Below are 51230 nucleotides of genomic sequence, written 5' to 3'. Positions count from 1 at the left end.
GCTCCCCCATGATCCCCATCGGGTACTGAACAGGCATCTCCCAACCCGCAAAATCAACCATCTTGCCACCCAACTCAACATGCAAGTCGTACAATGGCGTGCGTTTAATATCGGTCATGGGTCCAACCTTTCTTAGGTCATAATCTCTGAATGCCGCACTTGTTCGCCCTACGTCAAAACTGTTTGCCGCCCAGAGTCTCACGACTGTGTCGCAAGTCAACAGTCATGGAACTTTGATCTGTGTCAGAGCAGTCCCTTGAGAGCCGGGCAAAGAGTATACACCCGTATGCTGCATTCGTGTTTCTGATAGGAAACTTTTCCCCCTTACGCAACATCAAAAATGACAATCACCGGTACCTCGCCCAAGCACGCGCCTTAAGTCGCTGAGATTTTTGCCGGATGCCCACGGAACACCTCTGGCCCCTGCCTGCAACCTACCCTAAGACTCGGCCCGAGAGGGACCGCCATGTCACATATTACACTGGTTCGCCACGGCCAGGCCAACACCGATGCGCGTGATGAAGAGAGCTATGACAAGCTGAGCGAGCTGGGTCACCAGCAGGCGCGCTGGCTGGGGGCACATTTGCAATTCACGCGGACCACCTATACGCGCGTCTATTGCGGCACGCTGACCCGCCATGTGGAAACCGCCGCCAGCATGGGGCTGGCGGAACCGATCCGCGACCCCCGCCTGAACGAGATCGAATACTTCACCATCGCCAAGCTGTTCGAAGAACAGCACGGCGTGGTGGTCCCGACCGACCGCGAAGGCTTTGTGGAACATCTGCCCCGCACATTTGCCGCCTGGGCCAATGGCGACATCAAAAATACACCCGAGACCTTCGAAGAGTTCGAGGCCCGCGTCTCTGGCGCGCTGCGCGATATCGGCACCGAGGGCGGACCCGCGATTGTGGTGACCTCGGGCGGATTGATCTCGATGGTGGTGCGGCAGGCGATGGGGCTGGACATCCCGTCGATGGCGCGCGTGGCCCTTGCCATCATGAACACGTCGATGCATCGTCTGCACCCGATCGGCCCGCAGTTGAGCCCGGTCCTGTTCAACGCCATTCCGCACCTGGAAGCGCCGGACCGGCAATACGCCCAGACCCACCTGTAATCCTTCGGAGGCCCCATGCAGCTTTACTATGCCCCCCGTACGATCTCGGTCGCTGTTGCCATTGCGCTGGAAGAAGCCGGGTTGGATTATGAGGCCATCAAGCTGGATTTCGCCGGGGGCGAGCAGACTAAACCGGCTTATAAACAGATCAACCCCAAGGGCCGTGTTCCGGCGCTGGTGGTGGATGGTGGCATCCTGACCGAAACCGGGGCGCTGCTGGAATATATCGCCGCCAAGGCCCCCGAGGCCGGTCTGGTGCCCGACGATCCGATCATGGCGGCGCGGATGCGCGAGGTGATGTTCTATCTTGCCTCAACCATGCATGTGAACCATGCGCACAAGCTGCGCGGGCACCGCTGGGCCGACAAGAAATCCAGTTGGAAGGACATGAAAGACAAGGTCGCACAGACGATGACCGCGTCCTGTAAATACATCACCTCGAACGGGCTGCGCGGGCCGTTTGTGCTGGGTGAGGCGTTCTCGCTGGCCGATGCTTATCTGTATGTGGTGTGCAGCTGGCTGGAAGGCGACGGCGTTGACGTTTCGACCTTTCCCAAGATCATCGCCTTCCGCGAAGCGATGGAGGCGCGGCCTTCGGTTCAGGCGGTGCGCGCCGCCGGAATACTCTGACAAAAGGAAATCGCATGACACATCTCTGGGTCCGGGCCGAACAGCGCCAGAACGAGGAACGGGTCGGGCTGACCCCGGAAGGGGCCGCCGCGCTGATCGCCGCAGGTCTGCGCGTGACGGTCGAGGAAAGCTCGGTCCGTGCCATTCCGATTGACGGGTACAAAGATGCCGGATGTGAGATCGCATCCGAGAATTCGTGGCCCGAGGCCCCGCTGGATGCGATCATCTTCGGCCTCAAGGAACTGCCCGAGGACGGCACGCCCCTGCCCCACCGCCACATCATGTTCGGCCACGCCTACAAGGGCCAGCATTCCGGCCGTTCCCTGTTGCAGCGGTTCAAGGCCGGCGGCGGCACGCTTTACGATCTGGAGTATCTGGTGAACGAAAATGACCGCCGCGTTGCCGCGTTCGGCTATTGGGCTGGCTATGCGGGCGCTGCCGTGACGCTCAAGACATGGGCGGCGCAGCAACGGGGTCAGGAATGCCCACCGGTTGGTGTCTATCCAAGCAAGGATGCGTTGAATGCCGAGTTGCTGACTGAACTGGATGAAACCGGAGCCGAGCGCCCCCGCGCCATCGTCATCGGCGCCTTGGGCCGCGTCGGCACCGGGGCCGCCGATCTGTGCGAAGCGATGGGCGTCAACGTCACCAAATGGGACATGGCCGAGACCGCCAGCGGCGGGCCGTTCCCGGAAATCCTGAACCACGACCTGTTCCTGAACTGCATCTTCGCCCGCCCCGGTACTCCGGTCTTTGTGCCGCGCGAGGCGCTGACCGCCGCGCGCAACCTGACCGCCATCGGCGATGTCGCCTGCGACCCCGACAGCGATTACAACCCGGTCCCGGTCTACGACCGCGCCACCACTTGGGATGCGCCTGCTTTGCGCGTGGCCACCGATCCAGTCATGGACCTGATGGCCATCGACAACCTGCCCTCGATGCTGCCGGTTGAAAGCTCGCAGGACTACGCGGCGCAACTGCTGCCCTCGCTGCTGACCCTGACCGATCTGGACAGCGGCGTCTGGGGTCGGGCAGAAGCAACCTACAAAACACATATCGAAGGAATCTGAGCGATGACGATTCACTGGTGTGGCACCGGCCTGTCGGCCATCCCCGGCCTGCGCCGCCTGATTGAGGGCGGGCATACAGTCACCGTCTGGAACCGGACCATCGAAAAGGCAAAGGCCGAGATTGGCGACCTGACCGACGACATCCGTGCCTTTGACATCGACGCGCTTGGCGCGGTTCTGGAACAGGGCGACGTGATCGTCTCGATGCTGCCGGGTGATTGGCACGTCCCGCTGGCGGAACTGGCGATTGAGAAACGGGCCAATTTCGTCTCCTCCTCCTACATCGCGCCCGAAATGCGCGCGCTGGATGACAAGGCGCGTGAGGCCGGTGTGGCGCTGATCAACGAGGTCGGGCTGGATCCCGGCATCGATCACCTGATGGCGCATGCTCTGGTCGCCGACTACCGCGCCTCGGACGCGTTCGACGCGCAAAACCACCTGAGCTTCATCTCGTATTGCGGCGGCGTCCCCAAAAACCCCAACCCGTTCCGCTACAAGTTCAGCTGGTCGCCGCTGGGTGTGCTCAAGGCGCTGCGGTCGCCGTCGAAGTCAATCCGGGACTATGCCCCGCTGGACGTCGCCCACCCATGGGACGCGATCACCAGCTATATCGCGCCTTTGCCGACGCCCGAAAGCTTCGAGGTCTATCCGAACCGCGACTCGATGCCTTTCATGAAAGAATACCAGTTCGAGGACCACTGGCCGGTCAAGGAATTCGTCCGCGGCACCCTGCGCCTGAACGGCTGGGCCGATGCATGGTCGGACGTGTTCACCGAGATCGAGGCGCTGTCAGGCCCCGAAGGTGACGCGCGCCTGAAAGAAATGTCGGATCAGTTCTGGGCCGAGAACGCCTATGACGAGGGCGAGCCGGACCGCGTGGTTCTTTGCGTGGGCCTGACGGCGGAAAAAGACGGCATCCCGGTCTGGAACAAAACCTATGTGATGGATGCGTGGGGCGATGCCCGCGGCACCGCCATGGCACGTCTGGTGTCGGTCCCGGTCTCACTGGCGGTCGAGGCGGTACTGAACCGCGCCATCCCCGCCGGTGTCCATGCCGCCCCCAGTGATCCGAAACTGGTGCAGGGCTGGATGGCTGAAATCGACACACTGGCCCAGCACTTGCAAGTGGTGGATCACTTGAACTGACTGGCGCGCCCGCCCCGATCACGGTCGGGGCGGTGTCATCGGATCAAAGCGGCCTGCGTCCCGTAATCCGTCAGATATAGCGCTCGATCACGTCGTCGATATCGCTGCGGTTGATGCCCAGTTCGGCCAGATCCTGATCGGACAGCCGGTTCAGGTCCTGCGCGGCGCGCACGATGTCCGATCTGATCGCCTGCAGCCGCATGGCGCGGTCGAACAGCAACACGGAACTGGCCCTTGCCGATGGTTCGTGGTTGGGTTTTGAATCCAGCATCCTTTCCTCCCTGTTTGGTGCAAGACGCGACGCCCGGTTCACTGCAGGTGGCGGTGATAGGGCTGCTTGTGATAGACGCTTTCATAAGCGCGCCGTTTGATGTCACAGCGCGGAACACCGATATCTTCCAGCTGCCTGTCGGTCAGGTTTTCCAGTGACTGGACGGTATTGGCGTAAATCCCGCGGCGGAATTGTTCGACCCGTGCTTCGGCGTAATTCGAGAACATACCGAAGAAAAGCCCCTTCTGCGGGGTTACAGTTTGTGCGTATCCCATGACTTTCTCCTTTCAGTCTGAATTGCTTTCGTCATTGCTGAAACAGATAAAAGAAGCCCGCGTTAACGCGGCCAGAGGGATAGATTAAGACTGGTTAATGTGTTGGGTCAGGGCGCAATGTTGGGTGCGTTCAGGTACAGATAGGCCAGATCGAGGAGGTTTTGGCGCAGCGGTGGAGTGAAGTAATGCGCATTGACCATTTTGATCAATTCTTCTTCGGGGCCAACGTATTGAAGTGGATAGATGTACTTTTCTGGGAAAACACAGTCGAAGGCTTTGCTTGCTCCAATGAAGTACTCAGCATTGTTTTTTGGATCACCATTGGTCAGCACTGTCATTTCAGAGGCATAAATTGCCCGAGCATGGAACATGCCCCAAATTGGCTTTTGTGCAAAAAGTTCGCCAAAGGTCTGCAGACCGGATTCACTCAATTCACTTTGCAGAAAGTCACTGCGTTCGCCTATTCCTTCGATGGCGTCCGAACAACTGAGTTCAGGATAAGTCGCGCGGCGTTCGGGAAAAAGGGGTGGGCATTGGGGCCCCAAGCCAAGACATGCCACGTAATAATAGCCTACGAGATCGTGGTTCTGCGGATCGCGTTTGATCCCTTCGGTCGTCATATTGAGTAGTTGATCGTAAAGCTTGTCCTCAATTAGGTGACTTCCCCACGTCTTTTTAATCCATCTGCGGTCGGGGTAAGTCTTTGCTAGATTCGCGAAATAGGCGTGCAGTTGGTCGTCCTCACCCATCGCCCGAAGCAGTTTTCCTTTCATTTCTAGCGAGTAATCATTTGCCGGTGCGCGCTCCAACGCCGCCTCAATAGCCACCAATGCGTCGGCGTAGTCCTCAGTGCGCGTCAGTACAAGCGCCTTCCACTGCAACGGCACCTCACTTTCAGGATCCGCTTCAATCGCCAGATCGGCCTCGCGCGTTGCGGCCTCCCAATCCTTCACCCCCATATAAAGCCGCATCTTGTTGCGATACGCCATAGACCGCTCAGCCGGGTCGAAGACGGTCCAGTCCAACAGAAGATCGCAGGCGTCGAGGGTGGTTTGCAGGTCACCCTTATCCGAACTGCAGATATCAACCAGCGCGTCATGTTTTTTGCGCAAAATCGGCAGCGCAATGATGGCCAGCACGATCAGAACGATGGCCACGCGGATAATGGTCAGTTTGCGTTTCGGGGGAGCAACAGGCGTATCAGCGTTCATTAAATCAACCAAGAGTATATCCGGTTGGACTGAATCAAACCTGTGCGGGTTTGTAAACGGCCTTGAAAACAATGCCCGCAGACTTTGCGGGCATTGTGTCTACATCAGATCGTTTTCCACGTCCTCGGCCGAAATTCCCAGCGCATCCAGGCCATTCTCAAGGTGATCAGACAGGTGCGGCGTACCGATCAGGTAGTCGGCGCAAGGGGTTGAGGCCTCGGATTTGGCGGTTGCAATCGCTTCGGCCAGATCCTCGGCGAAAAAGCTCTCGCGGCCGATCCACATGACGGCGACCAGTTCAGCCTGCTCATCTTCGCCCATGCGATCGATGAAGGCGCGCAATTCGCCCTCGGCGCGCTCCAGTTCGCGCCCCATCATGGCGACCTGAGCGATTTTTCTTGCCGAGATTTCCAACATGACCCAACTCCTCGTGTTCGCGGTTTCCATCCTAGCACAACCACTCGGCGGCTGCTGAGTCTTTGATCTTACGCAAACAAAGTCGCCCTAAGGCTCGCGAATACGGGAAACTGGCTGATCGGGCACAGGGGCGGTGCGAAACGGGCGGAACCGGGCCTTTTTGACCCACAGTTTCAGCGCCTGCCACAGGATCAGGACAAATGCGCGGCGGGCGCCAAACGGGCGGCGCAGCAGAGACCACAGGATTGTACCGTCGGTCAGCGGTGCGCGCGGCCCGGTCAGCGTCGCAATCAGCCCGCCGCCGTCGCGCCCATAGTCGATCCAGACGCCCACGCGATCCGGGCGATAGTCGAACCGAAACGTGTACGCGCCTTCAATCTTTTGAAACGGAGAGACATGCATCAGCTTGTCCGCCACGATCCGGTCCGAGGGCTGGATCGGCGTGAAACCGGGATTGTGACACAGATAGCTGTGGCGCGTGCCATAGGTGTTGGTGACCTCGGCCACCACCGCATAAAGTTGCTGTTCGGCGTCAAAACAGAACCAGAAACTGACCGGGTTGAACACATGGCCGAACACGCGCGGCTGGGTTAACAAGGTGATCCGCACCGGTTGCACAACCCCCATCTGGTCGAACTGCTCGCGCAGCCAGACCGAACCGCGCCCCTGCCCTGGATCTCCGCCGTGGTCGAGTGCCCGCCAGTTGGTGACATTGGCCCGGTTCAGGGAAAACAGCAGCGGGGTGTCCGGCTGGCCTTCGGGGTCCAGTAGAATGTAGTCGACGGAATAGCGAAATGCGTTCTGAACGTCCCCCTTCCGCCCGTGAAAGGTGTGGCCCGCAATATGGTCGATCCTGTTCACGCTGCATCCCCTGCTGTGCCTGTAAACCGTTCAAGCGGCATTCTTTTCCCAATCTGTTCGTACCAGATAATACGCAAACCAGCCCGACACGGATCAAAAACTGCAAACAAAGTGATCCGCCTTTGGCTGGCCCGCGTATTGTGGTTATGTTTACCGAGATCGATACCGTGACCTTGGATGAACCGGCGGCCGAGAGGCCAGCACTCAGGCCTTGGCGCGCGCAGAAACTCATCAGGGGCAGGCCGGTGAACAAAGTGGATGGCAGTTGCGACACCAGAACTGAGTGGGTGAGCCACGTCAGACGCATTCGAGACGCGCAGGATCAGGCCGCTTTTGCCGAGCTGTTCCAGCATTTCGCACCACGGATCAAGGCGTTTCTGATCAAGTCGGGATCAGACGCCACGACAGCCGAGGAATGCACGCAAGAGGTGATGGCGACCTTGTGGCACAAGGCGCATCTGTTCGATCCAACCCGTGCGACCGTCGCCACCTGGGTGTTCACGATCGCAAGGAACAAGCGCATCGACGTCCTGCGCAAGCAACGCCGGCCCGAGCCCGAGGATCTGGGATGGGGTCCCGAGGCGGAACCGGAACAGGACGACGTGATCGCGCTGCAACAGGAAACCGCGCAGCTGCGTGACGCCATGGCGGCGTTGCCCGAGGCGCAACGAGAACTGATCGAAAAGGCCTATTTTGGCGATCTGAGCCACCGCGAGATTGCCTCTGCAACCGGATTGCCGCTGGGCACGATCAAATCACGCATACGGCTGGCGCTTGACCGCTTGCGCCACGCGATGAACTGAGATGATGACGATGAGCAACGAGATCAAACATCACCTGACAGACGACCTGCTGATGGCCTATGCCGCAGGCAGTCTGCCCGAGGCGTTCGACCTGATGGTCGCCACGCACCTGTCCTTGTGTGACCACTGCCGCGCCCGGGCCGAAAGCTTTGATGCTGTCGGCGGCTGTGTGCTGCAGGATCAGGACGCCTCGGCCAGCATGAGCGATGGGTCTCTGGCCGCGACCATGGCGCTGATTGCCCGGGGCGCACCGATTGCCAAACCCGCACGTCCGGGATGTTCGGTTTTGCCCGCACCGTTACAGGACTACGTCGGCGGAGATGTGAGCGACATCAAATGGCGCTCTATCGGCATGGGGGTGAAACAGGCAATCCTGCCGACCACACGCGAGGCCACCGCGCGGCTGCTGTTCATCCCCGCCGGTGCGGCCGTGCCGGACCACAGCCACAATGGCGTCGAACTGACGATGGTGCTGCAGGGCGCCTTCTCGGACGAGGTGGATCATTTCGCCCGCGGTGATGTCGAGATTGCGGATGAAGACCTGCACCACACGCCGACCGCCGATATCTCGGAAGACTGCATCTGTCTGGCGGTCACCGACGCGCCGCTGAAATTCAGCAAGCTGATGCCGCGCCTGTTCCAGCCTTTCCTGCGTATCTGAGGGTTGTCGCTAGCCTTCCGACTGGCCAAGCGGGACCACGTTGGTGTGATCGTCCGGGGCCAGTTCCTCGAAATCGAAATTGTCCAGCCGCTGCGCCCGACGCCCGGCCTTCTCTGCGCTGATCTTGATCTCCGAGATATCCTTGGCCGCCTGCCCGAAATGGCGGTCAAGGTTCGAGACGCGATCACCCAGACGCTCCACATCCTTGTGCAGCATCCCCAGTTCCTTGCGGATCGCACCGGCCTGTTCGCGCATCCGCGCGTCCTTGAGGATCGCACGCATGGTATTCAGCGTCGCCATGCAGGTGGTGGGGGAAACGATCCAGACGCGCTTGCTGAAACTCTCCTGCACCAGTTCCGGAAACTTCGCGTGTAGCTCGGCATAAACGGCCTCGGATGGCAGGAACATCAGCGCGCCATCGGCGGTTTCGCCATCCAGAATATACTTCTCTGCGATGTCATTGATATGTTTGCGCACCGTGCTGCGGAACATCTGGACCGCCGCTTTCAACTCGGCATCATTGGTGGACCCGATCAGCGCCTCATACGCCTCGAGCGGGAACTTGCTGTCGATCACGATCGGCCCCGGCGGGTTCGGCAGGTGGATCAGGCAATCCGCCCGGCGCCCGTTCGACAGGGTCGCCTGCAGCTTGAAGCTGTCTGAGGGCAGCGCCTTGGAGACGATATCGTTCAGCTGAATCTCTCCAAACGCGCCGCGGGTCTGCTTGTTCGACAGAATATCCTGCAACGACAGCACATCGCCCGACAGTTTGGTGATATTGTCCTGCGCCTTGTCGATGGCGGCCAGGCGTTCCTGCAACTGGGTCAGCGAGGTCGCGGTCTGTTTCGACGAACCATGCAGCGATTCCTTCATCCGCTCCTGCATCTCGGCCAAAGCCCGCGCCGATTTCATCGCGTTATCCGCCAGCCGGTCATTCATCTGCTGCTGTACCGAAGACAGGCGCGATTCCACCGTCTGGATCACCTGCACCTGCGCATTGGCCTGCGTGTCCGAGACATGCTGCAACCCGCCGCGCAACTGTTCCTGCCCCTGTCCCAATTGCTGCACATGCTGGCCCAAATGCGCCATCTGCCGGGACAGCGGCTCCGCCATCCGGGCCGAGCGCTGCGCCGCCCGCATGGACATAAACAGCAGCAACAGAATCAGGACGACAACGCTGCCCGCAATCAGAATCACGGGGTCGTTCAAAGCCATTTGGGTGCCAGCAATCTCGATCATGTCGCCTCAGATGTTCTTGTTTTATTCTTCATAACCCGGCAACACTGCCGGATCAACTGCGGCCGAACAATCGCTCGATATCGCTCAGCTTCAGTTCCACGTAAGTCGGCCGCCCGTGATTGCATTGGCCGGAATGGGGCGTCGCCTCCATCTCGCGCAGCAGGGCGTTCATCTCTTCGGCCCGCATCCGACGGCCTGACCGGACCGAGCCATGACAGGCCACCCGGCTAAGGATCGCCTCGATCCGCGCCTGCACCGTCTGGCTTTCGCCCTGATCGGCCAGTTCGTCGAGGATATCCAGGATCATCGCGCGGGCATCGACCTCACCCAGAATGGCCGGAGTTTCGCGTACGGCGACGGCACCGCCGCCGAAAGGTTCCAGCGTCAGGCCAAGGCGCGACAGGTCGTCGGCCACGGCCATCAGACGTGCGCAATCCCCTTCGGAAAGCTCGACAATTTCAGGGATCAGCAGCGCCTGCGCGGCGACGCCGTTCTCGGCCATCTGGGCTTTCAGCTTTTCATAGACCAGCCGTTCATGCGCTGCATGCTGGTCAACGATCACCATCCCGTCGGCGGTCTGGGCGATGATGTAATTCTCGTGCACCTGCCCACGCGCCGCGCCCAAGGGCAAGTCTTGCTGCGCAGGCTCTTCAACCGCAACCGGAACCGCCGGAGCGGGGTCGACAACGCTGCCGCTGTAATCGCGTGACAATTCGGCAAAACCAGGTGCCTGCGCGCGAAACGCCGCTTGCCGAGCCGCCTGTGAGGGGCGGTCCATCTGATATACCCGCGCCGGTGCAGGCTGCGCCGGTTCCGGCCGCATCGCACCCAATGTTGCATTGGCCACGGTGGTCGAGGCCCGATGCCCCGCCTCGGCCAGCGCGTGCCGCAGGGCCGAGACGATCAGCCCGCGCGCCACACCGGGATCGCGGAACCGGACCTCGGACTTCGCAGGGTGGACGTTCACATCCACCAGCGTCGGGTCGCAATCGATGAACAGCGCCGCCGCCGGGTGGCGGTCGCGGCTGAGGAAATCGAAATAAGCCGCCCGCAACGCACCGGTCAGCATCTTGTCGCGCACCGGGCGGCCATTGACGAACAGGTACTGCGCCACTGCCGCGCCACGGGAATAGGTTGGCAGGGCCGCGTATCCGTACAGCCTGATCCCCTCGCGCGTGGCGTCGATCTGCAGCGCGTTCTCAGCAAATTCGCGCCCGATCACGCGGGCCAGACGGGCGTGCAGCGCGTCGAACAGATCACCATTCTCGCGGTCGGCGCGGAAGGTCACGCGGCCCTCACCCCCGCCTGAAACATCGCGCAGAGAGAAGGTGATGGCAGGTTCCGCCATAGCCAGACGTTTGACCGTGTCGGTGATCGCCTGCGCCTCGGCCCGGTCGGTGCGCATGAATTTCAGACGGGCGGGCGTGGCAAAGAACAGGTCACGCAATTCCACCACCGTGCCTGCGCGCAGGGCGGCGGGTTTCACCGCCTCCATCTTGCCGCCAGCCACATGAATCTGCGCCGCATCCGCGCCCGGCACCCGGCTGGTGATGGTCAGCCGACCCACCGCGCCCAGCGACGGCAACGCCTCGCCGCGAAATCCGAACGTGTGGATGTTCAGCAGATCCGAGCCGTCAATCTTCGAAGTCGCATGGCGCGACAGGGCAAGCGGCAGGTCCTGCGCCGAAATCCCGCAACCATCATCCGTGACACGAATCAACGTCTTGCCGCCATCGGCGATATCAATGGCAATCCGGGTCGCACCGGCATCGATGGCGTTTTCCACCAGTTCCTTGACCGCCGAGGCCGGGCGTTCCACCACCTCACCCGCAGCAATTCGGTTGATCGCTGCATCATCAAGCTGCCGGATAACGGGTGCGTTTTCGCTGATATTGGGGTGTGTCTGCGCCATACCACCAGACCTAGCACAAACGCCCGCGATTCTGCCACCGGTTTGGAGCTGTCAATTTTAAGGAGGGGGCGTTCGAACAATCGCGCCGTACCGTTTTCAAAACACGGCAAACTTGGTCGCGATTGCCCGAACGATCCGAAGTGAGTGGTGGTCATTCAGAAAAATTCTGGCGAGTACGTAACACGAATACCGGAATGCAAATCATTAACTCTGTCAGCGCCTTGGTTCTGAGCAAGTTTCAGCCGACCGGTCGCAGACAGGGGTGGCGGGAACACGCCGTGTCAAGAGGCCTGGGGCGCTCCGGCGCGGGTACGGCACGGCCCCCAGAGTGCGGCGGCGGCCAGGATCAGGCCCGACATGGTGGCAATCATGCCCGCCGCGCTGACCGCGTCCGCCCCGCCCAGCCACAGCGGCCCATACCCCGCCAGCACATAGCCCGACACCGCCGAGACGGTGGCGAAGATGACGCTCCAAGCAATCTGGGTTTCCAGCCGGTTGGTCATCATCCGCGCGGCGGCAGGCGGGCAGATGAACATGGCGATCACGATGATCGACCCCACCGCGTCAAAGGCCGCCACGGCGGAAATCGCCGCAACGATCACCAGCGCCATGCCCAACGCACCGGTGCGAATGCCGATGGTGCGGGCAAAACCTTCGTCAAAGGTCGAGATTTTCAGCGGCCGCCAAAACAGCCAGATGAACAGGATCACCCCCGCCAGCGTCAGCGCGATACGCGGCAGTTCCGGCGGCAACCCGGACAGGGCCGTCAGGTCTAGCAAGGATGACCACCCCACCGCATCCAGCCAGATCAGGCTTTCCAGATTGCCATAGAGCGCATGTTCCACGTCCAGATGCACGGTCGAGGTGTCGGTTTGCTCCAGCAGCAGCACGCCACCCGCGAACATGGTGGTGAACACCACCCCCATCGCGGCGCCCGGTTCGATCTGGCCCAGCCGCCGGATCGCCTCGATCATCACCACGGCCACAATCGAAGCCCCCGCCGCGCCCAGCATCATCGGCCAGGTCGAAATCGCTCCGGTCAGCAGAAAGGCCACCACGATCCCAGGCAGCACCACATGGCTGATCGCGTCCCCGATCAGGGCCTGTTTGCGCAGCACCAGAAAATTGCCCGGCAGCGCGCAGGCAATCGCCGCGAATGTGCCGATCAGCAGGGGTGTCAGCGACAGGGGGACAAATTCTTCACCGCTCATGAGGGCACCCCCTGCGGGCCGCCGATCTGGCGGTCGATTTCGGCGATCTGGTCGCGCGTCAGCACCGTTTCGATATCGCGCAACCCGTCATAGAGCGCCGCCGTCGCCTCATGCGCCTGATCGGCGCGGACCACTTCCCACCGTTTTTCGTCGCGCAGGGCCTTGGCGGCGCGGGCCTTGCCGGCCTCGGTCGCGACGCCGTCAGCGCGGGCCAACCCGGCGCGTTTCAGCAGGCGCAGGGTCAGCGGTTCATAGATTTTCTGGTCCTGCGCCAGCGCCAGCAGCCCCTGCCGGATATGGACCCGGCGCTGGAAGCGCAGATGTTTCAGCACCGCCGCCAGAACGCCGCGGACCGGGGCCAACAGCAAGGACAGGGCAAAGAACCCAAAACTGACCAGCACGATGATCGGCCCCGTCGGCAGGTTGGGGGCCGAGGCCGACAGCGCCGCCCCCAGATACCCGGCCAGACCGCCCGCCAGACCAGCCAAAAGCACCACCCGGTCCGACCGCTCGGTCCAGAACCGGGCGGTGACAGCCGGGATGATCAGCAGCGCCACGATCAGGATCAGCCCGACGATCTTAAGGCCGACCACTGTGACGGCCATCACCAGACCCATCATCGCCAGATCGATGCGATGCACCGGCAGCCCCCGCGCCGCCGCATATTCCGGGTCGAAGGCCACCATCGTCATCGGGCGCCGGATGATCATGACCATCAGCAGCGTCGCTGCCCCTCCGACCGCGATGATCAGCGCATCGGCCCAGAGCATCCCAGCCGTCGAGCCCAGCAGGAACCCCTCCAAACCGGCCTGTCGCCCAACGCCCATGGTCTGAATGACGGTCAGCAGCACGACACCAAAGCCGAAAAACACCGACAGGACCGCCCCGATGGCCGCATCTTCGGCCAGTCGCGTGCGGCGAGTCAGCCAGTTCATGCAGAGCAAACCGATCCAGGCCGAGATCGCCGACCCGGCCAGCAGGCCGATCAGATTGCGCCCGTCGCCGCCAAAGGCAATCAACACCATAAAGGCCAGACACACGCCCGGCAGTGTCGCGTGGCTGATCGCGTCGCTGACCAGCGCGCGCTTGCGCAGAAACAGGAAGGTGCCGGTCACCCCGGCCGAAATACCCAGCAAGGTCGCACCAATGGCAACCAGCGTGGCGTTATAGCCAAGCTGCAGGGTCAGAGCATCCCAAAGCATGATTTACCCCAGTGCGCGCGAGATCTGGTCGATCTGGGCGGTGGCCAGACGGCCTCCGTAAGCCGATTGCAGGGTTTCGGCGGTGAAGGCCTCAGCCACAGGACCTTCGGCCACTTTGCGGGTGTTGATCAGGAAGACGTGGTCGAAATAGTCGGTGACAGTGGCCAGATCGTGATGCACGACGACAACGGTCTTGCCCGCCTCTTTCAGCGATTTCAGCACCGCGATGATGGCCTTTTCCGTGGCCGCATCGACCCCGGCAAAAGGTTCATCCAGCAGGTACAGATCCGCCTCTTGCGCCAAAGCGCGAGCCAGGAATACCCGTTGCTGCTGACCTCCGGAAAGCTGGCCGATTTGACGGTCCGCAAAATCGTGCATGCCAACGCGGCTCAGGCAGTCCATCGCCCGGGCCATGTGGCGGGCGCGGATGCGGCCCAGCAGGCCCAGTTCCCGAGACAGGCCCATCAGCACCACGTCGATCACGCGGGTCGGGAAATCCCAATCCACACTGGCGCGCTGCGGCACATAAGCGATGCGGGCGCGCTGCTGTTCCAGCGGCTTGCCGTAGACGGTGACCTGACCGGACAGCGGCGACACAATCCCCAATGCGGCCTTGAGCAGGGTCGATTTCCCCGCCCCGTTTGGGCCGATGATCGCGGTCATCGCACCCGGTTGCACGGTCATGTCCACCGAGAACACCGCGGGTTTCTGGCCGTAAGAAACCGTCAAGCCGCGAATGGCCAAAGGGCTGTCGTCCAGGCTGTTCTCAGCAACCGTCACACCCTGATTTGAGGCCAGCTCCAGCATCACTCAAAACCCCGCCGACAGTTTGCCGTTCATACCACGATCGGGCACATCTGCGCCCAGCGCGCCAGCAATGACGGTGATGTTGTGATCCAGCATGCCGATATACGTACCCTCATAGGTGCCCGATTCGCCCATGGCGTCGGAATACAGCTCGCCGCCCACACCCACATCATGACCTTTGGCCGCAGCACCTTCGATCAGCGCGCGCATCGACCGATCAGACACCGAGCTTTCGACGAACACCGCTTTCAACTGTTTATCAACCAGCGTGTCCACCAGCTCTCCGATCCGGTTCAGACCAGCCTCGGACTGGGTCGAGATGCCCTGAATGCCCATCACCTCATAGCCGTACTCAGCGCCGAAATAGCCAAATGCATCATGCGCCGTGACCAGCACGCGGTTGTTTTCGGGAACAGATGCCAGGGCTTGCGCGGCATAAGCCTCCAACTGGTCGATTTCAGCCAGATGCGCCTGCGCGTTGGCGGCAAAGATGTCGGCGGCGTCGGGGCGTGCCTCGGTCAGCGCCTCTTGCACTTCGACCACCACATCACGCCACAAGGCGGGGCTCATCCAGACATGCGGGTCATATTTGTCGGCATAGTCGTCATGGGCGCGCAGTTTCGACGTGTCGACCCCCTCGGCCACGGCCACCACGGCCCGCTTGCGGCCCAGGTCGTGGAAGAAATCTTCCATCTGCGCCTCAAGGTACAGGCCATGCCACAGGATCAGGTCCGCGCGGGTCATCGCCACGATATCGCTGCGGGTCTGGCGATAGGCGTGCGGATCGACGCCGGGGCCCATCAGACCCTTCACCTCGACCTGCTCTCCGCCGACCTGACGCGCGGCGTCGGCGATCATGCCAGTGGTGGCAACCACCTTCAGCGGCGCCTCGGCCCAGGCTGTCAATGGCACTGCAGCGGCAAAGGCCAAGGCTGCAAGAAAGCTGCGACGAATCATGTCGAATCCCGATTTCGAACTCAGTTGAGAATGAATATGCGAACCATTCGCAAGTAAGTCAACGCTCTTGCGAGTTATTCGCAAGAAAATGCCAATTTTGTCCATTTGGTCAAAAAAGATACCAGCCCAGCCCCTCAATGCCTTCCCTTTACGCGCAACCCGTGCGATTTTGGCGCAAACCTCCCAAAGGACGTGACAATGGAAACGCAGAGCTCAGACAGCCCCGTGCGCACCGCGCATCTGCCGCAGGTGACCGAGCCCAGAAACCCCGGTATGGACCTTGATCTGGACTGGGTGCGCGCCGTGCAGGCCAACACCTCGGCCATTGAACGCCGCGCGGCGACCCTGCCCGGTCGGCGCTCGGTGAAGAAAGACTATCAGGCCGCGTGGTTGCTGAAGGCAGTCACCCTGATCGACCTGACCACGCTGGCAGGCGACGATACAGTGGGCCGCGTGCGCCGCCTGTGCGCCAAGGCGCGCCAACCGGTGTCGACCGCTTTGCTGCAGGCAATGGACATGCCGCCGATCACCACCGGCGCGGTCTGTGTCTATCACGACATGATCGAAACCGCCGTCGAGGCGCTGAAAGGCACCGGCATTCCCGTGGCTGCCGTCTCGACCGGGTTTCCTGCGGGTCTGTCCCCTTTCCACCTGCGTGTGGCCGAGATCGAGGAAAGCGTGAAAGCCGGGGCCGAAGAGATCGATATCGTGATCTCGCGCCGTCATGTGCTGTCGGGTGACTGGCAGGCGCTGTATGACGAAATGAAAGCCTTCCGCGCCGCCTGTGGCGACGCCCATGTCAAAGCCATTCTGGCGACCGGAGAGCTGGGCAGCCTGCGCAATGTCGCCCGCGCCTCGCTGGTCTGCATGATGGCGGGGGCGGATTTCATCAAGACCTCGACCGGCAAGGAAAGCGTCAACGCCACCCTTCCGGTGTCGCTGGTGATGATCCGTGCGATCCGCGACTATTATGACCGCACCGGGTACCGCGTCGGCTATAAACCCGCAGGCGGGATTTCGAAGGCCAAGGACGCGCTGGTCTACCTGTCGCTGATCAAGGACGAACTGGGCGACCGCTGGCTGGAGCCGGACCTGTTCCGCTTTGGCGCGTCGTCGCTGCTGGGCGATATTGAACGGCAGTTGGAACACTATGTGACGGGCGCGTATTCCGCCGGTTACCGTCACTCCATGGGCTGAGGGCAGAACAATGACAGTCAAAGAAATCTTCGAGACCATGGACTATGGCCCCGCCCCTGAAAGCGCCGCTGAGGCTCTCGCCTGGCTGGTCGATCAGGGCGACAAGTTCGGTCACTATATCGATGGGGCCTTCACCAAGCCCGGCAAAGGGTTCGACAGCCGCAACCCGGCGACCGGAGAGGTTCTGGCCAAGTTGACGCAAGCGAAACAGGCCGACGTGGACGCCGCTGTCGCCGCCGCCCGCAAGGCGCAGCCGAAATGGGAGAAGCTGGGCGGCGCGGGGCGCGCGCGTTATCTGTATGCGATTGCGCGGCTGTTGCAGAAACATTCGCGCCTGTTTGCGGTGCTTGAGAGCCTGGACAACGGTAAGCCGATCCGGGAATCGCGCGACATCGACATCCCTCTGGCGCAGCGGCACTTTTACTATCACGCCGGAATGGCGCAGTTGATGGAGAGCGAACTGCCCGACGCGCAGGCGCTTGGTGTGTGCGGGCAGATCATTCCGTGGAACTTCCCGCTGCTGATGCTGGCGTGGAAGATCGCGCCGGCGCTAGCAATGGGCAACACGGTGGTTCTGAAACCGGCCGAGTACACCTCGCTGACCGCGCTGCTGTTTGCCGATATCTGCTCGCAGGCCGGTCTGCCCAATGGCGTGGTCAACATCGTCACCGGAGACGGCGCGGTGGGCGAGATGATTGTGAATGCGGACGTGGACAAGGTCGCCTTTACCGGCTCGACCGTTGTGGGGCGGCGTATCCGTGAGGCGACCGCTGGTTCCGGCAAGGAACTGACCTTGGAGCTGGGGGGCAAGTCCGCCTATATCGTGTTCGACGACGCCGATATCGACAGCGCTATCGAAGGTCTGGTCGATGCGATCTGGTTCAATCAGGGTCAGGTCTGCTGCGCGGGCTCGCGCCTGTTGGTGCAGGAAGGCATCGCCGACCGTTTCCACGACAAGCTGCGTGCGCGGATGGACAAGCTGCGCGTTGGTGATCCGCTGGACAAATGCATCGACGTGGGTGCGGTTGTGGACCCGGTCCAGTTGCTAACCATCAAGGGCATGGTCGAAAGCAACACCGCCGGTCATGTCCATCAGGCCGCTTGTGAGCTGCCCTCGAACGGCTGCTACTACCCGCCAACGCTGATCTCGGGCCTCGAAACGTCCGATCCGCTGATGCAGGAGGAGATCTTTGGCCCGGTGCTGGTATCCTCGACCTTCCGCACCCCGGCTGAGGCGGTCGAGCTGGCCAACAACACCCGTTATGGGCTGGCCGCAACGGTCTGGACCGAGAATGTGAACCTGGCGCTGGATATCGCGCCCAAGCTGGTTGCGGGTGTGGTCTGGGTCAACGCCACCAACCTGTTCGATGCCGCCGCAGGCTTTGGCGGGGTGCGCGAAAGCGGCTTTGGTCGCGAAGGTGGTTGGGAAGGTCTGGCGGCCTATACCAAGCCCAAGGGCAAAGCCAAGCCGCTGGCGCGGGTCGAAGCGATCATGGGCGAAGGTGCCCCGGTCGATCCCATCGATCGCACCGCCAAGATGTATGTCGGCGGCAAGCAAACTCGACCTGACAGCGGCTACTCTAAGCCGGTTTGGGGTAAATCCGGGCTGCTGGGCCATGTCGGTCTTGGCAACCGCAAAGACGTGCGCAACGCGGTTGAGGCTGCGGCGGGCGCCAGGGGTTGGTCCAAGACTACAGGCCATCTACGCGCGCAAATTCTGTATTACATCGGCGAGAATCTCTCGGCCCGTGCGGGTGAGTTTGCCGCGCGCGTCGATACCATGACCGGTAAGAAAGACGGTGCCAAAGAGGTTGAGGCTTCGATCCAACGCCTGTTCACTGCCGCCGCCTGGGCCGACAAGAATGACGGTCAGGTCCACGGCGTGCCGATCCGGGGCGTGGCGATTGCGATGAAGGAACCGGTGGGCGTCATCGGTGCGCTTTGCGCGGATGAGGCACCTTTGCTGGGTTTGGTCTCGGCCATGGCACCCGCGATTGCGATGGGCAACCGGGTGGTGCTGGTCGCGTCCGAGCCTTACCCGCTGGCCGCAACCGATTTCTATCAGATCCTTGAGACCTCGGACGTGCCTGCGGGTGTGGTCAACATCCTGACCGGCACTCATGCGGAACTGGCGAAACCGCTGGCCTCGCATTTGAATGTGGATGCGGTCTGGTCATTCTCGTCCACCGATCTGTCGAAAGAGATCGAAGCCGTGTCTGCCGGGAATCTCAAGCGCACATGGGTCAATAACGCGACGGCAATAGACTGGAGCATGGACCATTCCCGCCGCTTCCTGCAGGCTGCGACCGAGATCAAGAACATCTGGGTGCCCTACGGCGAGTAGGGCACCCGCATCACGGGAGGCCCACATGGATTTTGCAAACAAAACCGTCATCGTCATTGGCGGCACCAGCGGTATCAACCGGGGCATTGCCGAGGCCTTTGCGGCCTCGGGTGCCAAACTGGCCGTCGCCAGCCGGTCGCAGGAAAAGGTGGATGACACCGTCGCCGCGCTGAAGGCTGCGGGCGCGGCTGACGCCATTGGTGCTGCCTTTGATGTGCGCGACCCCGAGGCAGTGGCAGCGGGCCTGAAACAGTTCCACGACGCGTTCGGTGATTTCGATGTGTTGGTTTCAGGCGCGGCGGGCAATTTCCCGGCGCTGACGTCCGAGATGTCGGTCAATGCGTTCAAGACCGTGATCGATATCGACCTGATGGGTACCGTCCACGTGATGAAAGGGGCCTATCCTTACCTCAAACGCCCCGGCGCCAGCATTATCAACATCTCGGCGCCGCAATCCTATCTGCCTTATGAAGGGCAAGCCCATGTCTGCGCCGCCAAGGCGGGCGTCGATCAGATCACCCGCACCCTGTCGATGGAATGGGGGGTCGAGGGCATCCGGGTGAATTCGGTCGTGCCGGGCTTCATCGAAGGCACCGAGGGCGCGAAACGTCTGGCCCCCACCGAAAACGCCCATGAAGAGCTGCGCCGCGATGTGCCTCTGGGCCGTTGGGGCCAGCCGCAGGATGTGGCCAATGCCTGCCTGTTCCTCAGTTCCGATCTGGCCAGTTATATCAGCGGCACGGTCATGGCGGTGGATGGCGCGCTGTATCAGCGCGGCTCGGGCAAATTTGGTCAGATGATGGGGCAGATGCTGCGCAGCGCAGCGGGAAAAAAGGGCTGAGGCGCACTCAGCCCCCTTTTCTTCAGTTCGTGGTTTCCAGCCCTTCGGGTTTCCCGACAACGGTGAAATGCAGCCCTTCGGGGTCGAGCAGTTCACTGGCCACGCGATTCACGTCTTCCAACGTCACCGCGTTCACCTTGTCGTTGCGGGTGGTGATATAGTCGATGGGCAGATCATCCATCTGCATTCCGACCATGATCCCGGCGATTTGTCCGTTGCCATCAAAGCGCAGCGGGTAGGCCCCGGTCAGATAGGTCTTGGCGTCATCCAGTTCTTTCTGCGTCACGCCTTCGGACGCGGCACGGGCCCATTCGTCGCGGATCACCTCGACCGCTTCGGCGATGCGGTCATTGCCCGATGACACCGAACCCAGATAGACCGACGCCAGATCCTTGGGCACCAGATAGGTCGCCACACCATAGGTCAGCCCGCGCTTTTCGCGCACCTCCTGCATCAGGCGGCTTTCGAACCCGCCACCGCCAAGGATGTGGTTCAGCACAAAGGCGGCAAAGAAATCGGGATCGTGCCTGTCGATGCCCGCATGGCCGAACAGGGCCACCGATTGCGGCGTGTCAAAGTCAACCACGCTGACCCCGCCGGGGATGGTCACATCGGCGCGGTCCGGAATGGGCTTGCCGGTTTCAGGCAGATCGGCCAGCAGCTTGTCCAACAGCGCGCCCAGTTCCTCGGGTGTGATATCGCCCACGGCCCCGACATAGAGCCGGTCCTTAGCAAGAACATTGTCATAAGCGGCCACGACATCATCGCGGGTCAGCGCGCTGACGCTTTCGATCGTGCCCTTGCCCTCGGTGCCATAGGGGTGGTCACCATAGGCCATCTGCGCGAAATTGCGGCTGGCTATGTCATTGGGATCGGTCTGATCGGACCGCAACCCGGACAGAACCTGCGCCTTCACCCGTTCCACCGCGTCCTCGTCAAAGCGCGGTTCGTGAATGGTGGTGCGCAGCAGATCGATCACCTCATCCCGGTTCTCGGTCAGGAACTGCGCCGAAATCGAAACCGAGTCGTCAGACGCGTTGTAGCTGAACGAGGCCGCCAGCGATTCTAGTTCGCGCGCATAGGTGCGGGCATCCATGTCGCCTGCGCCTTCTTCGATCAGGCCGCTCATCAAGTAGATGGCCCCGCGCTTGCCGGGCTCGTCCAGCGAGGTGCCGCCGCGAAAGCGCAGTTCCAATGCGGTGAAGGGGATCGAGTGATCCTCGACCAGCCATGCGGTGATGCCGCCCGGAGAAGTGACCTCTTCGATCTCGATCTCGGCCCAGGCGGGCAGCGCGATGACGAGGGCGATCAGGGTTGCGAAAATGCGTTTCATTGCGTCACCTCATCGTCTTTCATCAGCCAGCCGGTGACCGAGCTTTCCGGTTGCAGCACCTCGCGGGCGGCGGCGATGATCTCATCGCCGGTCACAGCCTGCAGGATATCGGGCCAGGCCTGCACGTCCTCGACCGTCAACCCGCTGGTCAGAGCACGGCCATAGCGATTGCCGATGCCATCCACGTTGTCACGGGCATAGGTCTGCGCCGCGCGCAGCTGCATCTTGATCCGGTCGAGGTCTTCTTCGTTCACACCCTCGGCGATGAAATCGGCCACGGCCTGATCCATCGCGTCCTCGGCCTCTTGCAAGGACACGCCCTGCGCCGGGACAACCAGCAGATCGAAAGTCGTGTCATCCAGCGAGACACCGCGATAGAAGGCCCCGGCATAGACGGCCTTTTGCTGTTCGAATTGCAGCTTTTCATTCAGATAGGACGTGGTGCTGCCGCCCAGCAACTCGGCCAGCAGGAACAGCGCCGCAGCTTTCTCCTGTTTGCCCGGATCACGTTCGGGCGCCAGATAGCTGCGCTGCACATAGGGCTGCGAAACCCGTGCATCCTTGAAGGTCAGGCGACGTTCGGCGGTTTGCGGCGGCTCTTGCGAACGCACCCGTTCGGGCAAATCCGGATTGGCGGGGATGACACCGTAATACTGTTCGGCCAGTGCCTTGACCGCATCGGGTTCCACATCGCCGGTCACCACCAGAATTGCGTTATTGGGCGCGTAATGGGTCTGGTAGAAGGACAGCGCGTCCTCCATATCCAGCGTCTCCATCTCGTGCCGCCAGCCGATGATCGGCACGCCATAACGATGGTTGAGGTATTGCGAAGCGTTCATCTGCTCGCCAAACAGGGCGCGGGGGCTGTTTTCGGTGCGCTGGTTGCGTTCTTCCAGGATCACGTCGCGTTCAGTGACGATGTCCTCGTCGCTCAGGCGGATGTTGCGCATCCGGTCCGCCTCCATCCGCATCATCAACTCCAGCCGATCGGCGGCGACGCGTTGGTAATAGGCGGTGTAGTCATAGGACGTAAACGCGTTGTCATTGCCGCCATTGGCCGCAACGGTGGCTGAAAACTCACCCGGGGCCAGTGTATCGGTGCCCTTGAACAGCAGATGTTCCAGGAAATGCGCCACGCCGGACGAGCCGACCGGCTCATCCGCGGACCCGGCCCGATACCAGACCATATGCTGCACGACCGGCGCGCGGTGATCTTCGACCACGACGACATCCATGCCGTTGTCCAGCGTGAAGGTTGTGACCGCCTCGTGCCCCTCTTTGGCAATCAAGGGGGTGGCGGCGACAAGGGCGGCAGACAAGGCCAGAGCCCGAACCATGGGGCGTCCTCCGTTTCGTTCAATGGTGTTCAAACTACGGTGGTGGGGCGCAGGTTCAAGGGTGATGACGGAAAGTTAAGGTTTATTCATCCGCCGGGGGCGCCGATGGCGTCTCGATCCCCGCACGCCGCGCCGCTTCGTTCTGAGCATCGGCATCAAGCGCCTGACGTTGATACACCTGCGAATAGCGGTCCACCTTGAACAGGCGCAGACGGGTCAGGCGGCCCTGCTTTCTGCGGAATTCGGCATCTTCGGTTTCAACGACCTGCCGCGTGTTGGACGGCACGCCATAGCGGCTGGAGGCCGTCACCAGCGCTGCATCGGTGGACGGGATGGCCGCATTCGGATTCAACGCCGCCTCACTGCCGCCCAGTGCCACAATTGCATCCGCCTTCGGGTTCGGGTCGGTCAGATTTGTCCCACCCGGCGTGGGCGCGGGCAGGAACTTGTAATCCTTGGGCTGGGTCAGCGGCTCCACCGGCATCACCGAGAATTCATCCGGCCCCTGTCCCGGCGCCTCAAGGTGACGCAAACCGATATCGGAACATCCCGCAACCGCAAGGGCCAATGTCACAGCAAGTATGGAACGCGGCAAGCGCATCAGAGTCTCCAGCCAGTTTCAGGCGCTTTTATCGCATATCACCCGGCGCGTCACGAGGGCTTTTTGCCATCGAACAACACAAGCCCGATGGCACCCGCAAAGATGAACACATCAGCCAGATTGAACACAAACGGATTGTTGATGCCGCAGCAGGACATGTTCAGGAAATCCAGAACATAGCCATAGAGCACCCGGTCCAGCACATTTGCCAGCGCCCCGCCGATCAGCAACCCGCCGCAGAACAGCATCAGCTTGGACGGCGCGGTCCGCATCAACCAGATCAGCACGCCGATCGAGATGGCCAGAGAGATACCGATCAGCACCCAGCGGGCAGCGTCGGTATCGCCCTGAAACAGACCAAAGTTGATGCCCCGATTCTCGCCGTATTTGAACACCAGCAGGGGCGGCAGCACGTCGATCTCGCCCTCGGCCACGCGCATGACGTGAACGACCAGATACTTGCTGATCTGGTCGATCCCAAACGCGGCCAGCGCGGCCCAGAGCAGAAGGCGATAGCGCATCAGTGGCGGAAGTGGCGCATGCCGGTGAAGACCATGGCCAGACCGGCCTCATCCGCAGCGGAAATCACCTCGTCATCGCGCATCGAGCCACCGGGTTGGATGACACAGGTCGCACCCGCCTCGGCAGCCTCCATCAGACCGTCGGGGAAGGGGAAGAACGCATCAGACGCCACGGCCGAGCCGATGGTCAGCGGTTGAGCAAGGCCCAGCGTATCAGCCATGCGTTCGGCTTTTTTGGCAGCAATAAGCGCCGAGTCAACGCGGCTCATCTGCCCCGCACCCACGCCCACGGTGGCACCGTCCTTGACGTAGACGATGGCGTTGGACTTGACGTGTTTCGCGACTTTCCACGCAAACAGCAGGTCGCGCATCTGCTCCTCGGTCGGGGCCTTCTTGGTGACAACTTTCAGGTCATCCATACCGACAAAGCCGTTATCCTTGTCCTGAACCAGCAGGCCACCGGCCACCTGACGCACGGTTTTGCCGCCTGCGGTCACGTCCGGCAGGCCTTCGGTGGTCAGCAGGCGCAGGTTTTTCTTGGCGGCGAAGATGGCCTTGGCCTCGTCCGATGCGCCGGGGGCGATCACGACCTCAGTGAATATCCCCGTGATTTCCTGCGCGGTTTCAGCGTCCAGCGGCTGGTTCAGCGCGACGATGCCACCAAAGGCCGAGGTACGGTCGCAGTCAAAGGCAGCCTTATAGGCGTCGATCAGCGTGGCACCTGTCGCCACACCGCAGGGGTTGGCGTGTTTGATGATGGCACATGCGGCACCCTGCGCCGGGTCGAATTCAGCCACCAGCTCAAACGCCGCATCGGTGTCGTTGATGTTGTTGTAGCTCAGTTCCTTGCCCTGATGCTGCACGGCGGTCGCAACGCCGGGGCGGTCCGAGCCATCGGTGTAGAAGGCCGCCGACTGGTGGCTGTTCTCGCCATAGCGCAGGGTCTGTTTCAGCTCGCCGGCAAAGGCGCGGCGTTTGGGGGCCTCAAGCGCCAGCGCGTCGGCCAGCCAGTTGGACACGGCGGTGTCATAAGCGGCGGTGCGGGCATAGGCCTTTTGCGCCAGTTTGCGGCGGAATTTCGGGCAGGTTGCACCGTTGTGCTGATCCATGTCGCCCAGCAGTTTCTGATAATCTTCAACGTCCACAACCACGTTGACGAACGCATGGTTCTTGGCCGCCGCGCGGATCATCGCCGGGCCACCAATGTCGATATTCTCGACACATTCATCGTAATCGGCGCCTTTGGCCACAGTCGCCTCGAACGGGTAGAGGTTCACCACCAGCAGATCGATCGCGCCGATGCCGTGCTCGGTCATCGCGGCGACGTGGGTGTCGTTGTCGCGCAGCGCCAGCAGGCCGCCATGCACCATCGGGTGCAGGGTTTTCACGCGGCCGTCCATCATCTCGGGGAAGCCGGTGACCTCGCTGACATCCTTTACCGCAAGCCCGGCGTCGCGCAGCGCCTTTGCGGTGCCGCCGGTCGACAAAAGCTCGACTCCGCGCTCGGACAGCGCCTGTCCCAGTTCGATCAATCCGGTCTTGTCGGATACGGAAAGCAACGCGCGGCGCACGGGGTGAAGGTCGGTCATGGGTCCAAAGGTCCTTTTGGCGTCAGTCAAACTCGGGCTCGTCCCGGTGCAGGTCGCGCACGGCATAGGCTGTATCCTGTGCCTTGCTCAACGTCCACTGGATGCGCGTCGCATACTCCATTGCGCGCCCGGATAGAACGATCTGTTTTGTCGCGCGCGGCTTTAACCGGCCTTTTTCCAGATAAACGCTTGGTTCGACGGTCAATTTTGCAACGCCGTCATGACGGAAAACCCAGATCTCGCCGCTTTTGAGCGCCATCGACACCGCCGCACCACCCAGATCAATGGCTGCATCGACGTCGGGATGCAGGTGAAACCGGACGTCATAGCGAATGCCCTTGAGGCCCGAGGCATCCATCGCCTTGTCAAACTGCCGCTTGGCCTTGTCGGTGGCGGTCAGCAGAATATCCTCGCCGATCAGTTCGCGCCCGTCAAAGCGCAGCTCGAACGTGCGGGCGTGGGTCAGGCCAAAGGTTTTGCTATAGCCGTCATGCCCGACCATGAAGCGCGTGCCCTCGAACGCCTCTTCAAAGTCCACCGGCACGTCCTGTGGCGCATCGACCAGCGCCTCGTTTTCGCTGCCGGTCCCTGCGGGGGCCAGCCGGGCGCTGGAATAGCCATCCAGGCACAGGGTCGAATGCGACGGCGTCGCACGCCCGGCGCGCCGCCATTCCCGCCCAAAGCTTTCGCCCGAGCCGCAACTCACAATCAATGGCCGCCGCCCCGATGTCAGCTCAAACGCCAGGGTTGAGGCATGGGCATTCAGGGACGCGGCCCCCTTGGGCGGCGTGCTGGCATCCACGATCACGCTGGTCCGAGCGGCATAGAGCCGGGAAAACCCCATCGCCAAACCATTCGCGTGTTGCGGTCGAACCCCGCTTTGGGCCAGCGCCTGATCCAGACGGCCTTCGACCCCGCGACCGCCGCCGTGAAACCGGGCCAGCGCACCATCCGCATGGCGCAGGCTACGCAACGTGGGCGCCATCCGCTTGACCGCATCGGCCTGCGCAGCCGGTGTTCCGCGCCCCAGATCGCCCAGCGCGGCCGAGGTCCAGGACAGCAGGGTGAACACATCCAGCAGCTCTTCGGGATTGCGGGTGGGAATGCCGCCCCGGGCATCAATCTGTTTTTCGCATTCCTTCGCCAGGGCGCGCAGGGCCGGATCGGCCATCTGCTCTAGCCCTTTCAGGGCCAGCCCGGCCTGAACCAGCCCGGCCAGCGCCTCGAACCGCGGCAGCCCCGGCGTGGCGGCGTGCCAGCGTTTGGACAGGAACCATGTCTGTTGCGCCAAAGCGCGGAAGAACAGTTTGGTCTGCACCTCATCCGCCCCACGCAGCAGGAACGCCGCGTGGTTGATCCAGCGCATCACCCGCCGTCCGGTCAGATCGGGCGCCCATCCCGGCCCCTGCCCGCGGCCATGCGCCTCAATCCAGCCCCAGACCCAGCGTTGCGCCTTGTCCCGCGCCCGCATATCCCCCACAGCGGCCAGATCATCCAGCCAGGCAAAACCGTGGCGTTCATTGTCAAATCCGGTGCTGGGCGCGGTGACGTCCCACAGGTTGGTATCCTCTGCTTCGACCAGATATCCGGCAAACAGCAGATTGCCCGCCACCAGCTGCCGCCCGCGCGCGAAGGATCCAACGGTGCGCGGCTCAGGCTCGGACACAAACCCGGTGACCGCCTTGCGCCGCTGGCTGAGCCGCGCATAGAGACGGTTCTGGAACCGCGCCCACCGGTTGGTCATGGTATCTGAGTTTGACATGACGCTCGTTACTCTGCCCCTTGCGCTCTGCTGGCGCTTGAGACCCAACGATAGACCGCCCAGATCGTCAAGTCACCGAAAAGCGTCGCGTCAGCCGGATTTGGTCAGGCAGGCCATGTAGAACCCGTCCATCCCGCCGCGATCCGCCCAATAATCGGGCCGCAGGCGCAGGCCGCCCTCTTCGGTGATCCAGTCCGGGTCGACCCCGTCAATGTTCAGCGCATCGCGGTCCACCATCATGTCGGGATACTGGTCCAGCGCCTCTTCGATCTGAACCTCACCCTCATCGGGCAGCAGCGAACAGGTGCAATAGACCAGCCGCCCGCCGGGCTTCAGCAGGGTCCAGGCATGGGCCAGCATCTGGGCCTGCAATTCGATCAGCCCGCCGAATTCCGAGCCGTCCTTGGCAAAGGGCAGGTCCGGGTGGCGGCGGATGGTGCCGGTGGCCGAACATGGCGCGTCCAGCAGGATGGCATCGTATTTGCCCTGATGCTCCAACGCGTCGCCCGCAATGACGTCGGCCTTCAGACCGGTGCGTTTCAGGTTTTCGCGCACCCGCTCCAGCCGTGTTTCCGAGATATCCAGCGCAGTGACCCTGGCCCCGGCTGCGGCCAGTTGCAGCGTCTTGCCCCCCGGCGCGGCGCAGAGGTCCAGCACGGTTTCCCCGGGTTTCGGCGCCAGCACCTGCACCGGCAAAGCCGCCGCCGCGTCCTGCACCCACCAGTCGCCGGCGTTGAACCCCGGCAGGGCCGAGACCTGCCCCGCATCCTGCACCCGCAGCGACCCGGTCGGCAGCACGTCTCCGGGGCCGCTCGCCCCCGGCTTTACGGTGATATCCAGCGGAGCACCGGCAAAATGAGCCTGTTCCATGCCTGCGATAGCCTCAGCACCCCACGCCATAATCAAAGGCTCGCGCAGCCATTCCGGCAGGCGCGGCACCCGCATCTTGGGCCACGCGTCCGGTCCTTCGGCGGCCACCTTGCGCAGAACCGCATTCACCAAGCCCTTGAGGCGGCCATGCTTGCGCGAGCGGCCCACGATCTCGACCATGGAATTGACCACACCATGGGCGGCCTCTCCGTGGCACAGCTCGACCGCGCCAAGGCGCAGGGCATTGTGCACGGTCAGCGCAGGCGTCCGGTTCAGGTGGTTGTCCAACAGACGGTCGGCCCGTTCCAGCCCGCGTAGTGTCTCAAGCGTCAGACGCTGCGCTCGCGCGCGGTCTTCAGGATCCAGCCGGTCCAGCGCACCTGCGGCCAGACATTCGGACAGCAACCGGCCTTCTCCCAGAATCTGATCCAGCAGATAGATCGCGCTGCGTCGCGCCGCTGTTGCGTTATCGGACATGGAACCGCCTTTGATGTGACCCTCGCCCGCATTGCCAAACGCGGACGGGGGCGTATATCAAGACCGCGCACGGAAAGGAACCCGATGTCATGAGCGACGACCGCAAAGACCTGCCCCCTGCCGCCCAGCGCGCTCTGGCCGAGGCCGAAGAGCGCCGCAAGAAGGCCGAAGCCGAGGCGAAGAAAATGCCCAAGGAGCTGGGCGGGCGCGACGGTCCCGATCCGGCCCGCTATGGCGATTGGGAAAAGAAGGGCATCGCGATCGACTTCTGATCGCTCAGCCCCGCAGCGCCTGCAGGAAATCGTCAATCAACGCGCGCTGCTTTTTGGATTGCGCGCGATCCTCGGGCCAGGTCAGCCAATAGCCGTCCTTCGTGTTCAGCGCGGGCAGGTCCAGACGCCGCAAGCGCCCGGCTTGCAGATCGGCACGGCCCAGAGGTCCGGACCCCAGCGCCACGCCCATCCCCTGCCGCGCCGCCGACACCGCGTGTTCCATCGAATCGAAACTGATTACCGAGAGCGGCAGATCGCCATGGCCGGTCTTGCGCGCCCAGTCGCGCCAGCCGGGCCGCTCACCGCGCAGGTCAATCAACGGCGCGCCCCAGTCGACATTGGGGGCGGCCATCGGCGCCAGTACTTCGGCAGCAATCAGCGCGGCCTCGCGACCCGGCCATACGCCGCGCCCGTAGCGGATTTGTAGCCATGTGCGCTCCTCGTCCAGCGATGACCGCCGCGCGACCGAATCCGTCATGAAACGCACCTTGGGGCGCATCTGCTGAAAGCGAGGAATGGCCGGAACCACAAGCGCGTGAATGTTCGACGACAGACCCGCCACACGCAGTTCTCGCGGGGATTTGCCGAACAGGTCTTCGGTGTTGCGCTCCAGCGCCTGCAAACTGTTCTGAACCAGCGGCAGGTAGCTTTCGCCCTCGACCGTCAGCGACACACCCCGCGCCTCGCGTACGAACAATGTCCGCCCCAGCCAGGCCTCAAGGTTCGCGATCCGCTGGCTGACGGCTGCCTGAGTCAGGCCGAACTCTTTTGCGGCGGCGGAAAACCCACCTAAGCGCCCGGCGGCTTCGAAAACACGTAGCCAATCCAGCGGCGGCAATCCGATCTTTTTCTTAGCCATAAGTTTTTCCAAGCCTCAGCAGCAATAAGGATTAATTGTCGTAATGCCACGGGGCGCGTATTTCCTCAAGCAAAGCCGCGCTGAACAGGAGACCCCCCATGCTGCGCACCGCCACCCATGACGCCTCGGTCGTGACCGTCGAATTTGACACCGGCACCCTGGCCCGCTTCCACGCCATCTGGCTACGCGACAACGCGCTGGACCCCGACACCCGCGCGCCGGGCAATGGCCAACGCCTGATCACCATCGGCGATATTCCCGCCGACATTTCGATCAGCGCTGCCGAGGTTCTGAACGGCGATCTCAGCGTTACCTTCCAGCCCGAAGACAAAACCGCGACCTTCCCCGCCGCCTGGCTGGCCGATCACATCTATGACCGTGACGCGGCGCAAGACATCGGTCGCATCGCCCCCGGCATCACCACATGGGAACGTGGCATCGATGCGCCCAGCGCAGATTGGGACGCGGTGCATGCCAACCCCACTGCCAAGCGCGACTGGCTGGCTGCCGTGGCCGAGTACGGCTTTGCCAAGCTGACCAACGGCCCGACCGAGCCGGAATCGCTGCTGAAGGTGGCGGACCTGTTCGGCTATGTCCGTCAAACCAATTACGGCCCCTATTTCGAAGTCCGGACCGAGGTGAACCCGACCAACCTCGCTTATACCGGGCTGGGTTTGCAGGCCCATACCGACAACCCCTATCGCGACCCGGTTCCGACGCTGCAAATCCTGTATTGTCTGGAAAACAGCGCCGAGGGCGGCGACTCGATCGTGGTCGACGGTTTCCGTGCCGCCGAGAAACTGCGCGACCAGAACCCCGAGGGCTTTGCCCTGCTGGCCGGTTACCCCGCGCGGTTCGAATACAAGGGTTCGGACGGGGTTTGCCTGCGCTCGCGCCGCCCGATGATCGAACTGTCGCCGGATGGCGAGCTGATCGGTATCCGGTTCAACAACCGCTCATCGGCTCCGTTCGTGGACATCCCGTTCGACCAGATGGAGGCCTTCTACGCCGCTTACCGTCAACTGGGTGAGATCATCGACGACCCGGCGATGGGCGTATCGTTCAAGCTGGAACCGGGTGAAAGCTTCATCGTCGACAACACCCGCATTCTGCACGCGCGGCTGGGCTATTCCGGCGCGGGCTCACGTTGGTTGCAGGGCTGTTACGCCGACAAGGACGGGTTGCTGTCGACACTGGCGGCCATGCAGACGAGCCAGCCGGAGGCGGCAGAATGAAACCCGATTTCTCGACCCTGACCCGCGACAATATCGTGGCCTTCATCGGGGATATCTTCGACCGCCGCGGCGGTGAGGAATATCTGGGCGAGCCCGTCACCATGGCTGAACACATGCTGCAAGGCGCCACCATCGCCGAACAGAACGGGATGCCCGAGGAAATCATCGTCGGCGCGCTGCTGCATGACATCGGCCATTTCACTTCCGAGTTCGGCACCTATCACCCCGACGACACCGAAGACCGCCATCACGAGGATGCGGGCGCGGCAGTGCTGGAACAGTTCTTTCCGTCGGTGATCACCGATTGCTGCCGTTACCACGTAGCAGCCAAACGGTATCTCTGCGCCACCAAGCCCGAGTATTTCAATCGCCTGTCCGATGCCTCGGTCCACACGCTGGAACTGCAGGGCGGCCCGATGAGCGCTGAGGAAGTGGCCGATTTTGAATCCAACCCGAACCTGAAAGAGATCATTCAGGTCCGATATCTGGACGAGGCCGGCAAGCGCGCTGATATGGAAACACCCGACTTTGCCCATTTCGCACCAATGGTGCAGCGCATGGTCGACAAACATATGGGGGCTTCATGAACGCGCCGGAATACATTTTTGAAGCCAGCACCAAACCCTCGCTGCCTTGGCACGAGGTCCCACTGATCCGCGCCACCGACGCATCGGTCAAAGGCTATGGCTGTCTGGTTGATGACCCCGAGGGGTTCGAGATCGAAATCACCCGCTGGCCGCAACAAGGCTGGCGTCCCATCGACGAAGGCACCGGCGACGAAGGCGGCTGGGTCGAAGGCACGTTCCACGGCGAATGGAAGGGCGATGTGCTCTATGGCCGGAACGAAGCGGTGAACGGCCACTACGTCCTGGGCTGGTCGACCGATCCGCAACAGGCGCAGGCGGATCGCCAAACCGCACCCCGCGATCAGGTGTTGCTGTGGCATATGAACTACCACCCAGATGGCGGGCAGATGTTCTGGCCGCTGGACAACAAGCCCTTCATCATCCCCGCCGCTTTGCCCGGAGACAACCTGACGCCGGAAAAGGTGGTGGCCTTCTGGTGCGACGGCTCGCGCGGGCTCTATATCCATCCCGGCATTTGGCATGAAGGGATTTTCCCGGTTGAGGACAATCAGCGCTTCCTCGACCGGCAGGGCGCAGTCCATGCCCGGGTCAGCGCCGATATCGGCAAGGAATTCGGTGTCTACCTCGCCTGCCCGCTGCGGGCGGACAAGATCAGGGACCTCTGACACCGTTTTCAGAATCCCTTAACCCTTGCTGCTGGCATCTGTGATACGCTCGACCCACATCCAATGGGTACGGGAGCCATCAGATGGGACTGAACAGACGTAAAGTTGTCCAGTTGGGAACTGCGGCAACGGTCGGAACGCTGCTGCCGCGCGTCTCGCTTGCGGCAGACCGGAATGAGGCGTTCGAACAGGGCTTTGGCGAGACGCTCACGCGCCTGAAAGCGTTATTTGCAGAGCTTGGGTTCACTGAATCCGAACCGCTGTCGATTGTATCAGGGGACGCAGAGTATAACGGCGGGCTGCGGCACGATTTCGATCAGTCCGCCCTGCCGTCCAACGCCTTTGTCATCCAACCCTTGGCACGGGTAGCGGATGTGGACGAGCAACACCGCCCCGACGTGCTGCCCCTGTTCCACGAGGTCGGCTGTCACCCCGCGAATGCCGATGGTCAGGCCACGACCCGCCTGATGATGCGCCTATTGACCGAGGGGTTCGGCCTCGACCCGTCCCGCATTGCCTTTGTCAGCGTGCCACAATCTGACGACATGCGCCCGGTGCTGGACGAGATGGGCCTGCCTTTTGCGGAAAAAGTCCTGCTGCGAGACGAGGCCGAAGCCTTGGCAGCCCGCGATGCGTCCGGCTTTTTCTTCCCCGATCCGTTTGGTGAAGACTACATCGTGACAATGGGCGTCTATTACCGCCTCGGTGATATGAAAGAATCCGCACCCACGACCTATCCCCCCACGGACAACTGGACCGAAATCGGTGAGATCGTGATTAGTGGTGAAGCAGCCCCGTTAGGAATTTCCATCGGGGCCGAGCGCCTGACCTATGCAGTGACAGGACAGTTCCCAGCATGGGATCAGCGGCTGGGCGCATTGTTCGCACAAGTAGAACAGGACGGCGCAGAACCGCCCGGATTGACTGCGTTCAAGTGACGGGGCTTAAAGCCCCAGCACATCCACCATGTCATATTGACCGGGCGCCTTGCCCTGCCCCCACAGCGCCGCTTTCAGCGCGCCACGGGCAAAGATGGCGCGGTCGGTGGCCAGATGGCGCAGCACGATGCGTTCGCCGGGCGCGGCGAACAGGACGTCGTGTTCGCCGACGATGTCTCCGCCGCGAATGGCGTGAAAGCCGATATTGCCGCGTTGACGCGCGCCGGTGATGCCATCGCGGCCCCGGTCGGACACGTCCGCCAGATTGACCCCGCGCCCTTCGGCGGCGGCCTCACCCAGCATCAATGCGGTGCCCGAGGGCGCATCGACCTTGTGATGGTGGTGGCCTTCGATCACCTCGATGTCGAAATCTTCGTCCAGCGCAGCGGCGACTTTTTTGGTCAGTTGCACCAAAAGGTTGACGCCAAGGCTCATGTTTCCGGCCCGTACGATCACCGCGTGACGCGCCGCTGGTTCCAAAGCTGCGATCTGTTCGTCGCTCATGCCGGTGGTGCCGATCACGTGCACGCAGCGCGCCTGCGCGGCCAGGGCGGCGAACTCCAGCGTCGCCTCAGGCGCGGTGAAGTCGATCACCGCCTGCGCCTGCGCAAACGCCTCCAGCGGGTCATCGGTAACTTTGACGCCCAGCGCGGGGCCGCCCATCGCCGTGCCCACGTCCTGACCGATCCAGTCATGGCCGGCGCGTTCCACCACGCCGACCAGACGCGCCTGATCGCTGTCTGTCACGGTTTTGATCAGCATCTGCCCCATTCGGCCCGAGGCCCCTGTGATGACGATCCCCGGAATATGGGTCATTGCGCTGGTCCCTTTCATAAAGTCGGCTCAAAGCCTCCTACCCCGTTCGCGCCCGCTTGGCAAAGCCCTGCTTTGCGCTTAGATCGGGGGTATGGCAAAGAACAAATTCCACGATGGCCCCGGCCCGTCCCAACGGCAACTGCGAGTCGGCGAACTGATCCGCCGCACCCTGTCCGAGGTTCTGGCGCGCGGAGATGTCCACGACCCCGACCTGAACCGCATGTCGATCACCGTAGGCGAGGTGCGCACCTCGCCCGATCTGAAGATCGCCACAGCCTATGTGCTGCCCTTGGGCGGCAAGGGGCAAGAGGATGTGATCGACCTGCTGGCCCGCAACAAGGGTGAGCTGCGGCGCGTGATCGGCAAGAAGCTGAACCTGAAATTCTCGCCCGATCTGCGGTTCCGGCTGGATGATACGTTCGATCGTCTGGACGACACCCGCCGCATGTTCGAACAGGACGCGGTGCGCCGCGATCTGGACGAGTGATCCGCGCACTGGCCACGCTGGGCGCGGTCCTCTGGGCGGCGCAAGCCTCTGCGGTCACCTGTGAAAAGCTGACCCATGAGGACAAGCGGTACACCATCTGCGAGGTGGATGCCGCATCCGAAGATCTGCGCCTGTTCCTGAACGATGAAAACGGCGATCTGCTTGGGCATTTCTCCTCGGTGAACGAGGCGCTGGCCCCTGGCGGCAAACGGCTGGCCTTTGCAATGAACGCTGGCATGTATCACGACGACCGCTCGCCCGTCGGCCACTATGTCGAAGAGGGTCAAGAGCAGATGCGGGTGATCCCGAACCCCGGCCCCGGCAATTTCGGTCTGCTGCCCAACGGTGTGTTCTGCATCCGCGACGGCCGCGCCGATGTGTTCGAAACGCTGGACTATCTCGACCAGACGCCCGGCTGCCGCTTTGCCACCCAATCCGGTCCGATGCTGGTGATCGACGGAGAGCTGCATCCGCGCTTCCTGCCCGATTCGACCTCGCGCTATGTGCGCAACGGGGTGGGCACCAGCGCCGACGGCACGCGCGCGGTGTTTGCGATCTCGGACGATTACGTCACATTCCATGAGTTCGGCAGCCTGTTTCGGGATGCGCTCGACATGCCGAACGCGCTGTTTCTGGATGGCAATATCTCGCGGATGTACGAGCGGGCGGGCAACCGGTCTGATGTGGGCTTCTCGCTGGGGCCGATTGTAGGTGTGGTCGAGGACGTCCCGACAAATTGACAGCGGCAGGGTGATCCGCTAGGCCGCGCGCCTCGGCAAGAATCTAGGTGAAGCATGGGACGCAAACGCAAGGGGCGCGACATTTCCGGTTGGCTGGTGGTGGACAAGCCTGCGGGCATGACCTCGACCGCCGTGGTTAACAAAGTGCGTTGGGCGATGGACGCCAAGAAAGCGGGCCATGCGGGCACGCTGGACCCCGAAGCCACCGGCGTTCTGGCCGTGGCTTTGGGTGAGGCAACCAAGACCGTGCCCTACATCACCGATGCGTTGAAAGCTTATACTTTCACCGTGCGTCTGGGTCAGGCCACCAATACCGATGACGCCGAAGGAGAGGTGATCGCAGAAAGCGATGCACGCCCCTCGGACGACGATATCAAGCTGGCGCTGGCCCCGTTTCTGGGCGACATCATGCAGGTGCCACCCAAGTTCTCGGCCGTGAAGATCGACGGCCAGCGCGCCTACAAGCTGGCCCGTGATGGCGAGGATGTGGAGCTGTCTGCCCGGCCTCTGTGGGTCGAGGAACTGGTGCTGGTCGACCGCCCCGACGCGGATCACGTGACGCTGGAAATGACCTGCGGCAAGGGCGGCTATGTCCGCTCGATCGCCCGCGATCTGGGCGCGGCGCTGGGCTGCCACGGCCACGTTCGCGAATTGCGCCGCATCTGGTCGGGTCCGTTTGAAGTCGAAGACGGGCTGACCATCGAACAGATCGACGAGATGGCCAAGACCGAGGCGCTGGACGAGCACCTCCACCCGCTGGAAACCGGCCTTGCCGACCTGCCCGAGTTGAAATGCACCCCCGAGGGCGCCACCCGCCTGCGCAACGGCAATCCGGGCATGGTGCTGGCCTCGGACGTGGAATATGGCGATGAAGCCTGGGCCTCGCTGGATGGCAAGGCGGTCGCCGTGGGCATCTATAAATCCGGCGAATTGCATCCCAGCCGGGTGTTCGTCGCCTGAACGGCGTGTTAGGCGGGTGACATGATCACCCGTTCGCATACCAAGGGCGACGCGCCCTCGACCGCCATCTATTCCGATTGCGAGAAATATCGTTACAGCCTGACCCGCGTCTGGGAACCCGCAGGGCGCAAGGCGCTGTTTGTGATGCTGAACCCGTCGACCGCGACCGAGGTTCAGAACGACCCCACGGTGGAACGCTGCGAACGCCGGGCGCGGGCGTTGGGGTTCGGCGCGTTTCAGGTGACCAACATCTTTGCCTGGCGCGACACCGACCCGCGCAAGATGCGCGCCGCCGTTGATCCGGTGGGGCCTGAAAACGACGCCGCGATTCTGGACGGTGTTGAGTGGGCCGATCAGGTCATTGCCGCCTGGGGGACCCATGGCGCACATCTCGACCGTGGCCCGGCGGTCGAAACCCTGCTGCGCGGCACCGGCCAGCCGCTATTTCATCTGGGGCTGACCAAGGACGGACACCCGAAACATCCGCTCTATATCGCCTATACGCAGCAACCCGAAGCGTGGTGACAAAGGGTTAACCACAAGATCAGTCCGGCTTTGACCAAGTGCCTGATCGCATGAGACATTTACCCTCGGGCCAGTGCGTTCACGGAGGGTTCCCATGTTTTTGGTCGGATTGCTTGGACTGGCCGCCGTCGGTGGCGCCGCCTACGCCATGAGCGACGTTTTCGTACCCGAAGACGAGCCCGAAGAGGACGACATCACCGAAGACCAGATCGACGAGGTGACCGAGGGCAATTTCCTCGAGATCGACGACAGCACCAAAGACCCTTCGCCCCCTGATGACACCGGTGAGGTGGACGAAACCGCCAAGACCGAAGACCCCGACCCGTCGACCGGCACCATTATCTCGGAATTCCAGGGCGATCTGATCATTGCCGGGACCGAGGATGCAGATGTCCTGACCGGGCAGGATGGCGTCGATCAGATCAACGGTTTCGGCGCCGATGACGTGATCCACGGCGGCGGCGGCAATGACGTGCTGCACGGGGGGGACGGCGCCGACACCATCTCGGGCGGGGATGATGACGACATTCTTCACGGCGAGGCCGGCGATGACCTGCTGAACGGGGATGACGGCGACGATAAGCTCTATGGCCATTTCGGCGCGGATCAGCTGGATGGCGGTGCGGGCGACGACGCGCTGCATGGCGGGCAGGACGACGACACGCTGGACGGTGGCAAAGGCGATGACGCGCTGCATGGCGGCTATGGCGACGACACGCTGCGCGGCGGCGCGGGTGAGGATGTATTGTTCGGCGGGGACGGCGATGACCTTCTGACCGGCGAAGATGGCGAGGGCGAACAGGCCCGCGATTTCCTGAATGGCGGCGCCGGAGAGGACACGATTCTGGCCGAGGGCGGGGATATCGTCACCGGCGGCGATGACGCTGATGACATCATCCTCGACCCCGAGGCCGAGGATGAGGCCGTGACGGTGATGGATTTCCAGCCCGGGCAGGACAAGCTGTTCGTGTCCTGGGACGGTGCCGAAGACCCCGATATCCGGATCGAGCAGGACGCCGAGAACGAAAACCTGACCCATGTGCTGATCGACGGGCAGGACGTGGCGCAATTGCTGGGGGCCGAGGGCCTGACCGCCGATGACATCCAGCTGATTTCTGAGGCCGAGCTGGCGCAGCTGACTGCACTGGGCTGACCGGGCAGAATCCCTTTGCCATTTGCCGCAAATGCGCTTATACGCGCGCATCCGCATCGGAATCGGTGCGGTTCTCTCCATGGGCCTGTGCTGGACGACATCCCGGCCTGCGCCATCAACTCTAACCTTTAAAGGAGACCCCGATGTCGATCACTGCCGCTGAAAAAGCACGCGTCATGAAAGAATTCGGCACCAAAGAGGGCGACACCGGTTCGCCTGAAGTCCAGGTTGCCATCCTGACCTCGCGCATCACCACCCTGACCGAGCACTTCAAGACCCACAAGAAAGACAACCACGGTCGTCGCGGTCTGCTGAAAATGGTCGCCCAGCGCCGCAAGCTGCTGGACTACCTGAAGGGCAAGGAAGAAGCACGCTATCAGGACCTGATCAAAAAGCTGGGCATCCGCCGCTAAGCGCTTTTTGCACAAGATCTGAAACCGGTTTACCGGTTTTACGCCCGCCGATCTGGCGGGCGTTTTTTTGTTGGTCGATACAAAGCCGACGTGGTGTTCAATCCGGATGCGCGCGTTCATATTCCATGCGCGCGGTCTTAACCTCATCCATTTGCTCGTGAGACCAGTACACAAGCGGCTTGAGCAGCTCCAGCAGGCTGCGACCCAAAGGCGTCAACGCGTAGGATACCGCAACGGGCGGGCCAGGATCGACTGTCCGCGTCAGATAGCCATCGCGCTGCAGGCCGCGCAGGTTCTCCGTCAGCACCCGTTGCGTCACATCGCCGATACAGCGTTTCAGCTCTCCAAATCGCTTCGGCTCATCTTCCAGCGCGAGAATAATGATCATGCGCCATTTGCCGGTCACGTTGGACAGAACCGAACGGATCGAGCAGTTTGACGCTTCGGCTTTGCTGTTGACGCCGATAGGGAGCATGTGAGCCTCTGGTGCGCAATTGATACTTGAAGCGATCATAATACCCAAACCGCACAATTCAACCGCCTGTTTTTCAACACAGTATCCTTAAAGTAACCACGTGACTAAAAAGTGCGTAATTGATATGTGGTGCGTTTTTAATACTAACTATTGCCACAACTCGAATCATCAGGAACTGACCCATGACCCCGAAAGAGCTTGTCCTCGCCCTGTTCTCGGCCGCCTTCATCGAACACGACCCCGACGCCGCACGTCAGCTGGTGACGGCTGACTATGTCCAGCACAATCCTCAGGTTCCGACCGGGGCGGACGGGCTGATAGGTTTGATCCCGCTGGTCGCACAATCCGGCATGACCGCCACAACCCATCGCGTGATCACCGAAGGCGACATGGTCGTGTTGCACAACACCTATGACAATGCCGATGCGTTTGGCGCGTCCTCGCTTGCGGCTTTCGACATTTTCCGCGTGCAAGACGGAAAGGTTGTCGAACATTGGGACAACCTGCAGCCCATCCCCGAAACAACCGCGTCAGGGCGCGGCATGACGGACGGGCCGACCGAGATCGCCGACCGCGACAAAACGCAGGAAAACAAGGCACTGGTCCTGGGCTTCGTGCGCGACGTTCTGGGGGGCGCTGCGCCCGAGAATGTCACAGATTACATGGATCCCGAGGTGTACATGCAGCACAACCCCTCAATCGACGACGGTTTGTCGGGGTTGATGGCCGCGATCGAGGCCTTTGCTGCGCAGGGCATGGTGATCACCAAGTTCGAACCGCAATTCGCCGTCGCCGAGGGCAATTTCGTGTTTGTGGCAACAGATGCCACCATGGGCGGCGAGCCTTGGGCGTTCTTCGATCTGTGGCGGGTCGAAGATGGAAAAATCGTTGAACATTGGGATGTCGTGTCACCCATTCCCGCCGAAATGGCGCATGGCAACGGCAAATTCTGAACCCTGCCAGTTGACCCATAAGGTCATAAAAAAACGCCCGCCATTTGGCGGGCGTTTGCTTTCCCAATGGGCGGGTTACATCTTCGCCTTTTCCGATTTCAGCGCCAGCCACAGGCAGTAGCACATCATCAGAACCACAAGCGTGAACGGGATGCCGGTTGATACCGCCGCGCCCTGCAGGGCCGAGAGGCCTCCGCCCAGCAACAATGCGATGGCGACAAGGCCCTCCAGCGTGCACCAGAACACCCGCTGAACAACAGGCGCGTCCATCTTGCCGCCTGCAGTAATCGTATCGATTACCAGCGAGCCGGAATCAGACGAGGTGACAAAGAACACCACGATCAGAACCAGCGCGATCGGAGCCACGATGCTGTAAAGCGGCAGCTCTTTCAGGAAGCCGAACAGCGCGCCTTCGGGGGCGTAGCTGTCGATCACTGTGGCACGGACACCGTCGGCTCCGCCTGCGTTCAGCATGTCGATAGCGGCACCGCCAAAGGTCGACATCCACAGCGCACAGACAGCGGTCGGGGCCAGCAGTGCACAGAGGATAAATTCACGCACCGTACGGCCCTTGGAAATACGGGCGATGAACATGCCCACAAAAGGCGACCACGCGATCCACCACGCCCAATAGAAGGTCGTCCAGCCGTGGAAGTAACTTGTATCCTCACGCCCGAACGGGTTGGACAAGGCCGGCAGGTGCGTCACGTAATCCACCATGACGTTGAAATAGCGCGCAATGGCTGTGCCGACACCGGTGACAACGATCACGAAGATGAACAGGCCCACGGCCATGATCATGTTGATCTCGCTCAGCCGTTTGACCCCCGCATCCATGCCCATCAAGACCGAGCCCAAGGCGATCAGCGTGATACCGATGATCAGCAGGACGGTGACGGTGGGGCTGGGCTCGATGCCGAACACCTCATTCAGGCCAGCCGCGACCTGCTGCGCGCCCAGACCCAACGAGGTCGTCAGGCCAAACAGCGTCGCAAACACGGCAAGCGTGTCGATGATGTGACCCCACCAGCCCCAGACGCGCTCGCCCAGCAAGGGGTAGAAAGCCGACCGCAGGGTCAGCGGCAGGTCCAGATTATAGGCGAAGATCGCAAGGCTCAGGCCTACGGCGGCATAAACCGCCCAGCCTTCAAGGCCCCAATGGTGGATTGTGCCGACGATGCCGATATACTCATTGCCCGGCACTGCGATGTCGATGCCCAACGGGCGCGCATTTCCGCCTTCGGCGAAGTTGTAATAAACCGGTTCCATGACGCCGAAGAACAGCAGCCCGATGCCGATACCGGCCGCGAACATCATCGCGATCCATCCGGCATAGGAATAGTCGGGCTTGGCATCCTTGCCGCCGATCCTAACCTTGCCGACGGGCAGAACGATCAGGACCAGACAGAACAGGGTGATGGCGTCGACCGAAAGCACCAGGAACCAGTCGAACGTGCTGGTCAGCCAGGGCCGGAGCCAGCCAAAGAAGGTCGCCGCAGCTTCCTGATTGGCCAATGCGATCAGAACGAAGGCAAAGATCAGGATACTGGATATCAGGAAGACCGGATTGTGAATGTCCAGACCGAACGGGCGGACGTTATCCTGCCCCAGTTCGTACTCTGTTTCGAAATCATAGATCCGCGGATCCGGATCCAGCATTTTCTTACTTTGAGCCATTCGATGCCCCTCTGTTCGCCAGATGCAAACGCCAAGGTATTCGTGCGGCCGACGGATATGAGTGTTCTGCCCCTGGCGCGTTTCCGTCCATTCGACCGCGGGTTCAGTGGTAAAAGCCTACACTGCAATCACTTTTTCACAAAACGCATTCACGAACGGGAATGTATCTGCCTATCGACACCCCCTTGCACACAACTCTCCTTCAGGTAGTTTCGCGCTTCGATACCTAGATGATTTTGGCTGACATTTCCCCCATGATACTAATCCTCAATTCTCTTTTGCTGTCGTTCCGCGTGATGTTGCGCATGATCGTCCCGGTCCTTGTGATCAGTGTTGCCTCGACTGTTGTCTGGGCGGTTTTGGGTATCTTCACGCTCGGGATGGCCAGCCATGTCAGTGAGCCGATCACAACCGCCTTTTTCACCCTGTTTGGCATACGCGCAGCGCTGGAACTGAAAGGGGATGCCCGACGCACGGATTACCGAGCCATGGTCTTGTATGCGGCGATGTACGGGTTGTTCTGCGCTGCGGCCCTGACCGTACTGACGCTTGTGGTCAATCTGTCCGCAGTGGCTTTTGCCATGTGGCAGGTCGGAGAGCCCCTTTCATGGGCCGCAATTCAGGATGCCGCAGAAGCCACGCAAATCGCATTTGCATTCATTGCCCTGGGCAGCAGCATGATCGTGATGTCCTTTGTGTTGGCCGCGTTCTATGCAGTCATGGCCGTGCCCATGGCCAGCGCTGCACATTCTGCTGGTCACCGCGCCCCAAGTCACGCCTTTTTCAACGGGTTCGGGCGCAGCTTTGTCCCCCTGTTCTGCGTGTTTTTCGTCTCGATCTTCCTGCAGCTGTATTTCGGGTTTTTCACCGCCTTGTACGCCCTGTTGCCGATCCTTCTGTCGGTTGTCTCGATCCTTACCACGCAGAGTTTGCCAAATTTCGACCTCGAGATCATTCTGCGAGGGGTCGCCGCAAGCGGGGCGTTGCTGTGGCTGTATTCCTGGCTCTGGTCGATCGCGGCGCTGGCGTTTCTGAAATTCCAAGCCACCGACGCAGAAGGCCCGGCCCAGTTGTCCGGGGTGGAACCCGCACAAGACATCCGGGCGTTGCGTAAATCGCGTGAGCGGTCGGTATAAGGCACGATTGCGCCAATCCAGCGCTTATCGGCGCCATACACCGTGCGGTTTTGCTTTCCTTTGACCGCAATCTCATGTATGCGCGCGCTATCTGAGACGTTGTGCCCTGACCCCGGCACTCGAATGGAAGATAAAGTGGGGTCGGCGGCAATGGGGCCGCCATGCAAACCGGAGACCCGCAGGGGCGGGAGTGCTCCGTTCTAGGATACGCATATGTTTGATGTAACGAAGAAATCAATGCAGTGGGGCGAAGAGACGCTGACACTGGAAACCGGCAAGGTTGCCCGTCAGGCCGACGGCAGCGTGATTGCCACGCTGGGCGAAACCAGCGTCATGGCAAACGTGACCTTTGCGCGGGCGCAAAAACCCGGTCAGGACTTTTTCCCGCTGACCGTCCACTATCAGGAAAAATACTATGCCGCCGGTAAGGTTCCGGGCGGCTTCTTCAAGCGCGAAGCGCGCCCGACCGAGAAAGAGACGCTGACCGCGCGTCTGATCGACCGTCCGATCCGCCCGCTGTTTGTTGACGGCTTCAAAAACGAAGTTCTGGTGATGTGCACCGTGCTGAGCCACGATCTGGTCAACGATCCCGACATCGTTGCGATGATTGCTGCCTCGGCTGCGCTGACTATCTCCGGCGCGCCCTTCATGGGTCCGATTGCCGGTGCCCGCGTTGGTTTCGAGGATGGCGAATACGTTCTGAACCCGACCGTGGACGACATGCAGGACCTGCGCCTGAACCCCGAACAGCGTCTGGACCTGGTTGTGGCCGGCACCAAAGACGCAGTGATGATGGTTGAATCGGAAGCTTACGAGCTGTCCGAGGCGGAAATGCTGGGCGCGGTGAACTTTGCGCATGAGCAAATCCAGCCGGTCATCGACCTGATCATCTCGCTGGCCGAAGACGCCGCGAAAGAGCCGTTCGACTTCCAGGCCCCCGACTATTCGGACCTGTATGCTGCCGTCAAAGCCGCCGGTGAAGAGCAGATGCGCGCCGCCTTCGCGATCACCGACAAGCAAGAGCGCACCGCCGCTGTTGCCGCTGCCCGCGAAGCGATCAAGGAAGCCCTGACCGAGGAACAGCTGGAAGACGGCAACCTCGGTTCCGCAATGAAAAAGCTGGAAGCCGGCATTCTGCGCGGCGACGTCGTCAAAGGCGGCAAGCGGATCGACGGTCGTTCGACCACCGATATCCGCTCGATCGTTGCAGAAACCTCGATGCTGCCCCGGACCCACGGTTCCGCCCTGTTCACCCGTGGTGAAACGCAAGCTCTGGCCGTGACCACGCTGGGCACCGGTGACGACGAACAGTTCATCGACGCGCTGCATGGCAACTTCAAATCGAACTTCCTGCTGCACTACAACTTCCCTCCGTATTCGGTTGGTGAAGTTGGCCGCGTGGGTGGCCCCGGCCGTCGTGAGATCGGCCACGGCAAGCTGGCATGGCGCGCCCTGCAGGCGGTTCTGCCTGCGGCAACCGACTTCCCCTACACGATCCGCATCGTGTCGGAGATCACCGAATCCAACGGCTCCAGCTCGATGGCGTCGGTCTGCGGCGGCTCTCTGTCGATGATGGATGCGGGCGTTCCGCTGAAAGCACCGGTTGCCGGTGTGGCCATGGGCCTGATCCTGGAAGATGACGGCGAATACGCCATCCTGTCGGACATTCTGGGTGACGAAGACCACCTTGGCGACATGGACTTCAAGGTCGCGGGTACCGAAAACGGCATCACCTCGCTGCAGATGGACATCAAGGTCGCGGGCATCACGCCCGAGATCATGGAGAAAGCCTTGGCACAAGCCAAGGACGGCCGGATGCACATCCTGGGTGAGATGGGCAAAGCCCTGTCCGAGACCAACGAATTCTCGGTCCACGCCCCGCGCATCGAGACCATGAACATCCCCACCGACAAGATCCGCGAAGTGATCGGCTCGGGCGGTAAGGTTATCCGCGAGATCGTCGAAACCTCGGGTGCCAAGGTCGACATCAACGACGACGGCGTCATCAAAATCGCCTCGCCCGACGGTGAATCGATCAAGAAGGCTTATGAGATGATCCACTCGATCGTCGCTGAGCCGGAAGAGGGTCAGATCTACACCGGTAAAGTGGTCAAGATCGTCGATTTCGGTGCCTTCGTGAACTTCTTTGGCAAGCGCGACGGTCTGGTGCACGTGTCCCAGATCGAAAACCGCCGCCTGAACCATCCGTCGGACGTTCTGAAGGAAGGTCAGGAAGTAAAGGTCAAGCTGCTGGGCTTTGACGATCGCGGCAAGGTCCGCCTGTCGATGAAAGTTGTCGATCAGGAAACCGGCGAAGAGATCGTTCCCGAGAAGAAAGAAAAGAAAGAGGAAAGCGCAGAGTAATCTGTTCTTCTTTCAAGTTACAAAGGCCCCGGTGGAAACGCCGGGGCCTTTTTTGTGGCAGGGTGCCTTGGATTGGGCGGGCTTCGTCAAGGCCTGATTTCCCGCATAAACTTCGGTTCAATTCCCGCCAATTCAACCAAAAGCCAATCGCAGCGCCCTTACCCCGCCCCCAGCTCTATCGCATCGCCACAACGCAAAAAGGAGATGCGATATGGAAACCTTGAAACTGCTGACCCTGACCGGATTGATCGTAACCACGCCCGTTCTGGCGCTGGCCAATGTCGGGCTGGGTGACAAACTGGGCACCACCGAGGCCGACATCCGCGCCGCGCTGGAAGGACAGGGATACCAAATCGAAGAGATCGAGTTCGAAGATGGCGAGATCGAGGTTGAACTCGTCAAGGATGGCGTGGAAACTGAGCTGGTCCTGTCCAAGACCGACGGCGTGGTCACCGCCATCGAACTCGAACAGGACGACGACTGACCGGGTTAAATCACAGGGGCCGCATGAAGCTATCTCAAACGTCGTTGCTTTGGCTCCTTCTGGTGGTGCAGGCCGTCTGCGCCGCCTTTTTCATGACCGATGCGTTGCTGGACTGGACCGGCGGGGAAAGCGCGGGCTTTCGCCACCTGCACAGTTTTGAGCTGGTTCTGGCACTGGCCCTGATCGGAGGTCTTGCCGCGACCATCGCACTGATCCGATCCCAGAACAGGCGTGTGCACGAGATGCAGCGGCAGTTGAGCGTTGCGCAAGGCGCGTTTGCACAGCTTATCGATGCCCAATTCGGTGACTGGAACCTCAGCCAAGCCGAACGCGACGTGGCCCTGTTGTCGATCAAGGGGCTTTCGATCGCGGAAATCGCCCAATTGCGACAAACCAAAGAGGGCACGATCAAAGCCCAGTGCGCCGCCGTGTATCGCAAGGCGGGCGTCGCGGGACGGCTGCAGTTGCTCAGCTTCTTCATTGATGAGCTGCTGTCCGAACCGTTGATTGAACAGGGCGCCGAAGGTCCGAATTCAGCACCCTGATCCAGTCTGCCGCAGCGTCGTGCCAGCGGCAGATTTCTTCATTCACACAGCCCCAAAAACCTGTGACACGACGTGATGGACCTGCACCTTTCCTTCCGGCCGGCGCCGCCCACATGTGGACCATACCGAACTCGGAACGAAGGACATGGTTATGGTTACGCGTCTCATTTTGGCCTCGGCGGCCCTGACGGTCAGCGCATCGTCACTGACCGCGCAAAGCTTGTCAGAAAGCCTTTATATTCAGGGCTTTGCCGGTTACAGCCAGTTGCAGGACAGCGACTTCAACGGCACGGTCAACGGGTCGTCGCAGTCGGTGGATACAGATTTTGACGCCGGTTACGGGCTGGGCGTTGCGATTGGCACCGAGGTCCCGCAATGGACCAACGACCGGATCGGCACGCGGGTTGAACTGGAACTGTCCTATCGCGACAGCGACGTGGACGGGGTGAATTTCTCGGGCAATGGACCGGGCGCCGAGGGCAACATCTCGGGCGATGTCACGCAGACCTCGCTGTTCGCCAACGTGCTGGTCGATTTCAAACGGGCCGGAGCCTTCACCCCCTATGTCGGCCTTGGACTGGGCGCCACCTATACCAATGTGGATTTCTCCTATGGGCCGGGCGTGACTTTGGATGACAGCGATACGAACTTTGCCGCTCAGGTCATTGCCGGTGTTGCCTACGAGATCGACCCGAACGTCGCGCTGACGCTGGACACCCGCTATTCCCGCGCCTTCGACGTCTCGTCCGAACGCCTGGCCCCCAACGGCGCCCGGACCGGCACGGTCGAAGACGATATCGACGTGTTCAGCGTCAATGTCGGCCTGCGCTACGGATTCTGAGTGCCCTGGGGCAAGAGTTTCTCTCCGGTTTCTCTTCCCCCCCATGATCCCGTGTTCTATGCACGGGATCATGCGTTCCTTTGTCATCCATATGTCTTCCAGCACGGCCCGGCGGCCCAATGCCGACCAACTGTGCGCCGACCTGCCCAATGCTGAACTGTTCGAGGCCGTGAACGGCCGCGACCCGGACCAGATCGCCGGGGTTCAGCTGTATCCGGGCACCTTGCACCGACCCCATTACCCCTTTGCCCTGCGCCCGGCCGAAATCGGTGTCTTCGAAAGCCATCGCCGTATCTGGCGCAAGCTGGTCGAGGAAAAGATCAATCTGGCGATCATCACCGAGGATGACCTGCGTATCGACCCCACCCGCATGGCCGCGGCGCTGGACATGCTGGCCCCGCTTGCCACACCCGATCATTACATCCGCATCCCGGTAAAACAACGCGAAGCCCCGGCCCAAACCCTGGCCGAGCAAAATGGGCTGCGCCTGATCCTGCCCAAGGTAATCGGCCTGCAATGCGTGTGTCAGGTGGTGGGTCGCCGCGCCGCCGAACGCTTGCTGGCCGTCACCGACAAGATCGACCGTCCGGTGGACACCTTCCTTCAGATGCACTGGCTGACCGGCCAGCCCATCCATGCGTTGCAAGGCAGCGGCAATCAGGAGGTCGCAGGCGAAATAGGCGGCTCGACCATCCAGACCAAACCGCCGTTGTCAGACAAGCTGACCCGCGAAGTCAAACGTGCAACCTACCGGGCGCAGCTCCACCTACACCCACAGCGCTCGCCTGCTTCATCTGTCTAAAAATATCCTCGGGGGGAATCGCGCCCAAGGCGCGATGGGGGGCAGACAGCCCCCCCTGACCCGGCCTCGCCCTAGGACGGTGCCTTGGTTTTGCGCAGATAGGGGAAGATCGTCTCGAAATCGCCGAACTTCTCTTTTGCTTCGTCGTTCGACACTGCGGGCGGAATGATCACATCCTCACCCGGCACCCAGTTGGCCGGTGTAGCAACGCCCTTGGCCGACATCTGCAACCCGTCCAGCGCCCGTAGAATCTCGGCAAAGTTCCGGCCCACGGTCATCGGGTAGGTCATCGACAGTTTCAACTGCTTGTCCGGTCCGATGATAAAGACCGACCGCACGGTGGCGCTGTCTGCAGGGGTCCGGCCATCGGGCAGATAGGCCTCGGCGGGCAGCATATCGAAGGCCTTGGACACGGCCAGACCGTCATCAGCGATGATCGGGAAGCCGGGATTGGCCTTGCCGTATTCCTCAATGTCCTTCTTCCACTTCTTGTGATCCTCGACATTGTCCACCGATACGCCGATCACCTTGGTATTGCGCGCCGCCCATTCGTCATTCAGCTGCGCCACGGCCGAGAACTCGGTGGTGCAGACAGGGGTGAAATCCTTGGGGTGCGAGAACAGGATGGCCCAGCTGTCGCCAATCCAGTCGTGGAACTGAACGGTGCCCTGATCCGTTTCTGCGGTGAAATTCGGAACCGTGTCATTGATGCGCAAACCCATGGCAAATCTCCTCTCTTGTGAAAAACCCGAGTCGGTTGCCGTCAACCTAAACACTTTGCGCAATTGTTAAACCATTTTGGGCCGTTAAATAATTTGATCAAATTACCGCTTGCCGCGCCCCAGCGCCGGTGCCAGAGTGGCCCCGACACACCGGGTTCGGACGGTTCGCACAGGAGGATGCGCCATGATCGAAAAACGCGATTTCTATATCAACGGTCAGTGGACCGCCCCATCGGCCGCCCATGACTTCGAGGTCATCAACCCTTCGACCGAGGAGCCCTGCGCAGTGATCTCGCTGGGCGCGCAGGCGGACACCGACGCCGCAGTCGCTGCCGCCAAGGCCGCCCTGCCCGGCTGGATGGCCACTCCGGTCGAAGACCGCATCGCACTGGTCGAGAAGCTGGTCGAGATTTACCAGACCCGGTCCGAGGATCTGGCGCAGGCGATGTCGCTTGAGATGGGTGCGCCGCTGGACCTGTCGCGTACCGCGCAGTCGGGTGCCGGGATGTATCACCTGCAGAACTTCATCCGTGCGGCCAAAGCGTTTCAGTTCGACCGCCCGTTGGGCGATCACGCCCCCAATGACCGGATCATCTTTGAAGCCGTCGGCGTCGCCGCCCTGATCACGCCGTGGAACTGGCCGATGAACCAGATCACGCTCAAGGTCGGCGCGGCGGCGATTGCGGGGTGCACCATGGTGCTGAAACCCTCGGAACAGAGCCCGCTGAACGCGATGATCTTTGCCGAGATGATGGATGAGGCCGGCTTCCCGCCCGGCGTGTTCAATCTGGTCAATGGCGATGGTGTCGGTGTGGGCTCGCAACTGTCGTCGCATCCGGATGTGGATATGGTCAGCTTTACCGGCTCGACCCGCGCAGGCACGGCGATTTCCAAGGCCGCAGCCGAAACGCTGAAGAAAGTGCATCTGGAACTGGGCGGCAAGGGCGCGAATGTGATCTTCGCCGATGCGGATGAAAAGGCGGTCAAACGCGGCGTGCTGCACATGATGCAGAATACCGGCCAAAGCTGTAACGCGCCCAGCCGTATGCTGGTGCAGCGTCCGATCTATAACAGGGCGGTTGAGACCGCCGCCGAGGTGGCAAACATGGTCAAGGTCGGACCGGCGCTGGAAGAAGGCCGCCATATCGGCCCGGTGGTGAACGAGGTCCAGTGGACAAAAATTCAGGACCTGATCCAGAAAGGCATCGACGAAGGCGCCCGGCTGGTCGCGGGCGGCGCCGGTCGGCCCGAAGGTCTGAACAAGGGCTATTACGTGCGGCCCACGGTTTTTGCCGATGCCAACAATCAGATGACGATCGCGCGTGAGGAAATCTTTGGCCCGGTCCTGACCATGATCCCCTTCGACACCGAAGAAGAGGCGGTCGAGATTGCCAATGACACGCCCTATGGCCTGACCAATTACGTGCAAACGCAGGACGGTGCGCGGGCCAACCGCATGGCCCGCGTATTGCGGTCCGGCATGGTGGAAATGAACGGAAAGTCGCGCAGCGCCGGGTCTCCGTTTGGGGGGATGAAACAGTCCGGGAACGGACGCGAAGGCGGCGTTTGGGGATTGGAAGATTTTCTGGAAGTCAAAGCCGTCGGCGGCTGGGCCGCAGAGTAACCTGATCCAGTTGTGAGGCACCTGACGGTGCCTCGCTCTACGACTCAGGCATCTGCCTGAGCGGCCTCGAAAGCCAGCATGGCGCGCTTGACCGGCAGGCCCCAGTGGTAGCCACCCAAACCGCCGGATTTGCGCAGCGCCCGGTGGCACGGGATCAGCCAACTGACCGGATTGCGCCCCACGGCAGTACCCACCGCACGCACTGCCTGCGGCGAACCCACCCGTTCCGCAATCTCGGAATAGGTTGTGACCTGACCCGAGGGGATATGCATCAGCGCCTCCCACACCTTGATCTGCAATGGTGAGCCGATCAGGTACAAGGGCGTCGGTTCCAGCCGGTCGCTGACCGAACCGAACGCGCTTTGGACCCAGGGGCGCAGGCGCATCGGGTCCTCGACGAATTCCGCCTGCGGCCAGCGCGAGAGCATGTCCTCCATCGCCTCTTCCTCGCCGGTTTCGGCGCCAAAGGCCATGCCGCAGATGCCTTTGTCGGTGCCCATGACCAGCGCCGGGCCAAAGGGGCTTTCGAACCAGCCCCAATAGATCGTCAGGCCCGCGCCTTTGCGGGCGTATTCGCCGGGGCTCATGGATTCCCATTTCAGGAACAGATCATGCAGGCGGCCGCTGCCGGAAAGGCCGACGTTGTGCGCGGTTTCCAGCGTCGTAAAGCGTTCACGCAGCAGCGCCTTGGCGTGGCCCAGCGTCAGGTATTGCTGATACCGTTTCGGCGACACTCCGGTCCAGCGCGAGAACAGGCGCTGGAAATGGGCCGGGCTCATGTCCATCTGGCGGGCCAGCTCCTCAAGGCTCAGGCTTTCGCCACCCTGATCGATCAACTCGATCGCGCGCCGCATGACGTTGTAGTGATAACCGCTTTCGGGGGTTTGGACGTTCATGTCTCTCACCTCTTTGTCTGGGATTAAACATAGCGCGTCGGTCACGCCCCCGCGACCCGGAACATGCGCATTGGCTTTTGGCTTGTGTCACGGGTCCACGGGCGGCATTAAGGCCCGGATGGCAAAACAACTTGGATATCACAAGATCCGCGAGATCTTTACCCGCTTTCACGAGGCCGACCCCGAACCCAAGGGCGAGCTGGACCATGTGAACGTCTATACTCTGGTCGTGGCCGTGGCGCTGTCGGCGCAGGCCACCGATGCGGGCGTGAACAAGGCCACCAAAGAGCTGTTCAAAATCGCCGACACGCCGCAAAAGATGCTGGATCTGGGCGAAGAGGGGCTGATCGAGCATATCAAAACCATCGGCCTGTTCCGGCAGAAGGCCAAAAACGTCAT

General features: G+C 61.7%; 53 protein-coding genes and 1 pseudogene (1 of these 54 running past the window's edge). 29 read left to right on the top strand and 25 right to left on the bottom strand.

Going from position 1 to position 51230, the window contains the following annotated elements; genetic code table 11:
- Positions 1 to 118, bottom strand: a pseudogene (gcvT, locus tag ACR0NT_RS09650) (glycine cleavage system aminomethyltransferase GcvT); the annotation flags it as partial.
- A gap of 348 nt (positions 119 to 466) precedes the next feature.
- On the opposite strand from gcvT, the gene ACR0NT_RS09645 reads away from it, so the two are divergent.
- The 4 genes from ACR0NT_RS09645 to ACR0NT_RS09630 are packed head-to-tail and all read left to right on the top strand — an operon-like array spanning position 467 to position 3963.
- Entirely contained in the window at positions 467 to 1117 is a 651-nt protein-coding gene (locus tag ACR0NT_RS09645) for a histidine phosphatase family protein (protein WP_170443899.1), read from the top strand.
- 15 nt (positions 1118 to 1132) lie between these two features.
- The gene (locus ACR0NT_RS09640; protein WP_170672990.1) at positions 1133 to 1747 is read left to right on the top strand and encodes a glutathione S-transferase family protein; all 615 of its coding nucleotides are present in this window, start codon (positions 1133 to 1135) and stop codon (positions 1745 to 1747) included.
- Positions 1748 to 1761: 14 nt separating this feature from the next.
- A complete protein-coding gene (locus ACR0NT_RS09635; protein ID WP_170672987.1) occupies positions 1762 to 2817 on the top strand; it encodes a saccharopine dehydrogenase in 1056 nt (351 codons plus the stop codon).
- 3 nt (positions 2818 to 2820) lie between these two features.
- On the top strand, positions 2821 to 3963 hold the full coding sequence (locus ACR0NT_RS09630; protein ID WP_170672984.1) for a saccharopine dehydrogenase C-terminal domain-containing protein: 1143 nt from the start codon (positions 2821 to 2823) through the stop codon (positions 3961 to 3963).
- A 70-nt stretch (positions 3964 to 4033) separates the two neighbouring features.
- On the opposite strand, the gene ACR0NT_RS09625 is transcribed toward ACR0NT_RS09630, so the two are convergent.
- The 5 genes from ACR0NT_RS09625 to ACR0NT_RS09605 all read right to left on the bottom strand — a co-directional run bounded on the left by ACR0NT_RS09625 (position 4034) and on the right by ACR0NT_RS09605 (position 6998).
- Positions 4034 to 4234 (bottom strand): DUF1127 domain-containing protein, encoded by a 201-nt coding sequence (locus ACR0NT_RS09625; protein WP_170443907.1) that lies wholly within the window; start codon positions 4232 to 4234, stop codon positions 4034 to 4036.
- Positions 4235 to 4272: 38 nt separating this feature from the next.
- The gene (locus ACR0NT_RS09620) at positions 4273 to 4509 is read right to left on the bottom strand and encodes a DUF1127 domain-containing protein (protein WP_170443909.1); all 237 of its coding nucleotides are present in this window, start codon (positions 4507 to 4509) and stop codon (positions 4273 to 4275) included.
- 107 nt (positions 4510 to 4616) lie between these two features.
- Positions 4617 to 5732 (bottom strand): tetratricopeptide repeat protein, encoded by a 1116-nt coding sequence (locus ACR0NT_RS09615; protein ID WP_170672981.1) that lies wholly within the window; start codon positions 5730 to 5732, stop codon positions 4617 to 4619.
- Between the two features lie 87 nt (positions 5733 to 5819).
- The gene (locus ACR0NT_RS09610; RefSeq protein WP_170443913.1) at positions 5820 to 6137 is read right to left on the bottom strand and encodes a DUF3775 domain-containing protein; all 318 of its coding nucleotides are present in this window, start codon (positions 6135 to 6137) and stop codon (positions 5820 to 5822) included.
- 87 nt (positions 6138 to 6224) lie between these two features.
- The gene (locus ACR0NT_RS09605; RefSeq protein ID WP_170443915.1) at positions 6225 to 6998 is read right to left on the bottom strand and encodes a DUF1365 domain-containing protein; all 774 of its coding nucleotides are present in this window, start codon (positions 6996 to 6998) and stop codon (positions 6225 to 6227) included.
- A 146-nt stretch (positions 6999 to 7144) separates the two neighbouring features.
- On the opposite strand from ACR0NT_RS09605, the gene ACR0NT_RS09600 reads away from it, so the two are divergent.
- Together ACR0NT_RS09600 and ACR0NT_RS09595 are read left to right on the top strand one after the other, a co-directional pair.
- Positions 7145 to 7801, top strand: a complete 657-nt coding sequence (locus ACR0NT_RS09600; protein WP_170673320.1) for a sigma-70 family RNA polymerase sigma factor — start codon at positions 7145 to 7147, stop codon at positions 7799 to 7801.
- Positions 7802 to 7811: 10 nt separating this feature from the next.
- Positions 7812 to 8462, top strand: coding sequence for a ChrR family anti-sigma-E factor (locus tag ACR0NT_RS09595; RefSeq protein WP_170443919.1), 651 nt, complete (start codon positions 7812 to 7814; stop codon positions 8460 to 8462).
- 9 nt (positions 8463 to 8471) lie between these two features.
- Here the strand turns inward: ACR0NT_RS09595 and ACR0NT_RS09590 are convergent, their stop codons facing one another.
- From ACR0NT_RS09590 to ACR0NT_RS09565, 6 genes are all read right to left on the bottom strand, one after another.
- A complete protein-coding gene (locus ACR0NT_RS09590; RefSeq protein WP_170672979.1) occupies positions 8472 to 9701 on the bottom strand; it encodes a DNA recombination protein RmuC in 1230 nt (409 codons plus the stop codon).
- Positions 9702 to 9753: 52 nt separating this feature from the next.
- Positions 9754 to 11613 carry a DNA mismatch repair endonuclease MutL gene (gene mutL, locus ACR0NT_RS09585; protein WP_170672976.1) on the bottom strand — a complete coding sequence of 620 codons (1860 nt, stop codon included), beginning with the start codon at positions 11611 to 11613 and terminating at the stop codon, positions 9754 to 9756.
- A gap of 281 nt (positions 11614 to 11894) precedes the next feature.
- Positions 11895 to 12824 carry a metal ABC transporter permease gene (locus ACR0NT_RS09580; protein WP_170443926.1) on the bottom strand — a complete coding sequence of 310 codons (930 nt, stop codon included), beginning with the start codon at positions 12822 to 12824 and terminating at the stop codon, positions 11895 to 11897.
- The gene (locus tag ACR0NT_RS09575; protein WP_170443928.1) at positions 12821 to 14026 is read right to left on the bottom strand and encodes a metal ABC transporter permease; all 1206 of its coding nucleotides are present in this window, start codon (positions 14024 to 14026) and stop codon (positions 12821 to 12823) included. The genes ACR0NT_RS09580 and ACR0NT_RS09575 overlap by 4 nt, the downstream gene beginning before the upstream one ends.
- Before the next feature lie 3 nt (positions 14027 to 14029).
- Positions 14030 to 14833: a metal ABC transporter ATP-binding protein gene (locus ACR0NT_RS09570; protein ID WP_170443930.1), complete on the bottom strand. Its 804-nt coding sequence runs from the start codon at positions 14831 to 14833 to the stop codon at positions 14030 to 14032.
- A gap of 3 nt (positions 14834 to 14836) precedes the next feature.
- Positions 14837 to 15790 carry a metal ABC transporter solute-binding protein, Zn/Mn family gene (locus tag ACR0NT_RS09565; protein WP_170443932.1) on the bottom strand — a complete coding sequence of 318 codons (954 nt, stop codon included), beginning with the start codon at positions 15788 to 15790 and terminating at the stop codon, positions 14837 to 14839.
- Between the two features lie 198 nt (positions 15791 to 15988).
- Between ACR0NT_RS09565 and deoC the strand changes: the two genes are divergently transcribed.
- The 3 genes from deoC to ACR0NT_RS09550 are packed head-to-tail and all read left to right on the top strand — an operon-like array spanning position 15989 to position 20172.
- On the top strand, positions 15989 to 16987 hold the full coding sequence (deoC, locus tag ACR0NT_RS09560; protein WP_170672974.1) for a deoxyribose-phosphate aldolase: 999 nt from the start codon (positions 15989 to 15991) through the stop codon (positions 16985 to 16987).
- Between the two features lie 10 nt (positions 16988 to 16997).
- Positions 16998 to 19331 (top strand): aldehyde dehydrogenase family protein, encoded by a 2334-nt coding sequence (locus ACR0NT_RS09555; RefSeq protein ID WP_170672971.1) that lies wholly within the window; start codon positions 16998 to 17000, stop codon positions 19329 to 19331.
- A 25-nt stretch (positions 19332 to 19356) separates the two neighbouring features.
- A complete protein-coding gene (locus ACR0NT_RS09550; protein WP_170672968.1) occupies positions 19357 to 20172 on the top strand; it encodes an SDR family oxidoreductase in 816 nt (271 codons plus the stop codon).
- A 22-nt stretch (positions 20173 to 20194) separates the two neighbouring features.
- Here ACR0NT_RS09550 and ACR0NT_RS09545 read toward each other — a convergent pair whose 3' ends face one another.
- The 7 genes from ACR0NT_RS09545 to ACR0NT_RS09515 form a co-directional block, all read right to left on the bottom strand.
- Positions 20195 to 21505: a M16 family metallopeptidase gene (locus ACR0NT_RS09545; protein ID WP_170672966.1), complete on the bottom strand. Its 1311-nt coding sequence runs from the start codon at positions 21503 to 21505 to the stop codon at positions 20195 to 20197.
- Positions 21502 to 22842, bottom strand: a complete 1341-nt coding sequence (locus ACR0NT_RS09540) for a M16 family metallopeptidase (RefSeq protein ID WP_170672963.1) — start codon at positions 22840 to 22842, stop codon at positions 21502 to 21504. The genes ACR0NT_RS09545 and ACR0NT_RS09540 overlap by 4 nt, the downstream gene beginning before the upstream one ends.
- Before the next feature lie 82 nt (positions 22843 to 22924).
- Positions 22925 to 23443 carry a DUF3035 domain-containing protein gene (locus ACR0NT_RS09535; protein WP_170672961.1) on the bottom strand — a complete coding sequence of 173 codons (519 nt, stop codon included), beginning with the start codon at positions 23441 to 23443 and terminating at the stop codon, positions 22925 to 22927.
- Positions 23444 to 23493: 50 nt separating this feature from the next.
- Positions 23494 to 23964: a signal peptidase II gene (lspA, locus tag ACR0NT_RS09530; protein ID WP_170672959.1), complete on the bottom strand. Its 471-nt coding sequence runs from the start codon at positions 23962 to 23964 to the stop codon at positions 23494 to 23496.
- Positions 23964 to 25553: a bifunctional phosphoribosylaminoimidazolecarboxamide formyltransferase/IMP cyclohydrolase gene (gene purH / locus ACR0NT_RS09525; protein WP_170672956.1), complete on the bottom strand. Its 1590-nt coding sequence runs from the start codon at positions 25551 to 25553 to the stop codon at positions 23964 to 23966. The genes lspA and purH overlap by 1 nt, the downstream gene beginning before the upstream one ends.
- Positions 25554 to 25575: 22 nt before the next feature.
- The gene (locus tag ACR0NT_RS09520; RefSeq protein WP_170672953.1) at positions 25576 to 27315 is read right to left on the bottom strand and encodes a heparinase II/III domain-containing protein; all 1740 of its coding nucleotides are present in this window, start codon (positions 27313 to 27315) and stop codon (positions 25576 to 25578) included.
- Positions 27316 to 27405: 90 nt separating this feature from the next.
- Positions 27406 to 28662, bottom strand: coding sequence for a transcription antitermination factor NusB (locus ACR0NT_RS09515; protein WP_170672951.1), 1257 nt, complete (start codon positions 28660 to 28662; stop codon positions 27406 to 27408).
- Positions 28663 to 28751: 89 nt separating this feature from the next.
- On the opposite strand from ACR0NT_RS09515, the gene ACR0NT_RS09510 reads away from it, so the two are divergent.
- Positions 28752 to 28934, top strand: coding sequence for a DUF1674 domain-containing protein (locus ACR0NT_RS09510; RefSeq protein ID WP_113791212.1), 183 nt, complete (start codon positions 28752 to 28754; stop codon positions 28932 to 28934).
- Between the two features lie 4 nt (positions 28935 to 28938).
- On the opposite strand, the gene ACR0NT_RS09505 is transcribed toward ACR0NT_RS09510, so the two are convergent.
- Positions 28939 to 29793, bottom strand: coding sequence for a LysR family transcriptional regulator (locus ACR0NT_RS09505; protein WP_170672948.1), 855 nt, complete (start codon positions 29791 to 29793; stop codon positions 28939 to 28941).
- Between the two features lie 98 nt (positions 29794 to 29891).
- Here ACR0NT_RS09505 and tmpA point away from each other — a divergent pair, with 98 nt between their 5' ends.
- The 4 genes from tmpA to ACR0NT_RS09485 all read left to right on the top strand — a co-directional run bounded on the left by tmpA (position 29892) and on the right by ACR0NT_RS09485 (position 33218).
- On the top strand, positions 29892 to 31028 hold the full coding sequence (gene tmpA / locus ACR0NT_RS09500) for a 2-trimethylaminoethylphosphonate dioxygenase (protein WP_170672945.1): 1137 nt from the start codon (positions 29892 to 29894) through the stop codon (positions 31026 to 31028).
- Entirely contained in the window at positions 31025 to 31615 is a 591-nt protein-coding gene (tmpB, locus tag ACR0NT_RS09495) for a (R)-1-hydroxy-2-trimethylaminoethylphosphonate oxygenase (RefSeq protein ID WP_170672943.1), read from the top strand. The genes tmpA and tmpB overlap by 4 nt, the downstream gene beginning before the upstream one ends.
- Positions 31612 to 32280 carry an ureidoglycolate lyase gene (locus tag ACR0NT_RS09490; RefSeq protein WP_170672940.1) on the top strand — a complete coding sequence of 223 codons (669 nt, stop codon included), beginning with the start codon at positions 31612 to 31614 and terminating at the stop codon, positions 32278 to 32280. Before tmpB ends, ACR0NT_RS09490 begins: the two co-directional genes overlap by 4 nt.
- An 83-nt stretch (positions 32281 to 32363) precedes the next feature.
- Positions 32364 to 33218, top strand: coding sequence for a hypothetical protein (locus tag ACR0NT_RS09485; protein ID WP_170672937.1), 855 nt, complete (start codon positions 32364 to 32366; stop codon positions 33216 to 33218).
- 6 nt (positions 33219 to 33224) lie between these two features.
- Here the strand turns inward: ACR0NT_RS09485 and dapB are convergent, their stop codons facing one another.
- A complete protein-coding gene (gene dapB, locus ACR0NT_RS09480) occupies positions 33225 to 34034 on the bottom strand; it encodes a 4-hydroxy-tetrahydrodipicolinate reductase (RefSeq protein WP_170443965.1) in 810 nt (269 codons plus the stop codon).
- Between the two features lie 91 nt (positions 34035 to 34125).
- Here dapB and rbfA point away from each other — a divergent pair, with 91 nt between their 5' ends.
- The 6 genes from rbfA to rpsO all read left to right on the top strand — a co-directional run bounded on the left by rbfA (position 34126) and on the right by rpsO (position 38312).
- Positions 34126 to 34521 carry a 30S ribosome-binding factor RbfA gene (gene rbfA, locus ACR0NT_RS09475; protein ID WP_170401134.1) on the top strand — a complete coding sequence of 132 codons (396 nt, stop codon included), beginning with the start codon at positions 34126 to 34128 and terminating at the stop codon, positions 34519 to 34521.
- Entirely contained in the window at positions 34518 to 35261 is a 744-nt protein-coding gene (locus ACR0NT_RS09470; protein ID WP_170443967.1) for a phosphodiester glycosidase family protein, read from the top strand. The genes rbfA and ACR0NT_RS09470 overlap by 4 nt, the downstream gene beginning before the upstream one ends.
- Before the next feature lie 54 nt (positions 35262 to 35315).
- Positions 35316 to 36221 carry a tRNA pseudouridine(55) synthase TruB gene (truB, locus tag ACR0NT_RS09465; protein WP_170672935.1) on the top strand — a complete coding sequence of 302 codons (906 nt, stop codon included), beginning with the start codon at positions 35316 to 35318 and terminating at the stop codon, positions 36219 to 36221.
- Positions 36222 to 36242: 21 nt separating this feature from the next.
- Positions 36243 to 36746 (top strand): DUF1643 domain-containing protein, encoded by a 504-nt coding sequence (locus ACR0NT_RS09460; RefSeq protein WP_170672932.1) that lies wholly within the window; start codon positions 36243 to 36245, stop codon positions 36744 to 36746.
- A gap of 94 nt (positions 36747 to 36840) precedes the next feature.
- Positions 36841 to 37899 carry a calcium-binding protein gene (locus tag ACR0NT_RS09455; RefSeq protein ID WP_170672929.1) on the top strand — a complete coding sequence of 353 codons (1059 nt, stop codon included), beginning with the start codon at positions 36841 to 36843 and terminating at the stop codon, positions 37897 to 37899.
- Between the two features lie 143 nt (positions 37900 to 38042).
- Complete coding sequence (gene rpsO / locus ACR0NT_RS09450) at positions 38043 to 38312, top strand: 30S ribosomal protein S15 (protein ID WP_170379357.1); 270 nt, start codon at positions 38043 to 38045, stop codon at positions 38310 to 38312.
- Positions 38313 to 38409: 97 nt separating this feature from the next.
- Here the strand turns inward: rpsO and ACR0NT_RS09445 are convergent, their stop codons facing one another.
- On the bottom strand, positions 38410 to 38787 hold the full coding sequence (locus ACR0NT_RS09445; RefSeq protein WP_170443975.1) for a winged helix-turn-helix transcriptional regulator: 378 nt from the start codon (positions 38785 to 38787) through the stop codon (positions 38410 to 38412).
- A gap of 182 nt (positions 38788 to 38969) precedes the next feature.
- Between ACR0NT_RS09445 and ACR0NT_RS09440 the strand changes: the two genes are divergently transcribed.
- The gene (locus tag ACR0NT_RS09440; RefSeq protein ID WP_170443977.1) at positions 38970 to 39740 is read left to right on the top strand and encodes a nuclear transport factor 2 family protein; all 771 of its coding nucleotides are present in this window, start codon (positions 38970 to 38972) and stop codon (positions 39738 to 39740) included.
- Between the two features lie 75 nt (positions 39741 to 39815).
- Here ACR0NT_RS09440 and ACR0NT_RS09435 read toward each other — a convergent pair whose 3' ends face one another.
- The gene (locus ACR0NT_RS09435) at positions 39816 to 41417 is read right to left on the bottom strand and encodes a BCCT family transporter (RefSeq protein ID WP_170443979.1); all 1602 of its coding nucleotides are present in this window, start codon (positions 41415 to 41417) and stop codon (positions 39816 to 39818) included.
- Positions 41418 to 41671: 254 nt separating this feature from the next.
- Here ACR0NT_RS09435 and ACR0NT_RS09430 point away from each other — a divergent pair, with 254 nt between their 5' ends.
- From ACR0NT_RS09430 to ACR0NT_RS09405, 6 genes are all read left to right on the top strand, one after another.
- Positions 41672 to 42553 (top strand): hypothetical protein, encoded by an 882-nt coding sequence (locus tag ACR0NT_RS09430; RefSeq protein ID WP_170672927.1) that lies wholly within the window; start codon positions 41672 to 41674, stop codon positions 42551 to 42553.
- A 213-nt stretch (positions 42554 to 42766) separates the two neighbouring features.
- Positions 42767 to 44917: a polyribonucleotide nucleotidyltransferase gene (gene pnp, locus ACR0NT_RS09425; RefSeq protein ID WP_170672924.1), complete on the top strand. Its 2151-nt coding sequence runs from the start codon at positions 42767 to 42769 to the stop codon at positions 44915 to 44917.
- Positions 44918 to 45128: 211 nt separating this feature from the next.
- Positions 45129 to 45401, top strand: coding sequence for a PepSY domain-containing protein (locus ACR0NT_RS09420; RefSeq protein WP_170443986.1), 273 nt, complete (start codon positions 45129 to 45131; stop codon positions 45399 to 45401).
- 23 nt (positions 45402 to 45424) lie between these two features.
- Positions 45425 to 45946 carry a helix-turn-helix domain-containing protein gene (locus ACR0NT_RS09415; protein ID WP_170443988.1) on the top strand — a complete coding sequence of 174 codons (522 nt, stop codon included), beginning with the start codon at positions 45425 to 45427 and terminating at the stop codon, positions 45944 to 45946.
- A 151-nt stretch (positions 45947 to 46097) separates the two neighbouring features.
- A complete protein-coding gene (locus ACR0NT_RS09410; protein WP_170672921.1) occupies positions 46098 to 46787 on the top strand; it encodes an outer membrane beta-barrel protein in 690 nt (229 codons plus the stop codon).
- Positions 46788 to 46857: 70 nt separating this feature from the next.
- Positions 46858 to 47589: a glycosyltransferase family 25 protein gene (locus ACR0NT_RS09405; protein ID WP_170672918.1), complete on the top strand. Its 732-nt coding sequence runs from the start codon at positions 46858 to 46860 to the stop codon at positions 47587 to 47589.
- 71 nt (positions 47590 to 47660) lie between these two features.
- Here ACR0NT_RS09405 and ACR0NT_RS09400 read toward each other — a convergent pair whose 3' ends face one another.
- Positions 47661 to 48311 carry a peroxiredoxin gene (locus ACR0NT_RS09400; RefSeq protein WP_170443993.1) on the bottom strand — a complete coding sequence of 217 codons (651 nt, stop codon included), beginning with the start codon at positions 48309 to 48311 and terminating at the stop codon, positions 47661 to 47663.
- A 184-nt stretch (positions 48312 to 48495) separates the two neighbouring features.
- Between ACR0NT_RS09400 and ACR0NT_RS09395 the strand changes: the two genes are divergently transcribed.
- Positions 48496 to 49935 (top strand): aldehyde dehydrogenase family protein, encoded by a 1440-nt coding sequence (locus ACR0NT_RS09395; protein ID WP_170672915.1) that lies wholly within the window; start codon positions 48496 to 48498, stop codon positions 49933 to 49935.
- 44 nt (positions 49936 to 49979) lie between these two features.
- Here the strand turns inward: ACR0NT_RS09395 and ACR0NT_RS09390 are convergent, their stop codons facing one another.
- Positions 49980 to 50831 (bottom strand): bifunctional helix-turn-helix domain-containing protein/methylated-DNA--[protein]-cysteine S-methyltransferase, encoded by an 852-nt coding sequence (locus ACR0NT_RS09390; RefSeq protein WP_170443997.1) that lies wholly within the window; start codon positions 50829 to 50831, stop codon positions 49980 to 49982.
- 118 nt (positions 50832 to 50949) lie between these two features.
- Here ACR0NT_RS09390 and nth point away from each other — a divergent pair, with 118 nt between their 5' ends.
- Positions 50950 to 51230, top strand: partial view of an endonuclease III gene (gene nth / locus ACR0NT_RS09385; RefSeq protein WP_170672912.1) — the 5' end (the start) only. 364 nt of this gene lie beyond the right edge of the window; only the first 281 of its 645 coding nucleotides appear in the window; it begins with the start codon at positions 50950 to 50952; its stop codon lies beyond the right edge, outside the window.

The organism is Ruegeria sp. AB10 (genome assembly GCF_056542745.1).
The sequence above is the reverse complement of the archived record's forward strand: the minus strand, read 5'-3'. Positions and strand labels throughout refer to the sequence as shown.

Coding starts and splice junctions, on each gene's coding strand:
- tmpB (WP_170672943.1), top strand. CDS start 31,025: ATGAAACCCGATTTCTCGACCCTGACCCGCGACAATATCGTGGCCTTC.
- ACR0NT_RS09590 (WP_170672979.1), bottom strand. CDS start 9,701: ATGATCGAGATTGCTGGCACCCAAATGGCTTTGAACGACCCCGTGATT.
- ACR0NT_RS09415 (WP_170443988.1), top strand. CDS start 45,425: ATGAAGCTATCTCAAACGTCGTTGCTTTGGCTCCTTCTGGTGGTGCAG.
- ACR0NT_RS09440 (WP_170443977.1), top strand. CDS start 38,970: ATGACCCCGAAAGAGCTTGTCCTCGCCCTGTTCTCGGCCGCCTTCATC.
- ACR0NT_RS09515 (WP_170672951.1), bottom strand. CDS start 28,662: ATGTCCGATAACGCAACAGCGGCGCGACGCAGCGCGATCTATCTGCTG.
- ACR0NT_RS09625 (WP_170443907.1), bottom strand. CDS start 4,234: ATGCTGGATTCAAAACCCAACCACGAACCATCGGCAAGGGCCAGTTCC.
- ACR0NT_RS09575 (WP_170443928.1), bottom strand. CDS start 14,026: ATGCTTTGGGATGCTCTGACCCTGCAGCTTGGCTATAACGCCACGCTG.
- ACR0NT_RS09565 (WP_170443932.1), bottom strand. CDS start 15,790: ATGATTCGTCGCAGCTTTCTTGCAGCCTTGGCCTTTGCCGCTGCAGTG.
- ACR0NT_RS09570 (WP_170443930.1), bottom strand. CDS start 14,833: ATGCTGGAGCTGGCCTCAAATCAGGGTGTGACGGTTGCTGAGAACAGC.
- ACR0NT_RS09540 (WP_170672963.1), bottom strand. CDS start 22,842: ATGGTTCGGGCTCTGGCCTTGTCTGCCGCCCTTGTCGCCGCCACCCCC.
- ACR0NT_RS09635 (WP_170672987.1), top strand. CDS start 1,762: ATGACACATCTCTGGGTCCGGGCCGAACAGCGCCAGAACGAGGAACGG.
- ACR0NT_RS09640 (WP_170672990.1), top strand. CDS start 1,133: ATGCAGCTTTACTATGCCCCCCGTACGATCTCGGTCGCTGTTGCCATT.
- ACR0NT_RS09460 (WP_170672932.1), top strand. CDS start 36,243: ATGATCACCCGTTCGCATACCAAGGGCGACGCGCCCTCGACCGCCATC.
- ACR0NT_RS09520 (WP_170672953.1), bottom strand. CDS start 27,315: ATGTCAAACTCAGATACCATGACCAACCGGTGGGCGCGGTTCCAGAAC.
- ACR0NT_RS09420 (WP_170443986.1), top strand. CDS start 45,129: ATGGAAACCTTGAAACTGCTGACCCTGACCGGATTGATCGTAACCACG.
- ACR0NT_RS09630 (WP_170672984.1), top strand. CDS start 2,821: ATGACGATTCACTGGTGTGGCACCGGCCTGTCGGCCATCCCCGGCCTG.
- ACR0NT_RS09645 (WP_170443899.1), top strand. CDS start 467: ATGTCACATATTACACTGGTTCGCCACGGCCAGGCCAACACCGATGCG.
- ACR0NT_RS09595 (WP_170443919.1), top strand. CDS start 7,812: ATGAGCAACGAGATCAAACATCACCTGACAGACGACCTGCTGATGGCC.
- mutL (WP_170672976.1), bottom strand. CDS start 11,613: ATGGCGCAGACACACCCCAATATCAGCGAAAACGCACCCGTTATCCGG.
- ACR0NT_RS09390 (WP_170443997.1), bottom strand. CDS start 50,831: ATGAACGTCCAAACCCCCGAAAGCGGTTATCACTACAACGTCATGCGG.
- ACR0NT_RS09455 (WP_170672929.1), top strand. CDS start 36,841: ATGTTTTTGGTCGGATTGCTTGGACTGGCCGCCGTCGGTGGCGCCGCC.
- rbfA (WP_170401134.1), top strand. CDS start 34,126: ATGGCAAAGAACAAATTCCACGATGGCCCCGGCCCGTCCCAACGGCAA.
- lspA (WP_170672959.1), bottom strand. CDS start 23,964: ATGCGCTATCGCCTTCTGCTCTGGGCCGCGCTGGCCGCGTTTGGGATC.
- ACR0NT_RS09535 (WP_170672961.1), bottom strand. CDS start 23,443: ATGCGCTTGCCGCGTTCCATACTTGCTGTGACATTGGCCCTTGCGGTT.
- ACR0NT_RS09430 (WP_170672927.1), top strand. CDS start 41,672: ATGATACTAATCCTCAATTCTCTTTTGCTGTCGTTCCGCGTGATGTTG.
- ACR0NT_RS09410 (WP_170672921.1), top strand. CDS start 46,098: ATGGTTACGCGTCTCATTTTGGCCTCGGCGGCCCTGACGGTCAGCGCA.
- dapB (WP_170443965.1), bottom strand. CDS start 34,034: ATGACCCATATTCCGGGGATCGTCATCACAGGGGCCTCGGGCCGAATG.
- purH (WP_170672956.1), bottom strand. CDS start 25,553: ATGACCGACCTTCACCCCGTGCGCCGCGCGTTGCTTTCCGTATCCGAC.
- rpsO (WP_170379357.1), top strand. CDS start 38,043: ATGTCGATCACTGCCGCTGAAAAAGCACGCGTCATGAAAGAATTCGGC.
- ACR0NT_RS09545 (WP_170672966.1), bottom strand. CDS start 21,505: ATGAAACGCATTTTCGCAACCCTGATCGCCCTCGTCATCGCGCTGCCC.
- ACR0NT_RS09610 (WP_170443913.1), bottom strand. CDS start 6,137: ATGTTGGAAATCTCGGCAAGAAAAATCGCTCAGGTCGCCATGATGGGG.
- ACR0NT_RS09550 (WP_170672968.1), top strand. CDS start 19,357: ATGGATTTTGCAAACAAAACCGTCATCGTCATTGGCGGCACCAGCGGT.
- ACR0NT_RS09600 (WP_170673320.1), top strand. CDS start 7,145: ATGTTTACCGAGATCGATACCGTGACCTTGGATGAACCGGCGGCCGAG.
- tmpA (WP_170672945.1), top strand. CDS start 29,892: ATGCTGCGCACCGCCACCCATGACGCCTCGGTCGTGACCGTCGAATTT.
- ACR0NT_RS09555 (WP_170672971.1), top strand. CDS start 16,998: ATGACAGTCAAAGAAATCTTCGAGACCATGGACTATGGCCCCGCCCCT.
- ACR0NT_RS09405 (WP_170672918.1), top strand. CDS start 46,858: ATGCGTTCCTTTGTCATCCATATGTCTTCCAGCACGGCCCGGCGGCCC.
- ACR0NT_RS09505 (WP_170672948.1), bottom strand. CDS start 29,793: ATGGCTAAGAAAAAGATCGGATTGCCGCCGCTGGATTGGCTACGTGTT.
- ACR0NT_RS09400 (WP_170443993.1), bottom strand. CDS start 48,311: ATGGGTTTGCGCATCAATGACACGGTTCCGAATTTCACCGCAGAAACG.
- ACR0NT_RS09445 (WP_170443975.1), bottom strand. CDS start 38,787: ATGCTCCCTATCGGCGTCAACAGCAAAGCCGAAGCGTCAAACTGCTCG.
- ACR0NT_RS09510 (WP_113791212.1), top strand. CDS start 28,752: ATGAGCGACGACCGCAAAGACCTGCCCCCTGCCGCCCAGCGCGCTCTG.
- ACR0NT_RS09620 (WP_170443909.1), bottom strand. CDS start 4,509: ATGGGATACGCACAAACTGTAACCCCGCAGAAGGGGCTTTTCTTCGGT.
- ACR0NT_RS09490 (WP_170672940.1), top strand. CDS start 31,612: ATGAACGCGCCGGAATACATTTTTGAAGCCAGCACCAAACCCTCGCTG.
- pnp (WP_170672924.1), top strand. CDS start 42,767: ATGTTTGATGTAACGAAGAAATCAATGCAGTGGGGCGAAGAGACGCTG.
- deoC (WP_170672974.1), top strand. CDS start 15,989: ATGGAAACGCAGAGCTCAGACAGCCCCGTGCGCACCGCGCATCTGCCG.
- ACR0NT_RS09395 (WP_170672915.1), top strand. CDS start 48,496: ATGATCGAAAAACGCGATTTCTATATCAACGGTCAGTGGACCGCCCCA.
- truB (WP_170672935.1), top strand. CDS start 35,316: ATGGGACGCAAACGCAAGGGGCGCGACATTTCCGGTTGGCTGGTGGTG.
- ACR0NT_RS09485 (WP_170672937.1), top strand. CDS start 32,364: ATGGGACTGAACAGACGTAAAGTTGTCCAGTTGGGAACTGCGGCAACG.
- ACR0NT_RS09435 (WP_170443979.1), bottom strand. CDS start 41,417: ATGGCTCAAAGTAAGAAAATGCTGGATCCGGATCCGCGGATCTATGAT.
- ACR0NT_RS09580 (WP_170443926.1), bottom strand. CDS start 12,824: ATGAGCGGTGAAGAATTTGTCCCCCTGTCGCTGACACCCCTGCTGATC.